Here is a 57,671-nt window from a genome sequence, read left to right as displayed (position 1 = left end):
GCAGCAGGGTTCGTCCGTCATGGGCCATGCAGGCACCTGACTGTTTGCCCTGGTCATATTTGAAATAATTACGAATACGAAGTGCATCTGGCTCACTCCAGCGACCGTCTTCCCTGAGGTGACAAATACTTACACCTTTTCCATCATAAGCGCCGTTTACAAAAGCACCCCTGATGAGTATCCTATTATTATCAGGTGAAATAGAATAAACGGTATTATAATGCACGGTATTGAGAGGATAAGATAAATGCCTTGCCTCACTCCATTGACCGTTCTCTTCTTTATAGGAAAACCAAATATCCTGGGAGTTTGGAATTGACCGGTACTTCGAATTTGCCGGATGATTTTCACATATAAAAAAAAGGAGATTCCCATCCGGTGAAATGGTTGGGCGTAATTCAGGGAGCTCAGAATTGATATTAAGTCCCAGATTTTCGATCTTGATGATCGTAGATTCCGTAATTATATTCTCCTTCTGCTGTTTAAGCTTATTATCAGTAGTATCCAACTTTGGCTGGGCCCAAAGCCCGCTTATGGTCGCCATTAAAGTTAAACTGAGTACAAATTTTTTCAAAAGACAGGATTTTATTCCCCATTAACGAATAAATAAGCTGGAAAATATGTGAGCATGGAGAAAAAACCGACCTAATTGCTTTTATCAGGCGTTATTCTGCCAAAACCCTTTTAAATGGGGCCTCACTGCTTTCAAATTGTCGTAAATTATAGCCCTTTGGGGGATGGTTCTTGTAGATAAGCCCCTCAGGACTATTTTTGTTTTGAAACGAAAGGAATGAAAGAAATACAATCCATTATAAAGGCATTTGATACGGCACAATTTGATGAAAGGAATAGCGCGCTGGTTACTGTGGTACACCTGGAAGGATCATCTTACCGAAGGCCGGGGGCAAGGATGTTAGTATCAGATGATGGCGCGATGACCGGAGCAATCAGCGGCGGGTGCCTGGAAGGCGATGCCTTAAGAAAAGCATTACTTGTATTGAACCAACAACAAAAGAGGCTGGTAACCTATGATACCAATGATGAAGATGATGCAAGTATTGGGGTGCAGCTTGGTTGCGCCGGAGTAATTCAGGTGCTGATTGAGCCAATCAATAAGGATGATCCAAATAATTCAGTTGAGCTTTTACGAAAGGCTGTCGCAAAACGACAGGCCAGTGTTCTTGTAACGGTATTTTCACTCCAGAACAGGAAAGGATATCAACATGGTACCTGCCTGTTGGTTGAAGAGGATGGTACCATAAGTGGTAACCTGAAGGATGATACTTTACGGGAGATGTTGCTGGATGATGTAAAACTTTCTTTCCGTGAGCAACGATCATCTTTTAAGAATTATACATCGGATCAAAACGAAATAACCGCATTTATTGAGTATATAAATCCTGCAGTGTCGCTCATATTAATTGGGGCAGGAAATGATGTTATACCCCTGGTATCTATGGCGGATATTATGGGATGGGAAACTACTGTTATTGATGGCCGGCCATCTCACGCAAAAAAGGAAAGGTTTTCAAGCACCTGCCAGGTGATCATTTCAAAACCCGAAAATGTGCTGGAGCAAATTTCAATTGATCAGCAAACAGTATTTGTGTTAATGACTCATAATTACAATTATGATTTTGCCATGCTTAAAGCATTGGTAAAAACTAAAGCGAAATATATCGGTATGCTTGGTCCCAGGAAAAAATTTGACCGAATGCAGGATGATATGAAATCTGAAGGGATTAAATTATCGGATGTGGAATTATCAAGGATATATTCACCCGTTGGATTAGAGTTGGGTGCTGAAACAGCAGAAGAGATAGCATTGTCGATAATATCAGAAATAAAAGCTGTTCTGGCGGGAAAAATGGGGGGCTCATTAAGACATAACATGAATCCTATCCATAGCACAAATAACCTTGTGATAAGCGATAAAAACATCTCTTGAAGAATAGAATCAAAAAACAGGTTAAATGCGGTATTGTTATTCTTGCTGCCGGTGATTCACGCCGATTGGGTGAACCCAAACAAATGCTATCTTACAGGGGCAAAACACTGATTTCAACTGCGGCAGAAACAGCAATGGCAACCGGATTGGAGCCCCTGGTAGTGGTTTTGGGTGCACAGATTGATTCTTTAATTCCTGAATTGGAACCTTATGGTCTTAAAATTGTTGTGAACAAGCATTGGCAGGAAGGCATGTCATCATCACTCAGAATTGGCTTAGAGACCGCCATAAAAGAGAAAGGGGAACTGGAAGCTATAATCTTTATGGTTTGTGACCAGCCATTTGTAACTCCTGAATTGTTGCTGGAATTGGTAGAAAGAGCAAGTGATGAATCAAAACTATGTGTTGCCAGCAAATATGGAGAAGTAAGGGGAACTCCTGCCCTCTTTCGCAAACAGTTGTTTCCTGCATTGTTTACTTTAAAAGGCGATGTGGGTGCCAGGAAACTGATGGAACAATATGAAACGCAAGTTGAGCTTGTGGATTTTCCACTGGGAATAATCGATATTGATACAAAAAACGACTATGAAACATTCCTGAAGGAATAATAATGGAAAAAAAACTTACAGATACATTTGGACGGGTTCATAATTATCTCCGGATCTCGCTCACTGATAATTGCAATTTCAGGTGTTTTTACTGTATGCCTGAAGAAGAGTATGATTTTGCACCCGCCAGCAGACTGATGCAGGCATCGGAGATTAATACTATTTCCAAATTTTTTGTGGAACAGGGTGTTGAGAAAATCAGGCTAACCGGAGGTGAACCTCTTGTGAGAAAAGATGCGGCCGAAATAATCCTTTCCCTCTCTGAACTTCCTGTTAAGCTTACCATGACAACTAATGGCAGCAGGATTCATGAATATATTAGTGTATTAAAAGAAGCTGGAATTCGTTCACTGAATATTTCACTTGACACCCTGAACCGTGAAAAGTTTTTATTGGTGACCCGCCGTGATCAGTTTCAACGTGTCTATGACAATATACACCTTCTTCTAAATGAAGGTTTTCATGTTAAAGTGAATATGGTGGTAATGAAAGGGATGAATGATATGGAGATTAACGATTTTGTAGAATGGACAAAACACGAACCTGTACATGTCAGGTTTATTGAGTTCATGCCATTCAGCGGAAATCGTTGGACCAGCAACAAGGTAGTTACCCTGGATGATATACTTCAGGAAGTTGGAAGCAAATATCCAATAGAGCGATTGCAGGGAGAACCAAATGATACAGCCAAAAAATTTGTAGTACCTGGCCACGCTGGCACCTTTGCTGTGATAAGTACTATGAGTGCTAATTTCTGTGGAAGTTGCAATCGTATACGGTTAACAGCAGATGGTAAACTAAAAAATTGCCTTTTCTCCCAACATGAAACCGATCTGCTTACTGCTCTCAGAAGTGGACAGGATATTCTTCCGCTGATCAGGGACAACATTAAAGCAAAGGCTAAGGAATATGGCGGGCAATTCCACCGGGATTTTGAAAATATTCACCCGGAAGATATCCATAACCGTAGCATGATCACCATTGGTGGATAGGAACAAGATTGAAATGAAAAGAATTTTTTATGATCACAGCAGCTAAGGCAAGGCAGCTCATAAGGGAGAATACTGTGAGGCTCGATCCTGTTACCGTTTCGCTTAGTGAAGCTGCTGAAAAGATACTTGCAGAAGATATTTTTGCGCCTATTGATATACCTGCTTATCCTCAATCATCCATGGATGGTTATGCATTTTCATACCAGGGCTGGATGGATTCAGAAGACCTTGGATTATATGGAGAGGTAGCGGCGGGGAGGGGCGATAGTTTTGAATTACCTTCCGGTAAAGCTGTACGCATTTTTACAGGAGCTCCTGTACCTACCGGTGCAGATACAGTTGTAATGCAGGAAAAATGCAGTATATCTGAAGATGAACTTATCATTGATGACCCCTTTCTTAAAATTGGTGATAATGTACGGCCGAGGGGATCAGAAATAACCAAGGGCTCAATTGCATTAGAAAAAGGCAGCAGACTCAGCCCCGCGGCAATAGGCTTTATTGCAGGTATCGGCATAACTGAATTAACTGTTTACCCAAGTCCCGTAGTAAGCATTATTGTAACTGGAAATGAGTTGCAGGTTCCCGGGGAACCTCTTTTATATGGGCAGGTTTATGAGTCAAACTCCTATTCACTTAAAGCTGCTCTATCAAAATCAGGAGTGAGTGTTTCAGAAATTTACCGGGTGGAAGATCAACTTGAATCACTTCGCAGCACACTTACGCAGGCACTTCTTAAAAGTGATATTGTATTAATTACAGGAGGTATAAGTGTAGGAGATTATGACTTCACCCTTAAAGCCTCATTACTTTGTGGAGTGGAACAGGTTTTTCATAAAATAAAACAAAAGCCCGGAAAACCTATATTCTTTGGGAAGAAAGGAAATAATCTTGTTTTCGGACTACCTGGTAATCCCTCTTCAGTTTTGACCTGCTTTTATGAATATGTACTGGAAGCCATCAGCATTCAACAGAACCGAAATGTTACACTTGAAACACAGAAATTACCTTTATTAAATGCACTGAGTAAACCTGCGGGAATTGTACATTATTTAAAAGGCTTGCACGATGGTAAAACTGTCCGTTCACTTGATGCCCAGGAATCTTACAAACTTAATTCCTTCGCAAAAGCAAACTGCCTGATTGTTCTCCATGAAGATATTATGGTTTGTCAACCGAATGATTTGGTGGAGGTCCATCTACTGCCATAAATAGTATCATGGAAATAACAGTAATATTTTACCTGCTTCTATTCACCGTTGCTTTTTTATATGCATCTGTGGGCCATGGTGGTGCAAGTGGATACCTTGCACTCATGGCCATTTACGGGTTTGCACCTGACCTTATGAAACCCACAGCCCTGTTATTAAACATTTTTGTATCACTAACGGCTTTCATTCAGTTTTACAGAGGCAGGCATTTTAATTGGAAAATATTCCTTCCCTTAGCTCTTGCGTCAATTCCCTTCGCCTTTCTTGGCGGTATAATGAGCATAGATGCAACTTTATATAAAAAAATTCTTGGGTTGTTGTTATTAATTCCAATAGCCAGGTTTTTCTTTCTTACAAAAACAGGCGAAGAAGAAAAACAGCTACCAAACATTGTATGGTCATTGTTATTGGGAGCTATGATCGGCTTTTTATCAGGGTTGATTGGAATCGGGGGAGGAATTATTTTATCGCCCATACTCCTTTTGCTTCGATGGACCGACCAGAAACAAACTGCTGCGATTAGCGCCTTATTCATTTTCGTAAATTCGTTATCGGGATTATCGGGACAACTTACCAAGGGTATACACTTCAGCAGCGATATGTTGTTAATGGTGATAATCGCATTTGCAGGAGGCCTTTTAGGGGCCTGGTTCGGTTCACTGAAGTTCAGGCATGAGATACTTAAATTTACGCTGGCTTCCGTACTAACCCTTGCCGCATTTAAATTATTATTTACAACAGCATGAACAGTGAGATAAATATTATGGTTTTCGGACAACTTGCAGAATTAACAGGTAGTACATCGGTAAAAGTAAATTTACCTGAGGACACGGACAGTTTGAAGAAGTTACTGCTTGAACAATTCCCTGCACTTGTCAATTATAATTTCATAATAGCGGTTGACAAAAGAACTATTACAGAAAACAGCAATCTATATCAGGGCGCCACGATAGCCATCTTACCCCCATTTTCAGGTGGATAATATGCAAAATCAAGAAAACATATTTGCCCGATATCATCGCCAGATGATATTAAAAGGCTTTGGTAAAGAAGGCCAGGAAAAACTCAATTTGGCAAGGGTACTGGTTGTGGGTGCAGGTGGCCTTGGATGTCCGGCCCTTTTATTTCTTGTAGCAGCTGGCGTCGCTACAATTGGAATAGTAGACCATGATAAGGTAAGCCTTAGCAACCTTCACAGGCAGGTGCTCTATAGCGAAGCTGATATCGGCCACCCTAAAGTGAGTATCGCTGCAAAAAAACTTCAGATGATGAATGAGATGGTCACCATCATTCCATATGAAACAAAACTTACTGTAAGCAATTGTCTGGAGTTCTTTTCGAATTATGATATAATCCTTGATGGTAGTGATAATTTTCCCACACGATATTTGATCAATGATGCCTGTGTATTAACAGGCAAGCCCCTGGTTTATGGAGCGGTATCGCAGTATGATGGTCAGGTTGCAGTTTTTAATGTTAATGGCGGAGTAAATTACCGTGACCTCTTCCCTACCCCGCCGAAAGACGGGGAAGTTCTAAACTGTGCAGAATCCGGCGTACTGGGTGTATTACCTGGAATTATAGGTAGTATGCAGGCAAATGAAACAATAAAACTAATTACGGGAATAGGAGAATCTTTGGTAAACCGACTATATACTTTTAATGCACTTACAATGCAGAGTTACGATATTCAAATAAGTGCTAATCCTTTATCAGCTTTTTTGATACCTCCTGACGTTGAATCATTCACACAAAAGGATTATGATTGGGAATGTGGCATCCCTACTACTGATCTTGAAATTGATCATAAGCAATTTGATAAACTGCTAAGTGAAAATATTACAGTGATTGATGTGCGAAATCCCGATGAAACACCTTTTATCACTTCCTTCGATCATCAGAAAATACCTCTTTCCATTTTGCAGGAATCGTTTGATGAGATTTCGGGCGAAACAGTCGTTTTCATTTGTCAATCAGGAAAACGGAGTCTGCAAGCTGCGCAAATGTTTCGCGAATGGTCCGGATCAGAAAAAAATATCTTTAGTTTAAAAGGAGGGATTCTCAATTACGAAACCCTTATATAATCATTATATGGAAGCCAGAAAACCAAAACAGCTATTTATTCAGGGTGCAATAAGCAGTTCATTCATTGGTGATAGTATTCAAAAACATAGCTCCCGTCATGATATTGGTGGACATAGTATTTTTCTGGGTCAGGTCAGGGCCGACCAGGTTGACGGAAAAACTGTCAGAGCAATTGAATACACCAGTTATGAGGATATGGCACTTGAAAAAATGCATGAAATCAGGGAAGCAATCTTTTCAAAATATGATCTGAGCTGCCTTCATGTTTACCATAGCCTCGGTACAGTTGAAGTGGGTGAGATTTGCCTTTTTGTATTCACTTCTTCTGCGCATCGGAAGGCAGCTACGGAAGCCTGTTCTGAATTAGTTGAAAGAATCAAGGCGGAGTTGCCAGTGTGGGGGAAGGAATTATTTGATAACGAAACCCATCAATGGAAAATAAACAAATAAAGAATGGTCAACATTACCCATAAATCATCTACTCTTCGCCAGGCTATCGCATCAGCGATATTGAAAGCTTCAAGCCAGGCAACCATTGATGCAATTGAACAGCGTAAAGTTCCTAAGGGAGATGTCTTTGAATTTTCCAGAGCTGCGGGACTGCTGGCTATAAAAAAAACCAGTGATGTTATTCCTGATTGCCATCCCTTGCCGATAGAATATGCTGCTATTACGCACCGTATTGATGGACTAAACATTATTATCAGGGTTGAGGTACATACAATCTATAAAACAGGAGTTGAAGTTGAGGCAATGCATGGCGCATCCGTTGTTGCTCTAACTATGTATGACATGTTGAAACCGCTTGATAAGGGAATTGAAATATCTACTATACGTCTGGAAGAAAAAAAAGGAGGCAAAACAGACATGAAGTACGCCATATCAGATCAGGTAAAAACGGCTGTTATCATTTGCTCTGATAGTGTTTCCGCAGGTATCAATGATGATCTTACTGGTGAGCGCATGGCTCAAAAGTTAATTACATATAATATTGCATTGACAAAACGCGAAGTCATCACTGATGACTTCAGTATAATACAGGCAAAAGCGAGGGAATTGGCGGATGCCGGTTATCAACTGGTATTATTTGCCGGCGGTACAGGCCTGGGCCCCAGGGATCAGACTCCGGAAGCCCTTGCCCCCTTACTTGACAGGGAAGTGCCCGGCATTATGGAGACTGCCCGCAATTACGGACAGCAGCGCATGCCTTATGCAATGTTGTCTCGCGGCATTGCTGGTTTTATTGGTGATATGCTTGTATTAACACTACCCGGCTCCCCACGAGGTGCTGAAGAAACAATGGATGCCTTGTTTCCTCATATCCTGCATATATTCAAAGCTGCTGAAGGAGTAAGGCATTCATGAATTACATCGTGAACCAATATGTAAACTTTACAACTAGTGCCCGGTTCTTAACCGACATATATTCAGGAAGGTAATTGTCTGTGTACACAATGAAGAAATCAGAGGCAGGTTTGTAACGCCATTGTAACCGGGTATTAAGATTAATGTTCTTCGTTTGTTCATTATACTGACCAAACGCGGTGAAATATAATTTGTTAGTAAAAGTAACATCTATCCGGGGACCAATTAACCAATAGGTACGCTTACCCCATGGCATAGGCAAACGAAGATCGTTATAGCTTGTGCTCATTGTAATGCCTACATATGGTTGAAACCGATAACCCAATTCATTAGTAACCTGTAAACGTGTTCCTTCGGCAAAATAGCCCCCGTAACGTAAGTATGCGGAATAAGTAAATAAATTCCTGGGACTGGAAATATATTCGAGGCTAAAGTTATTCCAATTATGCTCCGTTCCGGTTTGTAAGGAATCCAGTCCGGAATTAGTAGGATCAAAAGGGCGTAGAAGTTTCACATAATTCCTCGCCACCAAACCATTCAATGTTGCCTGGTTCCTGAAATTAAATTTATATGAGAGATAGGTTTCGTAATCCGTTTTCTTAAAAGTTTCATTTAAGTAATAGGTACTTTGGGCAACAGGTCCATGACTGAGTATCTTACCCGTTTTAGCAAAGAAGAGATATCCAAGTTGTGGATTAACCTTAATGTATCCGGTTCTGGGAACATAGCCCACTTCTGCAACGTAATCGCGGCCCACATATTCATGCTGCCAACCCAGTAGCCACTTACGATCTGTATAATTCAAATTAGCAGCATGTGTAACAGTTCGCCCTGAAGTATGTGGACTAAATGATTTTAACAGAAGTGCTTTCCCTGTCCAGAAATTTCCGGGAGAAGCAAGGTTATACTCAATTCCAATATTCCTGTTATACTGGCTATGTTCAGGTGTTAGCGGATCCTTATCGGGTTGATAATTTATTGACTGTTTATTAATAAAAAGTAATCCGACGCTTGATCTGGAGAAAACTTTTCGTTGAAGTGACATTACAGCGAAATTCTGAACAGGAAGATCCATTTCTCCAACCGCCTTTGTTTGCATATCCATTATGCCTATGCGCCAATCCTTATTTAACTTACCACTAAGTCTTGCACCAAATTGGATGGGAACATTCAAACCAATACGCCGGGAGAAAAAAGGCCTGACATTGGTATAGCCGAAATTGCCAAAGATATCGGCGTTCTCCAGGAAAAATTGCCGACGTTCGGGAAAGAATAATTCAAACCTGTCAAGGTTGGTCACTTGCTTGTCAACTTCCACCTGAGAGAAATCAGGGTTAACTGTAAGATCCAGATTAAGTGCAGAAGTGATTCCTATTTTCAGGTCAGCTCCTATCTCTTTTCGGTAATCTGTCTTGGTATTTTTATCATGATCTCTTGATAAGCCACCCAGAACATAAGGAATTACTGAAATGTTGGCTCCTGTGGCAGGTGGCGGCTGGTCCCACACGAGGTTACCAGTATATGCTAATGAAACCGTGGGAAACTGGCGGGGAACGGGAGCCCAGGATGATTTCTCTGTTGTTTTCAGGTCATTGCGACTGAAATTAAGTCCCCAGTTTGTCATACCCTTTTTGAAGCGAATGGTCTTAAAAGGAACAGCTGCTTCAAAGACCCAGCGGTCATCGAAATTTTTAACAACGGAGGTCCATTTATTATCCCAGCTAAGATCCATTTTACCCCCCTCATAAATAATTCCATCCCATTGTGCACCAGCGGCATTGGCACCAAACGAAAATCCGTTCGTACGGTCTTCAAATGGGTCAAAGAAGAATAAGAAATTATCATTCTTTCCAAAGTTGAAATCCCGGCGCAATGATTCTACAACATAGGGCCCGGGTACAGCATGGTAACAGATCGCGACGAGGTAAAGATTATCATCATCATAGGTCATTTTTACTTCCGTTTTAACCCTTGCAAAACTTGTATCCATTGGTAATACCATAAAGAAATCCCGGGCAGTTTCAGCGCTGGTCCAGGCTTCTTCACTAACATTTCCATCAATGATGATATTACTATTTGCTTTTTGGATATTTAACCGGTAGCGGTCATTTATTTTTTGGGCAGCGGTGGATGTGGCGATAGCAAATGCTACCAAAAGGAAGAAAATTCGGGTTCTCATTTTTTTGCTTGCTAATCGTTGGAATGCGTCAACCTACTCAAATATATTCCAAAATACAGCACCAAATCCTATAGTGTTGAACAAGTAAAAAAGTAATAAACCATGTGATAAAGATCACCGAACAGAAAAATGTTTTCCTATATCGCTTTAAAGGTAAATTATTTACCCTGCACTGATTTAATGACCATGTTCATGAAAGCTGCTAATTTAGAATCATCCAGCCACCTGGTAACAACCACAAGATCGTTGGCTTTATCTATGATTATGTAATTGCCACCATATCCTGCAGCATAGTAGATATCGGGTGGAAGTCCCTGAAGTCCTTTATCCTTGTTATTCCACCATAAGTAGCCATAGGTCTGGCTTGCAGGTGAGGATTGCTGTACTGCTTTTATCCAGTTATCAGACAGAAGCTTTTTGTCTTTCCATTTTCCCTCGCGAAGAAAAAGCAGTCCAAAACGGGCCTGGTCGGCAGCGCTAATGAATAGGCCACCACCAAAATGACCACCTCCACTTACAGACTGTACCATTATACCATCAATATTCACAAAGGAGTTATCATAGCCATACCAGCGCCATGTAGTAGACGCACCGATCGGATCCTGTATATATTCCTTTAGGACAACCGGCAAAGGTTTTCTCCATACTTGTAGTAATGCAAAGGCCAGTAAATTGACCCTGACGTCATTATACTCAAATACAGTTCCTGGTTCTATAAGTTTCCTGTTTTTCCATTCATCAATGGTTCCTTCCCTGGGGGGTCTGTCAGCCCAATCATATTGGTTAAACAGTTCGCCCGACCAGTCGGAACTCTGATTTAGGAGATGTTCCCAGGTAATTTTTGAATTATGCGGTCCATCAAAACTTACATCCCACACATAATCACTCACCCTATCTTTAATGCTCCTGATAAGCCCTTTTTCGAGTGCGAGGCCAGCTATAGTTGACAGATAGCTTTTAGTAACGCTGAAGGTCATATCCACGCGATCTATATCTCCCCAACTGGCAACGATATAGCCATTTTTTATTACAATTCCCGCAGGGCCACCCCGGGGCTTCGTAGGCCCGAGAATAGCATACCCCGGCTCACGCTGATACGACTTCAGAATAGCGACACGAAGATCCCTTTCCTGTTTTGTTTCATTATTAATAGCGAAGGAAACAGCGCTGTCAAGAAGTTTTTTATTTATTTTGAGTTGGGAAGGTGGGCGAGATTGCCAATTAGTATCCGGGAAATATAAAGCCTGTGCATTAAGTGGGCCAGACGTTCCGGTAATTACAATAATTATAAAAAAGCATGTAAGGATTCTATTAACCATACTCCAATTTACGAAGCCTGATCCACTCTGAAGTAAGGCTTCTCACTTTCCTATTTAATTACATCCGCCAAGTAATTCACAGAGCTTATCATGGAGATCTGTACCCCGAAGGTTTTTCGCAACAATTATTCCCTTTGGATCAATCAGCAGATTCTGTGGGATTGACTGAACCTTATACTGCACTGCAACAGCATTCTGCCAAAATTTGAGATCGCTGAGTTGGGTCCATTTTAATTTGTCGGCCTCAATTGCCTGGAGCCACTTTTTCTTATCCCGGTCAAGAGATATCCCAAGCACAGTAAAATTCTTATCCCTGAATCTATTGAAAGCGGAAACTACATTCGGATTTTCCTGACGGCAGGGTCCGCACCAGGAGGCCCAGAAATCGACCAGTACATATTTGCCACGAAACGATGAGAGCGCCACAGGATTGCCGGAGGTATCGTCCTGAATAAAATCCATTGCTTCAAACCCTACCCTTCCCACGCGGCTTTCCGCAATTCTTGCTGCTATGAATTTGCCATAAAAACCTTGCTTCACAGATTCACTCATGGCCTCAAAACTTTTTTCTACCCGGTTAATATCATTTACCACCTGCATGGTTGTTGCCCACATAAATGCAGCAATTTCTTTATCCTGATTTTCCCTTGCAAATAGCTCGCCTGTTTCTGCCATTTCATTGACCAGACCTTTGTATAAGGTCATCAGGCTATCATTTACGCCTGTACGCGAAGCAGTCTCGCTAAGGCTTGCATAGCGTTTGAATAGCGGATCAAATCGCTTTTGGAAAAGTATGAAACCATCATGGGCGGGAGAGCCACTAAATTTGAATTGTTGAATTTTATTGATATCGCCCGTTACAGAAACATTTTTAGGATCCAGGAAAACCAATGCCTTCTTATCAGCGGGCAGAAATACGATATTATATAATTTGGTCTGTAGCAGTTCACCCTTAAGTTCAAACCTCGATTTGTCTGATATTGTTCTGGCGATTGTATCACCCGGTTGATCGGGGTCAGTTAAGTATACCAGCGATTTATCAGCAAGGCCTTCAATATTTCCTTTAATGCTGAAATTATTTGTTTGAGCGAAAACAGGTGAAATAAATCCGACCGTTAAGAAAGCCAGGTAAAGAAAACGAATAGAAAGAAGGGGCAGGAATTTTGTTCTCATATCATTTTGAATGACGATCCTTTAAAATATCAATCACATCCTGTAAACTAAAGCCTTTTGCGTTAAGTAAAAGTAAATAATGGAAAAGCAGGTCGGCGGATTCATTAAGAAAAAGCTGGTCATTGTCGTCTTTAGCCTCAATAACCATTTCCACTGCTTCCTCGCCAACCTTCTGTGCAATCTTGTTGATTCCGCGTGAAAAAAGTTTTGCTACATAAGACTCTCCGGGAGAGGCCATCTTTCGAAGCGAAATAATATCCTCCAGGTAAAACAGGAAGTCTTCAGGATGATTCCTTTCACTCCAGCATGTATCCGCACCTGTATGGCAAGTGGGACCGAGTGGATGAGCTTTGATCAAAAGTGCGTCATTATCACAATCCACAGCCATTGACTTTAGTTCAAGAAAATTACCGCTCTCCTCTCCCTTTGTCCATAACCTTTGTTTTGAACGGCTAAAGAAGGTCACCTTGCCGGTTGACTCAGTATGGTTAAGCGCTTCCTGGTTCATATATCCAAGCATCAGGACTTTTTGGGTCTGGAAATCCTGCACAATTGCGGGCACCAGGCCATCGTCATATTTCAGAAAATCAACTTTCATCCTTCAAATTTAAATAAATCCTCTCTTTCCGGAAGCCCTCATCTCCTGACCTCTATACCGTTTACGGCGAGATAGTGTTTCAAATCGGGTATCTGGATCTCTTTGAAATGAAAAATACTGGCAGCAAGTGCAGCATCCGCATGCCCCTGCTCAAACACCTCCAGAAAATGTTTCATTGCACCACCACCGCCACTGGCTATAATGGGAACGGATAATTTATCGGATAGTTGACGGGTAATATCCAGGGCGAACCCCTGCTTTGTGCCATCATGATTCATTGACGTCAGCAGGATTTCTCCTGCACCTAATGAAACCGCTTTAATTGCCCAGTCAATGCACCTGGTCTCGGTTTTTGTTCGGCCACCGTTTAAGTATACATACCATTCCCCATCAGCTTCCTGACGGGTATCAATGGCCAAAACGATACACTGGCTACCAAATTCTTTTTCCAATTCACCTAGAAGCTCTGGTCTTTTGTAAGCTGCGGTGTTTACAGAAATTTTATCGGCTCCTTGCTGAAGTAATACGCTAACATCTTCCACGCTGCTTATGCCACCACCTACAGTGAAGGGAATATTTATCTGGTGACTAATCCGCTTCACCAGTTCACTCAAGGTTTTTCGTTTCTCTACTGTAGCTGTAATATCGAGGAATACCAATTCATCAGCCCCTTGTTCTGCGTAAAGCTTACCTAATTCCACAGGGTCACCAGCATCGCGCAGGTCAACAAAATTTGTACCCTTAACGGTTCTGCCATCTTTGATATCGAGGCAGGGAATTATTCTTTTAGTTAGCACTGGTTGTTATAGTTTATCATGTTAGATCATTCTCCCAAGTCTTAGCCGCTAAATCTTTAATCCTGATCCGTCCTTCATAAATAGCCTTTCCAACTATGGCTCCGGAACAGCCTATTTCTGAAAGCTGATGGAGGTCATACAAATTGCTCACTCCACCACTTGCGATAAAGTATAATTCCGGGTATTGGGAAATGATATTTTTATATAATTCCAGAGAAGGTCCTTCCAGTTTCCCATCCTTACTCACATCAGTACAAAATACCTGTTTGACACCATGATCCTGATATTTACGTATAAAATCATATATCCAGATATTTGTTGTTTCCAACCATCCACTCACTGCTATCCTTTCGTCTTTTACATCAGCCCCCAGCAGAAATTTTTCGGGGCCATATTTTTTGAGCCAATCCGCAAAACTGTTTTCATCTTTAACGGCGAGGCTACCGATAGTTGCAAGTTCTGCACCCGATTCGAAGACGATTCGAAGATCATCCTCCCTTTTAATTCCTCCTCCAAAATCTATAACCATTGATGTTTTAGCAGCAATTATTTCAAGAACTTTCCAGTTCTTAACAGCACCTGCTTTTGCGCCATCAAGGTCAACCAGATGAAGTCTCCTTAGCCCCGCATCTTCAAACTGCATGGCAACTTCAAGAGGATGCTCATTGTATATTGTCTTTTGTTCATAATCACCCTGGGTGAGCCGAACGCATTTACCGTCGATTATATCAATAGCGGGTATTATTTCCATTGATCTTTTTTTGCTATGCTTATTCAAAGGTTTTACCATTTTGCGGTATTCGTGGCCATTATCTTCCCAACCAATACCATCGGGGAGCATTCCAAACCGGTAATAAAGTCCCATTGCCTCCGTTCTTGCATTGCACCAAACTATTTCGAAATTTCCCTCTTCAGCATACTGCATAACTTTCTCCAGCAGCATGCTACCATAACCCTTTCGCTGTGCTTCTGGCAAGGTTGCAAATTTCCGGAATTGGAGGGATTTTCCTTTCTTAAATACGGAAATAATACTTACTGTTTCACCATGCACTTCCACCCCCCAATGAATTGCATTTGGGTCGTCTTCAAGCTTAACAAAATCCAGTGTCCGCTCCGGATACATTACCCGATGCCTGATTTGCCACACTGTATCCAGCGATGGTGATGTAATATTCAATCCTGACATATAATCCAGTGCTGGTTAAAAGAAACTGTTATATTTTTTCAATGAAGTTTCGCAATATCTGCTCCCCTACAGTGGCCGATTTTTCGGGATGGAATTGAACTCCGTAAAAATTATCCCTGTGAAGTGCGGCGCTGTATGGAAGTACATATTCTGTTGTTGCGATGGTATGCGAGCCGAGTGAAGCATAATAGCTGTGTACAAAATAACAATAGCTCTGATCAGGCACACTATCAAAAAGTGGGGTATGCAAGTCGAAAATATTGTTCCAGCCAATCTGGGGAACCTTTATGCGGCTTATCTCTGGTCGAAACAACTTCACTTCTTCCTCAAAAATTCCTATACATGAAGTGTCGTTCTCTTCCGAACTATTACACATCAATTGCATACCTAAACAAATTCCTAATACGGGTTGACGAAGATCCTTCAGCAGGATATCAAGTTTTCTATCCCTGAGATATCGCATAGCACTACTCGCTTCACCAACACCAGGAAAAATGACCTTATCTGCCGACCGGATTTCATCATGATCATCAGTTACTATTGCGTCAACACCTATTCTTTCCAGTGCATAAAGTACACTCTGAATATTGCCGGCATTGTATTTCAGGATTTTTAAATCCATATTATAATTTTACCCCTTATTTAATCAAGCACGGAATGAAGAAATTCACCTGTGCGTTTACCAATATCATCTGAGCCTTCGAGAGCTCTGATAAAAGCCGATCCTATGATTGCACCATTTGAATGGGCACAGGCTTTGTCAAAACTTTCTTTGTCTTTTATTCCAAATCCAACAAGAACCGGATTCCTTAATTTATAACCTTGCAGTTTCTGCAGGTATATGTCAACAGAAACCATCTCTTTGTCTGTACCTGTTGTTGACGATGAAGACACTGCATAAAGAAAACCACTACTCAGTTTATCAAGCTTAACAACGCGTTCCGGAGACGTTTCGGGAGTTACGAGGAATATAAAATCAAGGCCATTCTTTCGGATGATATCGCCATATTCTGTTTCGAACTCATACTCCGGAAGATCTGGTAATATTAGTCCATCAACACCTCCGTTTGCAGCATCAGCGCAAAATTTCTCAAACCCATATTGTAATACCGGATTCATGTAACCCATCAAAATCACGGGGATATGAATCCTGCCTTTCAGCGCCTTCAATTGTTCTAATAATACAGAGATTGTCATCCCATTGCCAATAGCCACCTGGCTGCTTTGCTGGATAACCGGTCCATCAGCAAGAGGATCACTATAAGGCATACCGATTTCAACAATATCAGCGCCGTTTTGCTCTAAGGCTTCTATCACTTCGCCGATGCTATCTAACCTGGGATATCCCGCTGTACAATAAACATTAAGTATCCGATTTTTTTTCTTCGCAAAAAGCTCCTGAATCTTGCTCATAGTTTGATTTTCATTTACCTGTTTCGCCAATCATATCCATCTGCTTCATATATGCAGAAAGGTCTTTATCACCCCGACCACTAAGGCATAGAATGATCTGGTGATTGCTTTTCAGATCTATTTTATTAAGGGCGGCAAATGCATGTGCAGTTTCGAGGGCAGGGATGATGCCTTCAAGACGTGCCACTTCAAAAGCTGAGCGCATAGCTTCTTCATCTGTAGCGTTCAGAAAGGTTGCTCTTCCACTTTCAAAAAGGTGAGCATGCAATGGACCAATGCCGGGGTAGTCAAGTCCGGCCGAAATACTATGGGGTTCAATAACCTGTCCATCTTCAGTTTGCATGAGCAGGCTTTTACTTCCATGAAGTATGCCCGGTTTACCAAGGGCAGTTGTAGCCGCACTCATACCACTATTTATTCCATGGCCTGCCGCCTCAACAGCTACCAGCTGTACAGACAATTCATCGAGATAATGGTAAAATGCTCCGGCAGCATTACTTCCCCCACCTACACAAGCGATAACATGCGTTGGCAATTCGCTTCCGGTTTTCTCCTTAAGCTGCCACCGTGTTTCTTCACTGATAACACTTTGAAAGCGAGCAACCATATCCGGATATGGATGAGGCCCCACCACGCTTCCTATGATATAATGTGTATCGGAGGGATTGTTTATCCAATCGCGGATGGCTTCGTTGGTGGCATCCTTTAATGTTCGGCTACCACTAATGGCCGGAATAACCGTTGCACCGAGCATGCGCATACGAGCCACATTGGGTGCCTGCCGTTCAATATCTTTCTCCCCCATATAAACAATGCATTCAACACCCTTCAGCGCACATACAGTTGCTGTGGCAACCCCGTGTTGTCCTGCACCTGTTTCGGCAATTATTCGCTTTTTTCCCAAACGCAGTGCCAGGAGTATCTGCCCGATGGTATTGTTAATCTTGTGTGCACCGGTATGGCAAAGGTCTTCACGCTTAAGATAAATATTGGTATTTAATAATGCGCTTAGCCTCTTTGCATAATACAGAGGTGTTGGCCTTCCTACATAATCATGCAGTAAGTCACGGAATTCGGCCTGGAAAGTTGACTCCTGCATAATCTCAAGGTAACATTGCTGAAGTTCCTCAACATTTGGGTGCAGCATTTCAGGGATATAAGCACCTCCAAATTTCCCATAATATCCATGCCCGGAAGGACGCTGATAAGAAGTTAACTGATCAATCATTTCAAATTACTTTATAGATTCTTTTACTATGCATTCAATGTTTTAATAAAGTGCTCCACTTTTACCATATCCTTCACTCCGGCACTGGTTTCAAACTTACTGTTGATGTCGAGTGCAAACAGGCTTTTTGCTGAAGGCTGCTTTTCGAATTCACGAATTGCAGCTTCATCGCCCGGTTCAATTCCACCACTTAGAAAATAAGGCTTACCCACATCAACATCTTTCAGGATCGACCAGTCGAATTTCTTTCCCGTACCACCATAACCAGCACCGATCGTATCAAAAAGGAACATATCGCAAACTTCCTGGTAAGGCCTTATCATCCATTCAATACTATCATTATCACTGAGGCGAAAAGCTTTGACCACTGAAACATAGTCGGCGATCTTCTCACAATACTTGGGAGTTTCATCACCATGAAGCTGGACCATATGCAACCGGCATTCATCCACCATCTGGAGAACTTCATCCATACCTGCGTTTACAAATACACCCACTTTATTGATCCTGTTTTCTTTCCTAAGGTCAGTTGTTGTCATATATCGAAGTACATAACGTGGACTCTTGGGATAAAAAATGAATCCCGCAAAAGCGGCACCTATTTGCTCCAGTTGATTAACCTGTTGTAGCTGGGTCATGCCACAGACTTTTACTCTCATACAGTTTTTCCATTTTAAGTGTTAGTTTCTGGCAGCAAGCATTTCATAGGATTGCCGGTCATTGTCAGCTGACCGGGTTCTTAAGACAGTTTCTACTTCATATTGTTCAGGTCGGCAACAAAATCAGCAAATGCCTTTCCGGGGTCAGGTGCTTTCATAAAATGCTCACCAATAAGGAAACCGCGGAAACCATGTTCACGGAATATTTTGATATTCTCAACATTATCAATCCCGCTTTCGGCAACTTTAATGGTTCCTTCCGGCAGCCGGGAGGCCATCGCCAAACTCCTCTCAATATCGACAGTAAAGGTCTTTAAATTCCTGTTATTGATGCCCACTACAGGGGTAAATTCGCAAACATGCCCCAGCTCTTCCTCATCATGCAACTCAAGCAGAACCTCCAGACCCAGTTCCTGTGCCGCTTTGGCAAGTTTACGGACCTCATCAGGGCTTAGACAGGCAGCTATAAGTAAAATAACATCGGCACCCATTGCCCTGGCCTCTTCCAATTGATATTCATCGATAATGAAATCTTTTCGGAGAATAGGCAAACTGTTCACACGAGCCGCAATCAAATCCTCAGTACTGCCCCCGAAAAATGAGTGATCGGTTAGTACTGATAATGCAGAGGCTCCATTAGCAGCATATGCCCGTGTCACATCCACCACGTTGGCCTTGTCATTGATGATACCCTTAGATGGTGACTTACGTTTAAATTCTGCAATTATCCCGGTATATGCATCGCTTTGCAGAAATTCCACCAGTGAAAATCGTTGTCTATCATAAAGTGCAGAATGCCTCAGGTTTTCTAATGGAACCTGTTTTTTGCGCTGCTCAACTTCGATCCTTTTTTCGGCTATAATTGCTTCCAATATATTCATCTCAGGAATAATGATTTATTAGTAATAGGCTATTGTAATGCGATAAGTTTTGTTAATGCAGCCATGGCCTTACCGCTCTCAAGGCTTTCTACAGCAGCACTGTATGCGTCATTATAATCCTTATAATTCCGGGTACTGAACAGGGCCATGGCGGCATTAGCGAGTACCACTGCATTCTGCGCCCATGTACCTTTACCTTCAAGGATACGGGAAAATATTCTCGCTGCTTCTTCTACTGTGTTGCCACCGTAAATATCGGAGGCTTGTACCATCCGCTTTCCCAACTGTTGAGGGGTAAACAATTGTTCACCCTCATTAGTGATCACTTTAGTATCAGAAGTAAGGGAGATCTCATCATAACCATCAAGGCTATGAATGATTGTAAACTGACCTTCGGTTTGTTGAAGGAGGTAATTGTAAATACGAGCCATCTCCAGGTTGTACACACCAACCAATTGGTAAGCTGGATTGGCTGGATTTACCATGGGTCCCAGCATATTGAAAAATGTTCTCATGCCCAGGTTTTTCCGGATGGGACCAACTGCTTTAAGGGCAGGATGGAATAATGGCGCATGGAGAAAGCAAATGTTGGAAGAATCAAGTTCGCGGCGAAGTGCATCACCCTCATTTTTGAATTTATAGCCGAGGTTTTCCATTACATTGGAAGCACCACTTATGGATGAAGCGCCATAATTTCCGTGTTTGGCAACTTTTTGTCCAGCCCCTGCAACAATAAAGCAAGCCAGGGTGGATATATTAAAAGTATTCTTTCCATCACCACCGGTTCCAACTATATCAAGTACTTTTTCACCATTCAGATCAAGGGGCACGCAGAGTTCCAGAAGTGCGTCGCGAAAACCTTGTAATTCTTCAATGGTAACACTACGCATAAGGAACACTGTCATGAAAGCCGTCATTTCATGTTCATTGTACAGTCCCTTTCCAATGTTCACCAATGCATCCTTTGCCTGTTGCCTCGATAGTGACTTGTGTTCAAATAAATATTGTAAAATCTTCTTCATGCTAAGTTTCGTTTTACTTTAATACTCCTGAATCATTTCCCCAGCCAGTTTCTCATCATTTGTTCTCCATCGGGCGTCAGTACGCTTTCAGGATGGAACTGAACTCCCTGAACATCAAATTTTTTATGTTTTAGGGCCATGATCTGTCCTTCTTTATCACGCGCGGTAATATCAAGGGTATCCGGAAATCCTGTTTCGCCTACTACCCAAGAGTGATAACGACCCACTTCCAATTGAAGCGGCAGGCCTTTGAACACATCGTTTGATGAAGAACTATGCTCAGGGTCCACCCATATAGGAGTAGCTACTCCGTGATACACATTCTTTAGGTTTATCAGATCAGCTCCAAAGGCCTGGCCTATAGCCTGGTGTCCCAGGCAGACGCCGAGAATAGGTTTTGTAGGTGCATAGGTTTTGATGAGTGGTAATAGTAATCCGGCTTCTTCCGGAATACCCGGGCCAGGAGATAATATAATTTTATCGAACCGTGCCACATCCTCCAGCTTTATCTGATCATTCCGGTGCACTTCAACTTTCTCGCCAATTATCTTCTCAACCAGGTGCACCAGGTTATAGGTAAAGGAATCGTAATTATCAAAAACAAGAATCTTCATGATGATCTTATAAGTTGTAATAAGTTTTCAGAATAAGTTCAGCAGATTTGCCCGGCCAATTCCAAAGCCTTTTTCAAAGCGCCCAGTTTATTATTCACCTCCTGCAGTTCATTTTCCGGTATACTTGCTGCCACAACGCCGGCACCAGCCTGGTAGGTAAGTGTATTTCTCCTGCTTAAAAAAGTCCTGATCATTATCGCATGATTGCAGCTACCATCAAAGCCCATAAAGCCAATGGCTCCACCATAATATCCCCTGGCGGTTGGTTCAAAGCCATCGATGAGTTGCATCGCCCGAATTTTTGGGGCGCCACTTAGTGTGCCTGCAGGAAAGGTTTTCGCTATCAGAAGAAAGGGGTTTGCCGCAGGGGGTACTTTTCCAGCCACCTCGCTTACAAGATGTATAACATGCGAAAAATACTGAACCTGGCGGTAATGAGTAACTTCAACTTCGGTGCAAACTCTACTGAGGTCATTTCTGGCAAGGTCAACCAACATTACATGTTCAGCATTTTCTTTAGCATCCAGGAGCAACTTCTCCGTTTCCCGCTGATCAATTTCATCATCTCCACTTCGTTTATATGTTCCCGCGATGGGATGAACAACAGCTTTACCGTTGCTGATCACAAGCTGTGATTCAGGAGATGAACCTATCAGTTTATAATCACCATAATCAAAAAAGAAGAGATAAGGAGAGGGATTTATAGTTCTAAGTGCCCGGTAAACATTGAATTCATCACCACGGAATTTCTGTTGGAAACGACGACTAAGCACAATCTGGAAAACATCTCCCCTATGACAGGAAGCTATTCCCTTCTTCACCATCTCCATGTATTCATCATTGCCCATATTGGTTTGCTCCTCGCCCGTAAGTGCAAAGGGATACACCGGAACGTCTTTACTTCGGATGAGAGATTCTACAGCATCAATTTCGGAATCTATTCCCGTGATCCTGTTTTCACAGAGATAAAGTTCATCACGGAAATGGTTAATAGCGATTACATACTGGTAAAGCCGGTACCGCATGAGGGGAAGGGCGTTGATTTCTGCTTTGTCAGAAAATCGAACTGAATCAAAAAACTGAACAGCATCATAGGATGTGTATCCATAAAGCCCTTGTGCGAACCTGGTAGTTTTTGGATCAGCACCCACTGCATTTACCGATTCGAAACGCTGCATAAATCCCCAGAGCTGATCTGGAACCAGGGCTGGATTTGTTATATCTAATTTCTCGGGAGGCAGTCCGGGTAGTTTATACTCAATACTATCCAGTGAACGTATCTCCATTCCGGCTATTGCATTTATGCAAATGAAGGAGTAACTATTATCCGCAGCATGCGAATCAGTGCTTTCCAATAAAACGGTATCGCGGAACCGGTCTCTTAACCTAAGGTAAATTCCAACTGGTGTATATACATCAGCCAGCATACGCTTTACTGTTGTTTCTATCCTGATCTTTTTTGTTTCTTTTGACATAGTTCTGTTTTTCGATTGCATCTATTGGACCCGGGGGACAATAAAAAAGCCCCGATGATCAATCGGGGCCTGAATATGTTTACAATAAACACAGTAATGACATTACAGCACCCCGGAAGAGTTTGTATGCCACCACCACTGATTATTTATACTGTTTTTATTCATTCGTCCACAAATATCAAGGATGAATTCCGTATCAGCAAAACTTTTTTTAAGTAGCTTACTGAAAATTTCCGCCATGCTAATACAACATACCCATACGGAAAGCAAAGGCGTATTCTTTGTTCAGCAGGAAGGCGCTGTACTTGCAGAACTGGTATATACACAGCCCTCTTTTGATAAAATCATCCTGGAACATACAGAAGTTTCTGAAGAATTGAAAGGCCAGGATGTTGGTTATTTACTGGTTGAAACAGCTGTGGACTATGCGCGTAAGCATCATCTTAAGATCATTGCCCTTTGTCCATTTGCCAGTGCTGTATTCAAAAAAAAACCGGAATACAACGATGTGGTTTTTGAATTCCAATCCTGAATATTTCATTTAATCATTGAGCACATAACTAATATTGAATTATGGAAGTCGCAATTTTTGGAGCCACCGGCCAGGTTGGTCGCCATCTTGTTAACCAGGCATTATTGAAGGGTTATAAAGTGAGGGCCTTTGGACGAAACGTTCATGAACTTAATGACAACAATGATGATCTTACCCTTATCAAAGGAGGTGTTTTTGATGATAAAGATGTGTTCGATGCGATAAAGGGATGCGATGCTGTACTCAGTGTATTGGGAGGAAGCTTTGATGGAACAGATAAGACAAGGTCACTTGGCATAAAAAATATTATCGCACAAATGAAGCGGGCTTCAGTGAAAAGAATAATTGCCCTTGGCGGCATGGGTGTACTAGACCATCCCGAAGGGGGATTGATTATTGAACAGCCTGAATATCCGGAGGAATATCTACCAGTAGGACTAGAGCATCAGAAAGCATGGGAACAATTAGAGGCATCTGGTCTTAACTGGACATTCGTTTGTTCTCCCGATATAATAGATGCAGATCCGGTTGGAAATTTTATTACGAGCGCAGACCATTTTCCAGATGGCGCACGTACAAAGATCAACTCCGGCGATATTGCTCTGTTTATGCTCAATGAATTGGAAGTTGAGGCCTATCCTCAGCAACGAGTTGGAATTGGTATGGTCTGATTTTATAACACTCCTTTTGTTGAAGGAAGGTAGTTACTTATAGGATCACGCTTTACGGCCATCCGGATAGCTTTCGCAAATGCTTTGAAAATAGCTTCAATTTTGTGATGCTCATTTTCACCATGGCACTCAATATTGAGGTTACACCTGGCTGCATCACTGAATGATTTGAAGAAATGGAAGAACATCTCTGTGGGCATCTCTCCTATTCTTTCGCGTTGAAAGGTAGCATTCCAGACCAGCCAGTTACGGCCACCGAAATCAATAAGTACTTTAGCATCGGCTTCATCCATGGGCAGTGCAAATCCATATCGCTCCATACCACGTTTGTCTGCCAATGCTTTGGCAAACGCTTCTCCCAAAGCCAATCCGGTATCTTCTATAGTATGGTGTTCGTCAATATGGAGGTCGCCCTTCGTTTCAATTTTAAGATCAATTTTTCCATGCCTTGCAATCTGGTCAAGCATATGATCAAAGAAGCCAAGTCCCGTAGAAATAGCTGATTTACCGCTTCCGTCCATATTAACTTCCACATGGATTCTGGTTTCATTGGTATTTCGCTCATGCACTACCTGGCGTAATCCAAGCTTAAGAAAAGAGTATATCTCCGACCAGTCAGTACTTTCCAGGGCAACAGTATCTTTTCTTAGTAATTCTGCCTGGTCATTGATTTCTGCACCACCAAGGCTGGAATCAAGATTCAGCCAAATGGCTTTGCAACCCAGATTTTTTGCCAACTGAACATCAGTGATACGGTCGCCAATAACGAAGGAATTCTCAATATCATATTCATCGTTATTGAGGTAATGTTTAAGCATCCCAATCCCCGGTTTCCTGGTATTTAATCCCTCATGAGGAAAACTCCTGTCAATAAGTACTTCACTGAAATAGATACCCTCCCCTTCCAGACTTTTCATCACGAGATCATGGAGTGGCCAGAAAGTATCTTCCGGGAAGATGTCTGTACCAAGCCCATCCTGATTAGTCACCATCACGAGTTTATAATCCAACTCACGCGCAATACGTCCCATGAACTCGAACATCTTGGGATAAAATGTTAGTTTATCAAAAGAGTCGAGCTGGTAAGTTGGTGGCGCTTCGTTGATAAGTGTTCCATCGCGGTCAATGAATAAAATTCGTTTAGCCATAATATTCTATGAATTTACAAAGCATCAAGTAATTCAGTATTCTCTTTCTCTGTTCCCACTGTTATACGGAGGCAATCATCACAAAGTATCACATTGCTACGATCGCGTACTACAATCCCCTTATTTAGTAGCTTCTGGTATAAACCTTTGGCATCCTTAACCTTCACCAGCAGGAAATTTGCATCTGATGGATACACATGTTCAACAACCGGAAGGTTGGGTAATTCCTGCTCAAGCCTTGTACGCTCCTGCACCAAAACCCTTATCATTTCATTAACTTGGTTAACTTCATCAAGCGCTTTTAAAGCCAGTTCCTGGGAAGCCTGGTTAATATTGTAAGGTGGCTTGATCTTATTCATAACATTAATGATACTTTCTGATGCAAAAGCCATTCCGACACGTAACGCAGCTAATCCCCATGCTTTAGAGAGCGTCTGCAAAACAACAAGGTTTGGATAATCTTCGAGCTCCTGAACATAGGACCGCTGTCTTGAGAAGTTAATATAGGCCTCATCCATAACTACGATCCCAAAATAATTGTTGAGTAACATTTCAACATCCTCCCGTATTAATGAATTACCCGTAGGGTTATTGGGAGAACAGAGAAATATCATTTTGGTATTGTCGTCAACAGCTTCTTCAAGTGCAGGCAGATCAAGTTGAAAACCTGCAGTAAGAGGCACTTTCTTTACCTTAACATTATTGATATTGGCACTTACCTCATACATGCCGTAAGTAGGTGGTACTATAATAATGTTGTCGACTGCTGGTTCACAAAATGCCCTAAGTAAAATATCAATACACTCATCACTTCCATTTCCCAGGAATATATTCTGCGGGGCAACACCTTTGATAACTGATAACTTTTCTTTTACTGCCCATTGCATAGGATCGGGATACCTGTTATACCATTTGGTAAGTGGTGAGCCAAGTGAATTTTCATTGGCATCCAGAAAAATCCTTGCTTCTCCTTTGAACTCATCCCTTGCGGAAGAGTATGGTACAAGATCCCTTATGTTTGGCCTGATGAGATCAGAGAGGTTAAACATATAAACGATATTCAGGTTAAATTAAATAAATGTCCTCCAGACATAATCTTTCAAGAGTTCCCCGCAACGTAGTTCAACTGCCCTGGCATGCCCATGAAGGCCTTCGGCCCGCGCCATTGTGATAACCGTATCGGCTATGCGCTGAAGGCCGTCTTCCGTTAGTTGTTGAAAGGTGATCTTTTTCACAAAACTGTCAACACTAACACCACTATAAGCCAGTGCGTAGCCATTTGTTGGGAGGGTGTGATTTGTACCACTTGCATAATCACCCACACTTTCGGGAGAATAATGGCCAATAAATACCGACCCGGCGTTAATGACCTTCTCTGCAAGTTCTTTGGCCCCCTCACAGCAGAGGATCAGGTGTTCAGGCGCATAGGCGTTGAGAAGTTCCATCGCTGTATTTTGAGTGTCAGTAACTACCATTGTACTATTCTCCAAGGCAATTGCAGCCATTTGCCTGCGTGGAAGTTTTTCTAATTGCCGCGATAGCGCTTCCTTTACAAGAGGGATGAGGTCATTATTTGTTGTTACGAAAAACACCTGGCTATCCACTCCATGTTCGGCCTGGCTAAGCAGGTCGGCAGCAACGAATTCAGCATTTGCAGAAGCATCTGCAAAAACTGCTACTTCACTTGGACCGGCGGGCATATCAATAGCAATACCACGTTGTTGAACCAACTGTTTTGCCGCAGTAACATACTGGTTACCCGGACCAAATATTTTATACACCCGTGGCACTGATTCTGTTCCAAAGGCCATTGCGGCAATGGCCTGAACCCCACCAAGTTTAAATATCCGGGTCACTCCAACCACAGAAGCAGCAAATAATATTGCAGGATGCAGATTACCATTTTTATCGGGGGGAGAACAAAGAACTATTTCGCTGCAACCGGCAATAGTGGCAGGGATGCCAAGCATCAGCAAGGTTGAAAAAAGTGGCGCTGTTCCCCCGGGAATATATAATCCGACTTTTTCTATGCCAACAGATTTACGCCAGCAACGGACCCCGGGCATTGTTTCGATAATTTCAGGGCCAGTGAGCTGGCTCTTGTGAAAAGAAGTAATATTATCTGCAGCCTGTTGAATAGCTTGTTTAAGTTCTGAACCAATCATCGATTCTGCTGCAGCGATCTCTTCTGCACTCACTGCAAGATTTTCAAGTTCAACACCATCAAATTGACTGGTAAACTGATATAAGGCAGCATCACCTTCTTTTTCAACCCGGTTAAGCACCTGCATAACTGTGCCTTCCAGAGATACAGCATCCATAACCGGTCTCTTAAGGAGTTCAGGCCATTGACTTCTTGGAGGATCGATGTATATCTTCATAAACTAATTCATTAATTGGATTCCGGCAATCGTTAAATGATCATTTTTTCTATCGGAATCACCAGTATGCCCTGTGCGCCCGCATCTTTAAGTTGTTCAATGATATCCCAGAAACGATCTTCACTGAGCACACTGTGCACACTGCTCCATCCGGGTTCGGCAAGTGGAAGTACAGTTGGACTTTTCATTCCAGGTAATAAGGCAATGATTTCCTGCAGTTTATTATTGGGGGCGTTCAGCAGAACATATTTGTTGTTCTTAGCTTTTTTAACTGCCCTGATACGAAATAAAAAACGGTCAAGCAATTGTAATTGTTCAGCTCCAAGTTTCTCATTTCGGATAAGCACCGCCTGGCTCTTTAGAACGGTCTCCACTTCTTTAAGTCCATTCATAAAAAGGGTGGATCCGCTGCTTACCAGGTCAACTATTGCATCTGCAAGCCCAATACCGGGTGCTATTTCAACAGAACCACTGATCTCGTGGATCTCAGCACTTATACCCTTTTCAGAAAGAAATTTCTCAACCAGGATCGGATAACTGGTAGCAATCCTTTTCCCCTGAAGAAAACCAACACCGGTATAATCATCCTTGCGTCCAACGGCTATGCTGAGCCGACACTTCCCAAAGCCTAATTCTTCCACTATAAAGGCTTTTTTATTTTTCTCATACATCACATTCTCACCCACTATACCAATATCCGCCACCCCGTCTTCAACGTATTGTGGAATATCATCATCGCGCAGAAAATAAATCTCGAGCGGAAAATTCTCCGCCTCGGTTTTTAACTTATTGATTCCATTTTTCACTTCAATGCCGCAATCCTTTAGCAGCTTCACCGAATCTTCGTATAACCGACCGCTTTTCTGAATGGCGATCTTGAGTTTTTGTTGCATATACTGGTAATAATAAAAAAGGGCCTACCTGTGGTAAGCCCTCAAATGTTTATATAGACGCAAACATCATCCGCTTACTGCGATGGCAGGAAATGATGATGATGGTGTTTTTGCGTGTTTTGAATCATTGCGGTGCAAAAATATAGGCATTGAGGGCAAATCTCCAAATTTTAATTTATAGCGGCTTCACGTAGTAGGGTCGAATGGCTCTTCTTCCTTAAATTGGGCACACTAAAGAGATGATATGAAAAGATCCTATTCATTATTTTTTTCCGCACTCCTTTTTTGCAATATGGTGATGGCTCAGGATGACACCCGTTACCAGACCCCGCCAAAAGACATTACTGACCTGGTTTTATCGAAGCCCACTCCCACGGTGTCGGTGGATGGGAAAGGACAATGGATGATATTTATTGAGCGGGCATCTTTCCCTACTATTGAAGAGCTGGCCCAGCCAGAATACCGGATAGCGGGCATAAGATGGAATCCGGCAAATTTCGGAGGTAGCCGAACAACATACTTCAACAGTCTTCAATTTAAGAATCTCAAAACAGGTAAAACGACAACATTAACCGGCATCCCCGAAGATCTAAGGGGAACCAGTTTACAGTGGAGCCCCGACCAGTCTTCCGTTGCATTTCTACATCATGGAAATGAGCGTATCGATCTTTATACGGCAAAACCAACAGATGGAATTGCAATAAAGATCAACAGTAAGCCAGTGAACGCAGTATTAGGATCTTCTTTCAGCTGGGTAAATAATGATATGCTCATTTATAAGTCAGCAGTGAATTCAGGTAAGCCCGAACCGGTAAAAAAGGCTGCACCTACGGGCCCGGTAATTCAGGAATCACTCGGTAAAGCAGCAGCCTCCCGCACTTACCAGGATCTTATCAAAAGTCCGCATGATGAATCACTCTTTGAATACTATGCAACAGCACAACTGATGCAAATTCAATTAAGCGGTAGCGATGTTGTGGAAAAACCTATTGGAGAACCTGCTCTCTACCGCAGTTTCAGTGTATCACCCGATAAACAATATATACTAAAAGGGGTGATCGGGAAGCCCTTTTCCTACCTTGTACCCTGGAGTGGATTTCCTGCCAGTTATACAATCACGGACATGGCCGGAAAAACAGTTCGTACTATTACAAATAACCCATCATCCGAAGGTGCACCTATTGGCTTTGACGATGTAGTTAGCTTTCCCAGGAATATTGACTGGAGAGATGACGAACCTTCTACAATTTATTATGTACAGGCACTTGACAAGGGATTAGGCAGAACTCCATCAGCTAACAGGGATGCCGTTTATACTTTAACAGCGTCAGGTAATGAACAACCGAAGGAATTGGTTCGTACAAAAAGAAGGTTCAGGGGGATTGACTGGGGAAATGCACAAACAGCCCTTCTTTATGAGGCGATGTTTGCAGACCGAAAGTCAAGGATCAATCTCTTAAATCCGGCAACCGGGACAGTAGACAGCCTGCATGAAAGGAGTTCAAATGATGCATATAATGATCTTGGAAATGTTGTGACCACCAGGAATGAATTTGGCAGGGAGGTAATTAAAATAATGAAGAGTGGGGATATTCTGCTTACATCTTCAGGATCATCTCCAAACGGCGACCTGCCCCTGCTCCGTTCTTTAAACCTGAAAACGCGGAACACCCGTGAATTATGGCGGAGCCAGGATGGTGTATACGAGTTTGTAGTTGATATTCTTGATGCTGAAAAAGGCGATTTTATAACCCGTAGGGAGACTCCTACCGACGCGCCCAACTACTATATGCGAAATTTCCGCAAACCCTCAAAAAACGGCGGCCTGGCACTTACAAACTTCACAAATCCCTACCCTCAGCTGGAAGGCGTTTCAAAGGAAAAGATCTCCTACAGAAGGTCTGATGGAGTAGATCTTACTGCAACGCTCTATTTACCAAAATCCTATGATGCAAAAAAAGATGGTCCGCTGCCGGTGCTAATATGGGCCTATCCGCGCGAATATAAATCTGCTGCGGATGCTGCGCAGGTAAGAGGATCGAAATATACATTCACAAGTGTTTCTTATGGCGGGCCGGTATTCTGGGCAACCCAGGGATATGCAGTACTCGATAATGCTGAAATGCCCATTGTTGGAGAAGGCAGTAAAGAACCAAACGATAATTTTATACCTCAATTATACCTTAATGCACATGCTGCAATACAGGCCGTAGCCAGCAGAGGTGTTGGGGACAGTAATCGCGTTGGTGTGGGGGGGCATAGTTATGGTGCCTTTATGACAGCAAATCTCCTTGCTCATACCAACCTTTTCAAAGCAGGTATAGCCCGGAGCGGCGCTTATAACAGAACACTTACCCCATTTGGCTTCCAGGCGGAGGAGCGCACCTATTGGGAGGCTCCGGAAGTTTATTTCAACATGAGTCCATTCAGCTTTGCCAATAAAATCAAAACCCCTCTTCTTCTTATACATGGCGAAATGGATAATAATTCAGGAACATTCCCTATCCAGAGTGAACGTTTATACAATGCCGTAAAAGGGCATGGCGGAACGGTTCGCTATGTTACGCTGCCATATGAAAGTCATGGATATGCAAGCAAGGAAAACATACTCCATATGCTCTGGGAACAGCATCAATGGCTCGAAAAATATGTAAAACAACCAGATTCAAAGAAAGCTTTCTGATCACATGTATCTTTGCATTCTATGGTCAATATCGGAAATGATGTTTCAGTAGCAGCTGCTCACCTCCGGGCTGGAGAACTGGTAGCTATCCCAACTGAAACTGTATATGGATTAGCTGCTAATGCACTGGATGAGGCGGCTGTTGTGAGGATATTTATGGCTAAGAACAGGCCCCAGTTTAACCCGCTGATTATTCATGTAGCGAATACATATCAACTGGAAAAGCTGGGTCTTTTTCTACCCGATAAGGCAATGGCACTCGCAGCGCATTTTTGTCCGGGTCCAATAAGTTTTGTTATCCCCAGTTCTGAAATGATCCCTGGTATTGTAACGGCAGGTACACCGGCAGTGGCTGTTCGTATTCCCAATCATCCTCTGACACTTTCATTGCTGCAGCAACTTGATTTTCCCCTTGCCGCCCCCAGCGCCAATCCTTCCGGTTATGTAAGTGCCACTACCGCAATGCATGTGGCTGAACAATTGGGTGATAAAGTAGGATATATACTTGATGGAGGTGAATGCAGGGTTGGTGTTGAATCCACCATTATTTCGTTTATGGAGTCGGAACCACGGCTTCTTCGTTTTGGTGGCGTTTCACTTGAAGCTATTGAAGCCATAATTGGTAAAATTGCGTTACCGGAAGAAGGATATGTTGATAATCCAATTTCACCGGGCATGTTGGCAAAGCATTATGCTACCAAACACAAATTGTTGTGGGGAAACCCTAAAGAAATATTGTCGGCTCACCTGGATACAGCTTTTGAAAAAATCGCAAGTATTACGTTTAAAGAGTCATTGGATTTAATTCCAGCTACAAACCAGTTTATACTTTCTCCTTCCGGCAGCCTTGAAGAAGCTGCCAGCCGGTTATTCGGAGCAATGAGAATGGCTGACAGTATGAATATTGAATTGATAATTGCGGAATCGTTTCCGGAAAAAGGACTGGGCAGGGCAATCAATGACAGGCTGAAGCGAGCATCCACCATTTAAGCATAATTTTTACAGTGATTTAACAAACTGGAAACCACGTAATACAACCCCGGACCCCTGAATATTCGTCTTATGGACTATCTTGATAACGAGGGACCAAATATGATGATTCGATTATTATTCGCCATTTTGCTTTTTTCATCCTGCAGCGTTCAGGCTCAGCGTAAATCAAAAGACAAAGAGCAGCCAGCTTCGGCTACACTTGACAGTATTGCGTTTCATTTATATACCGACAGCCTGAAAAAAGGGGTACACAATTATATAAATGTGGATGGTCATTATACAGATGGAAGGTGGCTTCCTCTTACAAGTAAGGAATTGAAATTCAGTTGTGACGGAGGAAAATTCGAAGGAAACAGTCTGTTACTAGATAAAGATTTTAAAGGAGATAAGGTAACGGTTACCGTAACGCATAATACAAATAATGCACTAACGCGATCCATGATAATCTATATCAAGCAAAAAGGGGATGATGAAAGGCTAAAGACTAAAGAAGAGATTCTTGATGAGATCAGAAATCCGGGTAAGCAACCCCGTAAAAAAAATAAAGGCTTCCTTAGTTAGAAGCCTTATAATTCAGTTACATTTTTTTTGCATCTTCCAGGAACTTTGCCAATCCGATATCAGTCAACGGATGTTTCAGTAGGCCCAGTATTGACTCAAGTGGGCAGGTGCATACATCGGCACCAAGTTCAGCACATTTTATAATATGGTTGGGATTCCTGATAGAGGCTGCCAGGATTTCCGTTTTAAAACCCTGAATACCATAAATATTCGCGATCTGCCCTATCAATTCAGTGCCATCCCATCCGCTATCATCAATACGTCCAATGAATGGGGAAACATAGGCCGCTCCTGCCTTTGCTGCAAGTATTGCCTGCCCTGCGGAAAATACCAGCGTACAATTCGTTTTGATCCCATTATCGGTAAACCACTTAATTGCCTTTACACCATCTTTGATCATCGGAACCTTTACTACAATATTAGGATGGATAGCTGCCAGTTTCTGACCTTCTTCCACCATAGTTTTAAAATCGGTGGAAAGAACCTCTGCACTGATATCTCCATCCACCATTTCGCAGATGGCCTTATAATGATTGACAATATTCTCTTCGCCCTTAATTCCCTCCTTTGCCATAAGGGATGGATTGGTAGTTACACCATCAAGAATTCCTAATTCATTCGCTTCCTGGATTTGGGCCAGGTTGGCAGTATCAATAAAAAATTTCATGTATTGGTTTGTTTTTGACGCAGACGAAGATAAGAAGAAATGGGTGACCAATGACCGGGCAGGGAGCGGGAGAAAGGAGAAATAAAAAATGGCAGGCTACTCACATCGCACCGCTACAACCACCTACCCTTGCTGTCTTCCGACCCTGGGGGAGTTCAGTAGGAGCTGGTCGTATGAGACCTGCCGGCGCAAAGATAGGGTAAGATGATTTTCCTGACAAATCAATTTGAAATAACGCCCGGCCTTCCTGCCAGTGAATTTATAGAAGCTGCAGCGATGAGTTCATCTGCCCTCCCGCCCAGTGCCCTGTAATAGACAAGGATGGTATAATTATTCTCTGCTTCCCAATAGTTTCCTTCTGTTCTGTCCATGCTGAAAAAGGCCTTCTCCCCTTCACCTTCTTTTGTCGCATAGCCATAATAGTAATATCCCTGTTTCAACCAGATTGAGGTTTCATATATTCCTTTTTCTTTGTTGAATACCATTCGTGATTGCGGGTCTTTGCCATAATTTGTAAGCTCCCCAAAAAGGTAAAGATCATTACGGAATGGCATCCCGCCAGGTGGTTTATAACTGAAATGCACGGTTGCATAATCAGCCTGCCAGAATGGATTTAATCCATCAAGCGTTTCATTGAAATACATTCCATTCCCATCGCGGTAATAAACAAACCTCTGCGCTGAACGATCGATATCGGTCTTTACATATATGTCAGTAGTTGAGGGTGAATAGCGTGCGCTATCTACACGGTCACTTTGGAGCCTGAAGCTGCGCAGGTCGAGCCAGCGCCATTCTTTGCCCGATGAAAATACACCATCCTGTTCAGCATTGAACTCAAGATTGTTTTGCCTGATAAATGTTGGCCTTAGGCCAAATTTCTTATTGTCCCAACGGTTATTCTGCAGAATACAAACGTTTATCTGCTGCATAGCATTAACAATATTGAGATTGCGTGTGGTTACGGTGAAATTAACTTTCTGATGGGTAGTGAATATCTGGTTATTGAATGGCTGAAGAACCTGCAGGGCTATGCCCGCTTTTTCTTCCACCACAAGTACCCTTCTTGTAAAAACCACTTTAGAAGGATCTCCATTAAGAAATACTTTTATAAGGTAATTACCAGAGCGCGAAGGCCCGCTGCTTCTATCTGGTAATGAAGCCTGGTAATGCGTATACCTGGTAAGTGCAACCGAAGAATTTCTGTATGTGGTTATCCGTTGCTGGGTAAAACCTTTTATGTAATCCATTGCGCTTAACATTACCGGGCTCCAGTCGGCATTACGAAGTTCCCATGTATATGAATAACTTTTAACACCTCCTTCGCGATCATCAAAGTGGAGTTCTAACTGATCGCCCCCGTTAAGCCTGATAAGTGGATAGCCAAACGGATTACCAGCCGGATGCAGTTTCAGATTCTGAATATTTGAATAATAAATAATATCCGGTTCCTGCGCTTTCAATTTCTCAGGCCCCATGGCAGTCATAACTACCAGGGCAATCAATATAATACGGAGTTTCTTCATAGCACGCATCCTTAATACTTGTAAATATCATTCAATTCCCATCAATTACCACACACTGGGGCACAACCTTTATATTTGTTGACTAAAACCATGCCGATTGAATGTTGCCGGATTCATAGCAAGGAGAGTGGCATTTAACCGCCAGAAATCCTTTTCCCGTTTTATTATCCGCCTTGCGATAGCTGCAACCACTATAAGTGTAACTGCCATGATCATTGCACTGGCTTTTACAAGTGGTTTCCAGCACGCCATCAGCCAGAAGATCTTCAGTTTCTGGGGACATATAAGGGTTCAGCATTATGAGCCTGATAAGGTTGCCATTGCAGAAGAATACCCGATAGATAAAAATGATACTGTAGCCGGTTTGAAAAAAACTGTTCCGGGTATAAGATCTGTGCAACCATATGCTACAAAAAATGCTATCCTTAAAACTGCTGAAAGCATTGAAGGTGTATTATTCAAAGGTATAGACAGCAGTTATGATACAATGCGGATGTCATCCTTTCTCAAAGAGGGCCGCTGGATGCAATTCCCTGACAGTGGGTACAGTAATGAGATCGTACTGTCTACATATACGGCAAACCAGTTAAACCTTAAGGTAAATGAAAGTATACTGATCTATTTCATACAGAATGACGGGTCAGCGCCAAGGGCCAGGAAGCTGAATATCTGCGGTATTTACAAAACAGGGATCGAAGATTATGATAAGATGATCGCATTAGGTGATCTGCGGCTGATACAGCGCCTTAACAACTGGTCGCCAAACAGTATTGGAGGTTATGAAATATTCCTTGAGGATCATGAAATGATTGATGGGGTGAATGAAGCTGTATTCACTGAACTTCCCGTATTATGGAACAGCAGAACCATTAAGGAGATATATCCCAATATATTTGACTGGCTGTCACTTCAAGACAAGACCATTGCCATTGTGTTGATCATCATGATCATTGTTGCTATCCTGAATCTGATAACATGCCTCATCATTTTGGTATTGGAACGAACAAGAATGGTAGGTGTTCTCAAGGCCATCGGCGCGCCTGATGGGATGATACAAAAGATCTTTCTTTATCATGGTGGGGTAATAACACTAACGGGAATAATCCTTGGAAACATTCTTGCGTTTACACTGATATTTTTACAAAAACGTTATGGCCTTATAAGTTTGCCGGAAGAAATGTATTATATCAGTAAGGCGGAGGTGAAGGTGATTCCATGGCAGATAATGGCAGTTAATGCTGGCACATTCCTGATCTGCATGGCTGTGCTGCTAATACCTACTTATATCATCCGCAGGATAGAACCGGTTCGTGCCATTCAGTTCAAATAAGATTATTAGTCCGTAATCATATGTGATAAAATGATGCCCGTGGCAACGGCTGCATTGAGAGATTCTGCATCTCCCATACGGGGTATGGTCACAAAATATTTCAATTCATTCTTCAATTCAGATCTGATTCCCATTGATTCATTTCCGATAACTAAAGCCGATGGTCCATGAGCCTTGATATCCCGTAACGGAGTTCCCTCAAGAGTAGCTGCATAAAAGTGCCTATGTGAATGTGTTCTGACATACTCCACCAGGTCTGTATAAAAAATTTCTACCCTCCCGATGCTGGCCATTGTGCTCTGAACAACTTTAGGATTAAAAGCATCGGCGCAATCCTGACTGCATATGATTTGCTGAACACCGAACCAGTCGGCGATACGGATAATGGTCCCAAGGTTTCCGGGATCCTGTATTCCATCCAGCAAAATTTGCCAGCTGCCAGGTTCAATAACCAGGTCGGGCTTGTAAAATATTCCTAAAACCTGGTTAGGTGTCTTCAGGAAGGATATCCTTTCCAGTTCACTCGGGGAGATTTCAATATATCCCTTGTCGCTTGCTCTTTCGGGCTGTGATGCGTACCATTCCTGGGTTCCATAGAGCTCCTTTGTGCGTATATGCGGCATCCCCAGCAGCTCCGTAACTATCTTTGGTCCTTCGGCCACAAAGATGCCTTCCTCATCCCTGAATTTTTTATGGCTCAAACTTTGGATATATTTGACCTGATTTTTTGTAATCATTACCTTATACTTTTTTCAACACACTATGCCCGCAGCTATAACCAACATGTACATCCGTAAATTTTATTTCCGGATGCTTCTTTGGTTACCCCTGCTAATGGCCTCCGGATGCAAGGTTATAAAAAATTATTCCCCCGATAAACCTTTTGTTTACAAGACGGATATCAAGTTAAGCACTGATATGCGGACTTCAGAAAAAACTGAGCTCATTTCCAGGATGCAGAACCAGCTTGACGACAGTCTACAGGTGAAATGGGTACGAAAAGGCTTCAAGCAGATTCTTAACAAACCTGCGGTTTTTGACAGTTCCTATGCTGTCAATTCCCTTGACTACCTGGATGATCTTCTGCGTGCCCAGGGTTTTATGTATGGGGAAATCAAATGGGATTCAACACTGACCCAGGTTGAGGATCAGCAGAGGGTAACTGTGAACTTTGATGTGATCACTGGTAAGGTAATGCGCTTTGATTCTATAGATTTTGCTTTCAGGGATAGTTTACTGCAGGAAATAGCCATCAAAAACAGGGAGAAATCGATCCTAAAGAAAGGGGATACATATAGTAAAGAAAAGATATCTCTTGAGCTTGACCGTATACTCAATATTTACCGAAACAATGGATATCTGAAAATAAATCGCGACGACATTTATGCAGAAGTAGATACTGTTGTTGGTGCGCTTATTGACCCGGGATTAGACCCCTTTGAACAGATCCGTTTACTCGAAGAAGTCCAGAAGAGGAGAAACAATCCCCAGATCGACGTGGTATTCAGGCAGAAAGGAATTGAGAACCCGGTACACCTGCAGCAGTATCATATCCGGAATGTTCGAATCTACCCCGACCGGCAGTTGTTAGGTGATTCTCTCCCCGTGTACAGAGATACAATTGTTAGAGAAGGCATTCAGATCCTGAGGACCCGTGATCTGTTCAAGCCATCATTCCTGGTTCGCAATAATTATATTCAGCCAGGAGCATTATATAAGCAGGAAGACGTTTACAGAACCAACAACATCATGGGTCAAATGGGTGCATGGCAACAGGTTGCAGTTGACCTTCTACCGGTAGACAGCCTGGGAATTGTGGATGTAAATATCAATATGTACCCTGCAAAAAAGCAAAGCCTAAATATTGATCTGGAAGCAAGCAGGAACGCATCAGATGTGGTAACAACCAGTAACCTGCTGGGGCTTGGCTTAAACTTCGGATTGCGTGACCGAAACCTTGCCCGGCAATCTATCCAGGCCTCCACCAACCTGCGTTTTGGTATTGAACTGGGAAATAAGGGACAGATCATTCAAACATTTCAGACAAGCCTTGGCCAGAATTTCACCATTCCCAAATTTGTAGCCCCCTTTCCAATCAGAGGTGAGAAAAATCTATTATCCTCCAGAACCATCCTTAATGCAAATGGCTCCTATACAGACCGGCGCGATTTTTATAAGGTACAGGCACTGAATGCATCAATTGGATATGACTGGACCAATAAGAAAAACCGAAACTGGATCTATAGTCCGCTTAATATTGAATTTGTCAGGGTTTTTTCTACGGATAGTCTTCAGCGTTTATTCGATAGTATTCCCAATCTCCGAAATTCATTCAATGACGGACTTATCATTTCCCAGAAACTTATTATGCTAAGTGCATGGTCAAGGTCAAATAAAGTGATAAATCTAAAAATAGGCCTTGAAGAGAGTGGAGGCGTATTTGGAAATATTAAAAGCTGGGATCTCCAGGCCCGGCTATCGAGATTTCTGAAAGCGGATATTGATTTCCGTTATTACATCAACCAAAGCAGGAGTTCATGGGCTTTTCGGTTTTTTGCGGGCATGGGGCAACCTTATGGAAAACTGCTTGATACACTCGGAAATATAACCAAGGAGAATAACCTGCCCTTTTTCAAATCATATTTTGCAGGAGGACCCAGTAGTATGCGGGCCTGGCAGGTTCGCCAACTTGGTCCGGGCTCTTCCCGTCTTTTCGGCAGCACCAATGCCGATCGATTTGCCGACATACAATTGGAAACAAATGCAGAATTCAGGTTTAACCTGGCAACCATTTATGGCATCAGGGTAAAAAGTGCAGTTTTTACAGATATTGGAAATATCTGGTTTCGCAATAACAGGGGGAATCCAAATTTAGATCCCGCTGTTTTTCGTTTAAGCAAGCTATATAAAGACCTGGCTGTGGCGGGTGGAACCAGTTTGCGATTCGACTTCAGTTATTTCCTCATACGTTTTGACTGGGCATATAAACTAAAGGATCCCTTTTACTCTAATTTCAATGATGGTTGGTTCTATAATCTGCGGCCAGGGAATGGCCAGTTTCAATTGGGCATCAATCATCCGTTCTGAGTGTTTCACCTATCATTTCTTCTGCTGACTGCATTGTATAAGCATCCTCCACCCTGAACTCCCCTATGCGTGTTCGTCGAAGAGAACTCAAATATCCTCCGCAGCCAAGTGCAGCGCCAAAATCATTTGCAAGGCTTCTTATATAGGTGCCAGTTGAACACACAACCCGAAAATGAACTACAGGCATTTTAATGGAAGTAATCTCAAAAACGGAAATAGTAACGGTGCGTGGTTCCATTTGAACTTCAATGCCTTTTCTGGCCAGTTCATAAACACGCTTTCCATTTATTTTGATAGCCGAATGGATGGGGGGCACCTGAAGAATTGGTCCTGTAAAAATGGCGGTTGCCTTACGTATGGATTCATCACTTAATCCCGATATATCTTTATGTAATTGCGGCTCGCTCTCCAGATCGAAGGTGGGAGTTACTGCACCCAAGGTAATGGTTCCCGTATATTCCTTTTCACGGGCCATGTATTCATTTATCTTTTTGGTAAATTTTCCCGTGCAGATAATAAGCAATCCTGTTGCAAGGGGATCGAGCGTGCCGGCATGACCAACTTTTTTTGTCTTCACCAGGTTCCTTATCTTTCTGACTGCGTCAAATGATGTCCATTCCAATGGTTTATCGATCAGCAAAACCCGGCCTTCTGCAAAAGGATTATTGAATAAGTCCACTTCTTAATTTTCGCAAAGGTAAGGATCGTTTATTACCATTGGCCTTTGTCGGGTTGTGGAATGGAAGCTTTCTCAATTGAGCGTTTCAGTATATCCCAATTTGTTATTAATACCGTCGGCAGATCCCTTTTAATGGAATGCTTGCGTGCAAATTCCTGTGCATGTTGTTTGCGATCTTCTGTCAGAGGATGTGTACTTAAAAATCCCGGCAATTCAATTCCATTACTGGCTTCTTTGAGCCGGTCCATCAGCATTACCATTCCTTCGGGATGCACATTATTTTTCACCATCCTTTTCATCCCTTCTTCGTCGGCAGATTCTTCAAGTGAGCGTGAATAGGAAAGGCTGCGAAGCATATTTGCCTGTGACGCCACGGCACCACCAATAGATCCCAGGTCACCGAAAACCATGCTTAGCATGAAGCTGCCGGTTAATTCCTGGAGCATATTTCGAAGACTATGGCGTTCATTCACATGAGAGGCTTCATGGCCAAGTAATGCTACTAATTCTTCCGGACGCTGCATCTTCTGGAGGATACCTTTATAAACCACTATATGACCTCCCGGAATGGCAAATGCATTCACCATAGTGTCGTCAACCACGGTAAACTGAAGATCATAGCTTTCACTCAGATCCAATGCAGTGGAAAAATCAGCCAATGCTTTGGTTGCATCCTGGTGAATAGTCTGGTCTTTGATCATAGCTTCATAAACCAGCTTACCCAGTTCGGCCTCCTTACGCGGAGAGATAAGCTGCAAGCCAATTCCGGATAAGCCGGATACCAGCAGGTAGTAGCCGCCTATAACCACCAGCAGAAATAACCCTAGTAATAACGGTAGTTTTATTTTGCTGAGCCCTTTAAACCATCGGTCGCGATCACCTGATGCATACTTCATTAATTCAGGAAGCAACAAATGATGACGCGGAATCTGTAGGGTTTGGGAACCATCAGATACCATTGAAAAATGTACAGCATCACCCGAGTTACTCAATAATCGGATGCCATTAAAGGGAAAATCTGCCAGGAAATTATTATCAACAATATCATAAAGTTGGATGGCATTGTTGAACAACAAGATCCTGGCAGGAACCGGTCTGGCAGACTGGCCATTAAAATATTGTACTATGGTTTGGTCCATTGCACAAAGTTAAACATGATAAAGTGCAAAACTGTGATTCAGGTTCAGATAACAAATCCGAAATCAAGCAGGTCACTGAACTCCTCTCCTGTTGCATCATTATAGGATTCCTGTGCCTGTTGCAGTTCATCAAAAGCAATGTATCCGTTAATCAGAATATTCCTGGTCAGGAAATTCATTGTTCTGGTAGTAGCCCATGGACTGCCTAATCCAAAACTGAATACCACAATAAGCATATTGATCACTATCAGTTCAAAAAAATCAACTGCTTCGGCCCTGCTATGAAGGAACAAGGCACGTTCTTCCTGTTCTATATGAAGATTGTTTACAAAGTACCGGAAGATATCACGCTGCCACCAGAAAAAATAAATCCCAAAAGTAATAAGAGTCAGGAAATACCCTTTGAAATTCAACCAGAAATATTCACCACCATCAGCATCATACCGGAAGCCTGCATTACCGACGCGGATATTACTCAGCATATATCTGCGAACATTGATGGTGAACCAGGGTCCATAAAACCCAAGCGTTATGATAGTAAAAAATATTCCCTTCAGGAAGATCTTAACCAGCTCTTTCCGTTCACCAACATAACCAAATCTTATTCCTCGCCAGTTACTCTTTGCCATGCGGTAACGATAGGAACTGTGTAGAATAAAGGGAGTGAGCGCTATGAGAAAAAGATAAAAGCCAAGAAGGACCAATTGCGTTAGCCCAAGTTTTTCTGTGGTTATTGCATAAATAAGCAGTGCATACCAAATAAGGATGAGTACAAAGGCTTTGATGAATCCTTTGAACATTTCCTTGCCGGTACCAGTAAACGAAAAAGGAGAATCTTCAAAATGAGTCTGGCTGTAGAGGTATGAAAGGGTGCGTGCTTTTGCCCATGGATAATATAATCCAAGGGTAAAAACTGTGAGGATGATGTTCACGAGTTGGATCCTGAATAATTCGAGACCCCGACCCAGATACTGGAATTTGTAATAACGATGTTCCATGTGGAAGTTGGTTTGGTGTTTAAGGTTTCTGTTAAGTATATTTTATGGTTAATACCTACCCCAGTTGAATAGTGTGGCAAGCGTACCCATGAATAAGAATAGTAAATACAGCAAGATTAATATCAGCAGTATTATTCCAAGGAAGCGAAAAAATGAAAGAAGGCTATCGAATGACTTTGACAGGAGGAGTTTGTCATTTGCCTTTATAGCCTTACTACACTGATGAGAAAACAGATATAATTTTATACAGGGGAATAATGACAATAAAAGAAGGACCATATAAGCTATCAGTAGCAGATTCCTTTCAGAACTGCTTGAAAGGCCCGAGGCAATTAAAATTATCAGGAGTATTACCAGCATACAAGAGAAAAGCGAAATGAATTTTCCCCAACCGGAAATCTGAAGCAATTTTCTTTTGGCCTGGAAACTGAGAATGCTATCTGTTTCCTCTGTAATTTCTGGCATAATTCAGGATAAGTCCTGAAAAATAAAAAAACATGCACAAGTTTTCGCTTGTGCATGCCTGTTTTTTTTATTGTGTTGGCAGATAAATAAATTTTAGTAAGCCCTTGCAAACAAAACCCGCTGACTGCTTGGCTTGCCCGTGAGGATGCATTTGCCTTCTTCCTGCTCATTTTGAAGGGGAATACAACGAATTGTAGCCTTGGTTTTTTCTTTTATTGCCTCTTCTGTTTCTGCGGTACCATCCCAATGTGCAGCAAAGAATCCACCTTTTTCATCCAGGCCTTTCTCAAATTCATCCCAATCATCAACCCGGGTAATATGGCTGTCGCGGTATTGTTTAGCCTTATTGAACATGGAAGATTGTATATCATCCAGCAGGTTTTTTATATAACTGGCAAGACCGTCCATTGAAACACTTGACTTTTCCTTTGTATCACGCCTGGCAATTTCCACAACATTATTCTCCAGGTCGCGGGCACCAATAGCTATTCTTACAGGTACACCTTTCAATTCATATTCGGCAAATTTCCAACCTGGGCGGGTATTATCACTATCATCGTACTTTACAGAAATCCCCAGTGCTTTGAGCTCGGTCATTATCCCTTTCACCTTTTCCCCAATAATTGCTTTTTGTTCATCACCCTTATAAATGGGAACTATCACCACCTGCTGTGGGGCGATCTTTGGTGGCAGAATCAGACCCTGGTCATCAGAATGGGCCATTACCAGGGCTCCGATAAGCCTGGTACTTACACCCCAGCTGGTTGCCCACACATATTCAAGTTTATTCTCCTTTGTCAGGAATTTAACGTCAAAAGCCTTTGCGAAATTCTGTCCCAGGAAATGAGATGTACCAGCCTGAAGTGCCTTGCCATCCTGCATAAGGGCTTCGATACAATAGGTATCTTCTGCGCCGGCAAATCTTTCACTTTCGGTTTTACGGCCTTTAATAACCGGAACTGCCATATACTCTTCAGCAAATTGGGCGTATACATCCAGCATCTGGTTTGTTTCAGCTATTGCCTCCTCCCTGGTAGCGTGGGCTGTGTGCCCCTCCTGCCAAAGAAATTCTGCTGTACGGAGGAAAAGGCGGGTACGCATCTCCCAGCGAACCACATTGGCCCACTGATTTATAAGCAAGGGCAGATCGCGATAGCTTTGGATCCAATCCTTATAAGTATTCCAGATGATAGTTTCTGAAGTTGGACGAACAATGAGTTCTTCTTCCAGCTTAGCATCGGGATCAACGATAACACCGCCACCATTAGGATCATTCTTAAGCCGGTAATGGGTTACAACGGCGCATTCTTTGGCAAATCCTTCCACATGGGCTGCTTCTTTACTCAGAAAGCTCTTGGGAATAAAGAGCGGGAAATAAGCATTCACATGACCGGTATCCTTGAACATACGATCAAGCTGGTCGCGCATATTTTCCCAGAGGGCAAATCCATATGGTTTAATTACCATACATCCCCGAACCGCGGAATAATCTGCCAGGCCTCCTTTCAGTACAAGGTCATTGTACCATTCTGAATAATTCTGTGCCCTGCTGGTGATCTCTTTACTCATTATAAGTTGTTGGGTTTTAACAATCTGCTTGCAACAATACTTTGCAAAACGCTGTCTTATATTTGTACTTTTATACAGCGAACGCAAAAGTAATTTTTTCAAACCATTAATGACAAAGCTATGAACCTCAAAATTTCGGGACTGATCGCTGGGCTGGCGCTGGTAGCGTTAAGCAGCTGTTCAGTATATAAATCCGGACAAACACCGGATGATGTATACTATTCCCCGGGAAATACGGGTATAGCTGCAGCTAAAGGTGGTAATGAAGAATATCTTGAAACAAATTCAAGAAGAAGGTATAATGATGCTGCTATGAGTGACAGCTATCGTGATGACCAGTACATGCGAATGATGATCGCCTCAGGCCGCCGGCCTTATTTCCAGGATGATTTCATGATGATGGATCCCTGGATGCGTTACAATTGGCGCTGGAACAGCTACATGACATGGAATAGTCCTTTTAATAGCCATTGGAATTCAATGTATATGTGGAACAGTTTTTATAACCCATACATCGGATTCTCCTTTGGCAACTGGTATAACCCATGGTATGGCGGAGGTGGATTTGGCAACTGGGGAGGAGGTAAATTTCCCAACGCAGGATTATTTAATCGTCCAAGCCGCCCTGTTTCGGCATTTGGCATGAGTAGTTATCTCAACACCAATTCAGGCAACCGTAACACGTATAAGCCATCCAGAACTTATAGTTCTGATTACAACAATAATAACAGGAACTACAATTCCAATCAAAACCGCCGATCAATATTCAGCGGCAATGAAAGTTCATCTGATCGCCCAAGCCGCAGTTACTCACCATCTTCATCCGGAAGCAGCAACAGAAGTTCCGGAAGCAGCGGTGGTGGTGTTAGCAGGCCAACCCGTAGGGGAGGAAACTAAATAGGACGGTTCACAATTATAGGAGGAAACACCTGGCCATTAATGCATTTGTTTCCTCCTTTTTTATAACCATAAGTATTCAACTAAAGCGCACGTACATGCGAAAAAGTATATTATTATTGTCGGCAGGTTTGATCTCACTTTCCACTTTCGCACAGTTACCTGAAGATGCCCTACGTATGTCATGGTTCACTACCAACGGTACTGCAAGGAGCCAGGCAATTGGTGGTGCGATTGGGGCGCTGGGTGGTGATATAAGTTCCAATTTTGTAAACCCCGCAGGTATCGGTCTTTTCAAAACAAGTGAGATCGTCTTCTCCCCCGGCTTCAAATTTATTACCAATGATGCAGGTTTCCGTGGTACTTCCGCAACTGAAAAAAGCAATGGTTTTGTATTAGGAACATCCGGACTTGTTATGGGTATGTCTGACGGAATGAACCGAAACCGGAATACAGCGTTTAGCCTTGCCATTAACAGGACCGCTGATTTAAATAATAAGATATTGTACAGGGGACAAAACAATTTCAGCTCTTATTCGGAAGCATATGCATCTGAGATCGCTGAATCGGGGCTTACCCTTGATCAGGCGCTTAATAGTAATAGCATTTCCTTTCCAGCCCGAATGGGATTGTATACCTATCTCGTTGATACACTTACCACCCCTGGATTTGGAACAGAAGTGGTAGCAACTCCACTTCGATATGCATTTCAGAATGATACAGCCTTCATGTTGAACCAGGAGAATTTTATTGAAACCTCAGGGGGTATCACTGAACTGGCTATTACATTCGCTGGTGGAACAAGGGATAAGTTTTACTATGGTGGTAGCTTTGGCCTTCCAATTGTGAACTTTGAAAAGAACAGCGTGCTTTCAGAAACAGATGCTTCCAATAATTCCAACAATGATTTCCAGGAGGCAATTCTACGCGAAAGATTTACAAGCAAGGGATTTGGTCTGAATCTTAAAGCTGGTATTATTTATAAGCCGGTAGAAAAACTCAGGCTGGGTTTTGCCTTTCATACGCCTACCATTTATGCACTCAAAGACACCTATGATGGAACGCTGGAAACCGACCTGGAAGGCTATAATGGAATAAGCACTGTAAATGTAAAAGAGCTAAATGATGGCTTTCTGCCGGAATACGAATATGACCTTTCTTCACCCTGGCGTTTTATTGCGAGTGGTGCATATGTGATCAATGAAGTGGCAGATGTACGCAAACAAAAAGGTTTTATATCCGCAGATGTTGAGTATGTAACCTATGGCAGCAGCCGCTTCAGGAATGCCGAGGAAAGCACTATTGAGGATGAAGCCTTTTTTAATGCAGTTAACGGAGTGGTGAAGGACATTTACAAAGGAACTATCAATGCAAAGGTTGGTGGTGAGTTAAAATTCAATACCATAATGGCGAGAGCTGGCTTTTCATATTACGGAAGTCCATACACCGACAGTGAACTGGATGGTAAAAGAATGTTTGTGAGTGGTGGGTTGGGGTATCGCAATAAAGGGTTCTTCATTGATCTCACATATGTTCATCGAATTACGAATGATGTCAATTTCCCATACCGGCTTTCTGATAAAGCGAACACATTCGCTGATTTGAGGGGAACGGGCGGTAATGTTATTGGTACGGTAGGGATCAAATTCTGACAATTAGCGTAAAAAATCACGCCACCAGTAACCTGAATCCTTAATAGTACGGAGCTGTGTTTTAAAGTCGACGTGCACCAACCCGAACCGGGCTTCATGCCCTTCTGCCCATTCAAAATTGTCCATTAGAGTCCAGGCAAAATATCCTGATATCCTGACTCCGTCTTTCATACACCGGTTTAGGGCCTGAAGGTGTGATTGAAAATAACTGATCCGTTCGGCATCATTTATTTGTCCACCTGTAAACCTGTCCTTGTAGGCAGCTCCGTTTTCTGTGATCATCAACTCCTTTATGGCACCATATTTCCAGAATCGTTTGATTATGTTTTGGAAAGAGGTAGGATTTACTTCCCAGCCCATAGCCGTAAAAGGCACCTGCCTCCTCTTAGGACTTATTTCTGAAGCCTGAATTATAGGAATGAAAGCATTATGCTTAACCACTACAGGGAAGTAATTCTGAAGTCCGATAAAGTCCATATTGAACTGCATCCTGTCTGTGTATTTCCAACTGAGATTCTCCCTGTTCATTTTATCCATCAATCCTTTATCATCCTCAGGAAATCCTTTGCCCAGTAATGGCTCAACGAATAGGCGGTTTAATAGAAGATCAATTCTTGCAGCAGCGGCAAGATCATTTTGCTGCAAGGTTGCAGGTATTACTTCAGAACAGGAAAAGGTCGTACCAATTCTGGCGCCATCAACATGTTTACGAAGAATTCGGCCACCCTCTGCCTGTGCGATGGCTGCATGATGAACGGCCCTGAGAAAAAAAGAAAGATTTTGTTTGCCGGGTGCATGTTTACCAAGCATATAACCAAGTGAAGTAAATCCTACGGGTTCATTTAATACTAACCAATGTTTCACACGATCTCCAAATGCTTTTGCACAGATCTTGGCGAAATGCCGGAACCATTTGTTTATTAAAGGACTGACCCATCCTCCTTGCTGTTGCAGTACCTGAGGAAGATCCCAATGGTATAATGTAACGAAAGGTGTAAGTCCATTCAGAAGACATTCATTTATCACATCATCATAAAACCGAATGCCATGTTCATTAACCTTTCCTGATCCATCGGGTAAAAGTCGAGACCATGAAATAGAAAACCGGAAACTATTAAAGCCCAGCGCTTTTACCAACATGATATCCTCCTTATACCGGCGATAGAAATCACATGCCTGTGCCGGAGTCACTCCTCGCTTTATAACACCCCTTCTGCGGGCGAAAACATCCCAGATCGATAAACTCCGGCCATCCGACAGAACTGCACCTTCATTTTGTGCAGCAGAAATAGCTACACCCCAATGAAAATCGGGTCCAAAGGCTGAAGCTTTGAACCCGATTCCTGAATCATTTTGATGCTGGATCATATCAGCACAAACTACTTCAGATATATTGTGTGTGTATTATATTTTCGTGAACATTCTGCCAGCAACTTCTTTATCCATTCCATAAATGTCTTCACGGAAATTTAATCTTCCTCTCTCATCAACCCATGCAGTATAATAGGTAATAAATACTTCAGCAGGGTCTTTCAGTTTTACGAACTTTTCAGTTCCGGCATTCATTGCTTCGAAGATTCGGTCATCATCCCAACTTCCTTCATCCTCCAAAAGATAGCTCGCCAGTTTCGATGGTTCACTAACTCTTATACATCCATGACTAAAGGCTCTTTTATCCCTACTGAAAAGTGATTTACTGGGTGTATCATGGAGATAGATATTAAAGCTGTTGGGAAAAAGGAACTTTACCTTTCCCAGGGCATTTTTTTCACCCGGAAGCTGACGGATGGTTGGCAGTTCACCTGTAGTTTCAACGATCTCCATATTATTCTCTGCCAGGTAATTAGGATTCTTTTCCATGGCAGGAAGTATCTCATCTTTTACTATGGAAGGAGGAACATTCCAATGCGGACTAAAAACTACCTGGTTCAAAGTACCGGTAAACATCGATGTATGGTGTCCAACTTTTCCCACAACTACCTCCATATCAAAAACCTCTTTTCCATCTTCAAGGGCGTGTAGTTTATACTCAGGTATATTAATTACTATGAGTTTTCCTTTGGGTTGTGAAGGCATCCAACGCATTCTGTCGAGATTTAGCAATAGCTGCTTCACGCGTTCTGTTGCAGGCACATTCAGATGCTTGAGCAGGTCGGCATTCACTATGCCGGTTGGAGTATATCCATAACGTTCCTGGTATGATTTGATGCCATTTTCCATCGCATCATCAAAAACCTTTGTTGTATCATTTCCCGGAAGATCACCTGTTAACTGTAAATGCTTTTTGATTGCAAGCACAGCATCTGTTGACTGACCTTTCTTTATTGGAAGCTTAGCTGAACCAGGCAGTGGCCATCCACCATTTTGGGCGATCTGAAAATATTTATTCAACTGTTCCTTGAGTTTTGCATACTCAGGATTTATATCTTCGAAATATTTATTGTCTTTATGCTTTTTATTAAGAAGTGAATCAGCCCATTCCATTGGGTCACGCTTGGTGAAGGGAACAAATCTTTCCAATTCCTTACGTTTGACATAACCATCTGCAAAATTTGCCAGCGAATACCGAAGAAAGTTAACTGTCATCATCAATTCAGTTTCCCGAACAGAAGAACCATTATTACCCACACTAAATTCATCTTCCATCAGCGCGTTCATTTTCTTTTGGAAAGGTTTATCGAGCAGGGATGAGTCTGCAGAATAAGTCACATAATGATCATAAAGATTCCAGAATCCGTAAGCCTGTTCTGTGAATCCTTTTGAATTAAACCATCCGAACTGGTAATTGCGTGCATTGTAAAAGCTACGCATACGGTTGGATATGGAATCGGGCACCTGGCGATCAGCGATGAATTTTTCAACATTCATACTATCCAGAAAAAGATCTGAATAGGAATTACTTTTGTTGATCCAGGTATTGCGCTTGGATATCTTCTTTTTTTCTTTTTCTGCTTTCTCAGCTTCCTTTTCTTCCTGTGATTTGCAGGATAAGAGACTAATAGTAGCCAGGGTAATCAGGATGAATATTTTTCTCATAAGCCACATTTAAAAAAATGTATGCCGCCGCATTCCTTTATTGCGAGCCTATCTAAAAGCGACCATCCAATATTAAATATTCAAAACTTCAATTTTTTGGGGAATTTATTTCCCACTATTAATTTTTTCTGTAAGCCACTGGAGAATTTCTTCCGTTTGACCTGGGGAAAACCATTGTATGGAAAGATCTTTTTTGAACCAGGTTAATTGCCTTTTGGCATATTGCCTTGAGTGGGCTTTAATTTGTTCAATAGCTTCATGCAAGGGGATTTTACCCTTTAAATAGTCAAAAGGCTCTGAATATCCAACTGTTTGCAGGGGAGATGTAGCCATGAGTTCAGGCATATTCTCATATATATAAGTTACTTCGTTAAGGAGGCCTTGTTCAATCATCATGTCTACCCGATTATTGATCCGCTGGTATAACAGGTCCCTTGGGAGGTCGAGACCTATTTTCAGGATACCGAACGGCCTTATCGCCTTTTTACCCGACTGGAAGTTTCGTATACTTTGCCCAGTTGCCATGACAACTTCGAGAGCACGCATTAATCGTTGTGGGTTTTGGACTTCTCCTGTCTGGTAATAAAGAGGGTCTTTCTCTCTTATTTGCTCCTGTAACCATTCAATACCATGGATCCTGAATGAGTCCACAATATTGTTTCGGAGTGCAGTATCAATGGGCGGTAATTCATCAAGTGAATCTGTGAAGGCTTTGATATAAAGTCCGGTGCCGCCAACCATCACAGCCGTATCATGATGGTTAATAATTTCATTAACGGTTGATAGGGCAAAAGATTCGAATGCGGCGGCATTCATTTCGTCGCGGATGCTGTGGGAGGCAATAAAATGATGCTTTACCTGCTGAAGTTCTATTTCTGACGGGCGGGCAACACCAATATTCAGTTCGCGGTAGCATTGCCGTGAATCAGCTGAAACGATCTCCGTTTTAAAGTGCTGAGCAATACGTATAGCCAATGCTGTTTTACCAACCGCTGTGGGGCCAACAACAATGATACATGTAGAGGGAAGTTTTTCCACTTCATTTAAATTTCTTCCTCTGTACTCTCCGCTGCGCCAAACTCTTCAGCATCATCACCAAGGTCTTCCCCTTCTGTACCAAACCCTTCTGCACCAGATTGCAGGTCATATTTTTCTTCCATTTCTGCAAGCTTATCTCCTACCAGTCCCTTTGTGCCATATTGCGAAGGAGCAATGCCTTCAACGCGCACGGTGGCCGGGTATTCGATCTTGGGATTTTCCTCCCTGGTAACATTGATGAGCTCAACATGAAATACCCAATTGCGAACGAAATCGTAAACATAAACGAACTTCTGGTTCGGGTCATTGATCTCAGAACCCATGGTTGTATCGCTCATCATCAGCGGATCGGCGCGGTATTGTTTATTGTATTTTTCCAGGGTTATTTCGCGCCCACGTGCCCAGCTATCATTGCTACGATAAAAGGTGGCCGCATGCTTATTGTCAAATTCATAGGCCTTTAGGATGGCCTGGTGAAGATCCTGGAAACTTTGTTTATGCCTGATGGCGATATCGCGATAAACGCTGTCATCTTCTTCAAAATAGATCCTGAACTTCAGTATAGCCATAATAATGAATGCTGTTATTTGTGCGTAAAATACAATTTCTTTTATTGAATGGGATGGAGGTTATGTTCCGCTGCTTTTTTAACCATTAAACCATAGGCAGCTTCATAACTGTTTTCGATGTCACCATCCAGGATTGCTTCCCGGATAGCATTTTTAATTTCCCCTACCAGTTTTCCGGGCGGTAAACTAAAAACCTCCATGATCAGCTCACCGGTAATTGGAGGTTGCCAGTTGCGCATCCTGTCTTTTTCCTCCACTTCTGCCAAACGCTGCCGCACCATATTGAAATTTTCCAGATAGCGTTTCACCTTGAACTTGTTTTTGGAGGTGATATCAGCAGAACAAAGCATCATAAGGTCTTCAATATCGTCACCGGCATCAAAAAGTAATCGGCGGATGGCGCTATCTGTAATATTTTCTTTGGTCAGGGAGATAGGACGAAGATGCAGCTCAACCAGTTTTCTCACATAACGCATCTTTTCGTTTTGCGGAAGTTTTAGCCGGGTAAATATCCTGGGAACCATACGCCCGCCAACTACCTCATGTCCATGAAAGGTCCATCCATGACCCTGCTCAAATTTTTTGGTGGGAGGCTTACCTATATCGTGGAGCAATGCTGCCCATCTTAACCAGAGGTCATCTGTATTAGCAGAAATATTATCAATTACCTGTAGGGTATGGTAGAAATTATCTTTATGACCCATCCCATCAATATACTCTGCACCTGCAAGGTCAACCATTTGTGGGAAGATGATATGCAGTATGCCCGACTGGTAAAGCAGATCCAGTCCCACGGAGGGTTTTCTGCTTAACAATATCTTATTAAGCTCTTCGGTTATGCGTTCCTGGGAGATGATCTTGATCCTGTCAACATGAAGGCAGATTCCTTCCCAGGTATGCGGGTCGATCTGAAATTCAAGCTGTGAGGCGAATCTTATGGCTCTTAGCATCCGAAGAGGATCATCACTAAATGTTTGACCAGGTTCAAGGGGCGTTCGGATGATTCTATCAGCCAGATCTTTTTGTCCGCCAAACGGATCAATGAGGCTGCCATAATCTGGCTGATTAAGGCTGATGGCCATCGCGTTAATGGTAAAGTCGCGGCGAAGCTGGTCCTCTTCAAGTGTTCCGGGCGCCACTTCCGGATTACGGCTATGATAGCGGTAACTTTCTTTACGGGCACCAACAAATTCGATCTCAAAATCATCGATACGGAGTGCTGCGGTTCCAAAGTTTTTGTAGAACGCGACCTGTGGTTTTGGCTGGAATCTCTCCGCCACACGGTGGGCAAGGTCAATGCCATCCCCAACGCAAACTATATCGGCATCCTTAGTTGGACGGTCAAGCAATTTATCGCGCACAAATCCCCCGATCACAAAGCATGGCATCTCCAGGTCGGCTGCCGCATGAGCAATCTTTTTCAGTAAAAACAATTCCTTTTCTGTGCAATTGATATCCATTGGGCTGCAAAATAATTTAATTTCAGAGTAAAATCTGAAGCGATGGCCAGTTCACAGGCAAGTACACCACTTGAATATATCAGCGAGCTGCCAGAAGAGCGGCAGGTTGTGATCAAAAAACTCAGGAATGAGATCAAAAAAAATCTGCCGAAGGGTTTTGAAGAAGTTATGAGTTATGGCATGATCGGCTATGTTGTGCCACATAGTTTGTTTCCGCAAGGATATCATTGTGATCCCAGGCTACCATTACCTTTTATAGCTATAGCTGCGCAAAAAAATCATTATGCAGTGTATCATATGGGCATCTATGCAGATCCCATCCTACTCGAATGGTTTCAGAAAGAATACACGAAGCAGGCTACCATTAAACCAGATTTTGGTAAAAGCTGTCTTCGTTTTAAAAAAGCTGAACATATACCTTATAAACTTATCGGAGAATTGAGTTCTAAAATGACTGTAGAGGATTGGATTGCGATTTATAAGCGTTCCTTGCAGAAATAAACCGAAGAATATCGGTTGCTAAATAATCGATAACAAAATTATGATAGCGGACTGTTGATGGGTAAAAGCAGTTGATTATCGGTAATAGTGAGGGCACATTTAAAATGGCCTTCAGGGCAGGATTTATGACCATGAAGACCACAGGGCCTGCAGGAAAGTTGTTCAGTTGTCTGAATAATGGTGGAATGATCGGTTAATGGCCCGAATCCAAACCATGGCATTGTGCTGCAATAGATGGCGGTGACTGGTGCGTTTACAGAAGAGGCAAAATGCATGGGAGCAGAATCATTTACATAATTCATCAGTGCGTCTTTCATAAGTGCGGCAGACCTTAGAAAGTCCAGCTTTCCACAAAGAGAGATCAAATCAGGATTGCGAACATTTTCAATAATCTGTTGTGCAAGGGCCTGGTCTGATGGGGCTCCTATCAAATAAATTTTCAGACCTGCTGGCAATATTTTAATGAAAGAGATCCATTTTTCGACAGGGTATTGTTTGGTAAACCAAACCGATGCTGGTGCTATTACGATATAGGGGCCGGATTTTAATGCTTCCACTTCGGAGAAGTCGGCCGGGGAAGGATGGAGTTTGGGAAGAAATGCTTTCTCATCAGTAATATCCTTAATCAGGTCATTGCAACGATCAATTTCATGCTTGTACTTATCGGTAACTGAAACAATATGGGGGATGGCTTTTGTGAAGAATCTACTGAAAGGATTTTTATCATAGCCCCTTGTTTCCCGTGCACCTGAGAAAGCGGTAAGAAATCCGGTTGTGGCGAAACGTTGTACATTAATAACACGGTCATATTTTTCTTCGCGGATCAATTTAAGGATACGTACGAGGTCACGGAATTTTCCCACTTTCTTATCCCATACAATCAGTTGATTTAAAAAAGGATGGTGGCGCAGCAAACCTTCATTCCCTTTACGCAGGAGGAAATCAATACGGGCATCAGGGAAAAACTTATGAAGCTTTTCGAGGATGCCGGTGGCGAGCACTACATCACCGATAAAGGCAGTTTGTATGATCAGGATTTTTTGCATCAGAAAGCTGATGGGGCGAAATTATACAAACTGTATCCATTGGCAATTGAGGATGTATGGGTAGAGCAAACAAATCCGGCTTTTGCATTCAGAGCACCATTATCAACAGGAATTACCACCAATGGTTTACGAAATCTTTTAATAAGAGTATTATTGAAAGTATCATTAACCAGGGCAATGGGAGCTGCGCGGTTGGCATCAAGTAATTGTTCGGAGATACCAAGAATTCCGTTGAACCAGGTGGCAGATGCAGGGTTAAGCTCTTCGATGAAATCAAAAACTGCGAGGTCTGGTGCAGAAACAAATTGAAGGAGATCTCTTTGATCGGCGATCAGAATAACTGGTTGTGGATTGTTGGCGGAAGCATTTAAAAGAGCATGTACCGCCAGATCATTGGTAGCATCAGCTGAAAGCATCAGGCCTGCTTCTGTTGGTATAACTGCCAATCTTCCATCATGGAGGCATAAAAGAGTATTGTCTATATCCGAATTGAAATCTCCCATCCCGTAAAAATAGCTCCCCTTTTCCCTATCTTCGCCGGAAATTTTTGCTATATGAACTTGCACGAATACCAAGCCAAGGAATTACTGAAGAAGTATAATGTGCCGGTGCAGGAAGGCATTGCCTGCAATACTCCCGGAGAAGCCGAAGAAGCCTACCGTCAGATCCATACCCAATACTCCAGCAAATTTGCTGTGGTTAAAGCACAGATACATGCTGGTGGAAGGGGTAAAGGAAAGATCCGCGGAACAGAGCAGCGTGGTGTTGCTGTAGGAAAGAATGCGGAGGCAGTAAAGGAAATTGCGCAAAATATTCTCGGTGGAACACTGGTTACAATACAAACAGGAGAAGCAGGAAAGGTAGTGAACAAGGTACTTGTTGCACAGGATGTATATTATGAAGGACCAAATCCGATAAAGGAGTTTTATCTCTCCATTTTACTGGACCGTGCAAAGGGACAGAATGTAATCATGTACAGCACTGAAGGTGGGATGGATATTGAAGAAGTTGCACATAACACTCCGGAAAAGATCTTTAAGGAGTGGGTACATCCCGGAGGAATGCTGCAGGGATTCCAGGCACGTAAGATCGCTTTCAATCTGGGATTGAGTGGTGAAGCATTCAAGAACTGCGTGAAATTTGTAACCAATTTGTACAATGCCTATGTGGGATTGGATTGTGCGATGCTGGAGATCAATCCATTGTTTAAGACCTCAGATGAAAAGATCATTGCAGTGGATTGCAAAATGAATATTGATGACAATGCCCTTACACGGCATGCTGATGTAGCATCACTACGTGATATCTCTGAAGAGGATCCAACAGAAGTGGAAGCAGGAAAATACAACCTGAATTTCGTGAAGCTGGATGGCAATGTGGGATGCATGGTAAATGGAGCGGGGCTGGCGATGGCAACCATGGACATGATCAAGTTAAGTGGTGGTGAGCCTGCGAACTTTCTGGATGTTGGTGGATCAGCCAATGCGCAGACTGTTGAGGCCGGTTTCCGTATCATCCTGAAGGATCCAAAGGTGAAAGCTATTCTGATTAATATATTCGGAGGTATTGTTCGTTGTGATCGTGTAGCCCAGGGCGTTATAGATGCCTATAAGAACATGGGCAATATAGAAGTTCCGATTATTGTGAGGCTTCAGGGAACCAATGCAGCTGAGGCTAAGCAATTGATTGATGAGAGTGGATTAAAAGTGCAGAGTGCGATCATGTTAAGTGAGGCGGCTGACCTGGTGAATAAAGCGGTTACGGCTGCTTAAAATTTCCAGAATTATTATTGAATCCCGGTCATGGTTGACCGGGATTTTTTTTGTGAAAATGACTATCGTATATATACGTAATTGAAAAAAAATATTGCGGAAAATACTATGAGATATTAAAAAACTTTGTACTTTACCGTTAATTATTTCAAAAAGCCCTTCCTGATCGTCTCCAAACTTTAGGTGCCTTGAATTAATAACCCCGCTTTATTAAAACCGTATCTGTCCCTAAGTAACCTGACAATTGTATTGAAGAATTGACGAGTATTTTCAAAGCCTCCCCGTTTTGAGAATCCTGTCCTATTGCCTAAACCGAGACGACTTATTTACACCCCCTAAACCATTAGAGTATGAGACTTCTTACTCAAACTTTTGGCATGCCTATGTTTATGCTGATAAACGGCGCTGCATCAGTTAAAAAATCACTTTATCTTTTCCTTACCTCTTTATTAATTTTTGGCTGGGGCACGGCAATTGGACAGAGTCCATGCAACACACCACCAAATGACAACTGTACTTCAGGAGATATCACCATCCAGAGTGTTGTCCTTGTTGACGCCAATGGAGATCCCCTTACAAGTGATTGTACGCCTGGAACAGATGTGACAGCGTACCTGAAAGTCAATTTCAATGTTACCTCAAATGAACGTTATGGATTTTTGATTACAGGAAGGGTTTATATTAATGGCTTTCACGAGCAGGTTATTGATGAATGTTATTCACAAACATTTAGTAGTGGACCGAAAAGTGTAATCTTATTTAACGATCCTGTTACATGGACCTGCGGCGGCACTATAGAATTACGAGATGTATTTACTGCATGGGATAATAATGCACCAATTAATAATGTATACAAAGTTTGTAATTATTATAATGGTACTACTTATGATTGCCGAAACTTAACTCCTAAATGTTTTTACTACCCAACACCAATAAAAGTTGTTGGTCCATTGATAGCAAATTTCGAGTGGGATGGAACCTGTAACACAGGCAACATCGCACAAACAATTACTTTTACAAACCTCACTACAGGTGGAACTTCACCTTACACATATACCTGGAATTTTGGAGATGGCTCTGCAACTTCCAGTGTACCCAATCCCACACACACATATTCAAGCGCTGGAAACTATACGGTAACCTTAACAGCCAATGATGCATCCAATCCTACAAAGCAGGATGTTCAATCTTATGAGGTAACTGTTGAAAATTGTTGTATCGCACCTACAATTGATAATGACCCGGCAAATCAAACCATTTGTGAAAACACAAATACCTCATTTACTGTTAATTTTTCCGGAGGTTTCCCTTCACCTGGCATACAATGGCAAGTAAGTACAAATGGTACTGATTATAATAATCTAACAAATACAGGAATTTATAGCGGAGTAACCACAGCGACACTTACACTCACAGGAGTAACAAGTACACAAAATGGTTATTTATACAAGGCTGTATTGACAAGCGGAAGTTGCACGCCTGTTAATTCAGATCCTGCAAGTTTGACCGTGGAGGAGAATATCACCAACAACAGCATCACCGCTGACCAGACCATCTGTACAGGATCCACCCCAGCTCAACTGGATGGCTCCACTCCAACTGGCGGTAGCGGCAGCTATACCTTCCAG

General features: G+C 42.4%; 54 protein-coding genes and 1 other RNA gene (1 of these 55 running past the window's edge). 21 read left to right on the top strand and 34 right to left on the bottom strand.

From position 1 onward, the window contains the following. On the bottom strand, positions 1 to 574 hold the 5' portion of the coding sequence (locus tag V6M43_RS16690) for an OmpA family protein (RefSeq protein WP_332737241.1). The gene continues 1,037 nt to the left of window position 1, outside the view; only the first 574 of its 1,611 coding nucleotides appear in the window; it begins with the start codon at positions 572 to 574; its stop codon lies beyond the left edge, outside the window. 216 nt (positions 575 to 790) lie between these two features. Between V6M43_RS16690 and V6M43_RS16685 the strand changes: the two genes are divergently transcribed. The 9 genes from V6M43_RS16685 to moaCB are packed head-to-tail and all read left to right on the top strand — an operon-like array spanning position 791 to position 8,209. Next, complete coding sequence (locus V6M43_RS16685; protein ID WP_332737240.1) at positions 791 to 1,948, top strand: XdhC family protein; 1,158 nt, start codon at positions 791 to 793, stop codon at positions 1,946 to 1,948. Further along, positions 1,945 to 2,556: a nucleotidyltransferase family protein gene (locus V6M43_RS16680; protein WP_332737238.1), complete on the top strand. Its 612-nt coding sequence runs from the start codon at positions 1,945 to 1,947 to the stop codon at positions 2,554 to 2,556. The genes V6M43_RS16685 and V6M43_RS16680 overlap by 4 nt, the downstream gene beginning before the upstream one ends. A 2-nt stretch (positions 2,557 to 2,558) precedes the next feature. Beyond that, positions 2,559 to 3,548: a GTP 3',8-cyclase MoaA gene (moaA, locus tag V6M43_RS16675; protein WP_332737236.1), complete on the top strand. Its 990-nt coding sequence runs from the start codon at positions 2,559 to 2,561 to the stop codon at positions 3,546 to 3,548. A gap of 29 nt (positions 3,549 to 3,577) precedes the next feature. Further along, complete coding sequence (locus V6M43_RS16670; RefSeq protein ID WP_332737234.1) at positions 3,578 to 4,759, top strand: molybdopterin molybdotransferase MoeA; 1,182 nt, start codon at positions 3,578 to 3,580, stop codon at positions 4,757 to 4,759. Positions 4,760 to 4,767: 8 nt separating this feature from the next. After that, a complete protein-coding gene (locus V6M43_RS16665) occupies positions 4,768 to 5,505 on the top strand; it encodes a sulfite exporter TauE/SafE family protein (RefSeq protein WP_332737232.1) in 738 nt (245 codons plus the stop codon). Beyond that, positions 5,502 to 5,741, top strand: a complete 240-nt coding sequence (locus tag V6M43_RS16660) for a MoaD/ThiS family protein (protein ID WP_332737230.1) — start codon at positions 5,502 to 5,504, stop codon at positions 5,739 to 5,741. Before V6M43_RS16665 ends, V6M43_RS16660 begins: the two co-directional genes overlap by 4 nt. A gap of 1 nt (position 5,742) precedes the next feature. Beyond that, positions 5,743 to 6,843: a HesA/MoeB/ThiF family protein gene (locus tag V6M43_RS16655; protein WP_332737228.1), complete on the top strand. Its 1,101-nt coding sequence runs from the start codon at positions 5,743 to 5,745 to the stop codon at positions 6,841 to 6,843. A 7-nt stretch (positions 6,844 to 6,850) separates the two neighbouring features. Further along, the gene (locus V6M43_RS16650; protein WP_332737226.1) at positions 6,851 to 7,294 is read left to right on the top strand and encodes a molybdenum cofactor biosynthesis protein MoaE; all 444 of its coding nucleotides are present in this window, start codon (positions 6,851 to 6,853) and stop codon (positions 7,292 to 7,294) included. A 3-nt stretch (positions 7,295 to 7,297) separates the two neighbouring features. Beyond that, the gene (gene moaCB, locus V6M43_RS16645; protein WP_332737225.1) at positions 7,298 to 8,209 is read left to right on the top strand and encodes a bifunctional molybdenum cofactor biosynthesis protein MoaC/MoaB; all 912 of its coding nucleotides are present in this window, start codon (positions 7,298 to 7,300) and stop codon (positions 8,207 to 8,209) included. 1 nt (position 8,210) lies between these two features. Here moaCB and V6M43_RS16640 read toward each other — a convergent pair whose 3' ends face one another. From V6M43_RS16640 to V6M43_RS16575, 14 genes are all read right to left on the bottom strand, one after another. After that, positions 8,211 to 10,388 carry a DUF5916 domain-containing protein gene (locus V6M43_RS16640; protein WP_332737223.1) on the bottom strand — a complete coding sequence of 726 codons (2,178 nt, stop codon included), beginning with the start codon at positions 10,386 to 10,388 and terminating at the stop codon, positions 8,211 to 8,213. 158 nt (positions 10,389 to 10,546) lie between these two features. Continuing rightward, a complete protein-coding gene (locus V6M43_RS16635) occupies positions 10,547 to 11,707 on the bottom strand; it encodes a serine hydrolase domain-containing protein (protein ID WP_332737221.1) in 1,161 nt (386 codons plus the stop codon). Between the two features lie 54 nt (positions 11,708 to 11,761). After that, on the bottom strand, positions 11,762 to 12,880 hold the full coding sequence (locus V6M43_RS16630; RefSeq protein ID WP_332737219.1) for a TlpA disulfide reductase family protein: 1,119 nt from the start codon (positions 12,878 to 12,880) through the stop codon (positions 11,762 to 11,764). 1 nt (position 12,881) lies between these two features. After that, positions 12,882 to 13,478, bottom strand: coding sequence for a bifunctional phosphoribosyl-AMP cyclohydrolase/phosphoribosyl-ATP diphosphatase HisIE (gene hisIE, locus V6M43_RS16625; RefSeq protein WP_332737217.1), 597 nt, complete (start codon positions 13,476 to 13,478; stop codon positions 12,882 to 12,884). Between the two features lie 38 nt (positions 13,479 to 13,516). Then, positions 13,517 to 14,275, bottom strand: coding sequence for an imidazole glycerol phosphate synthase subunit HisF (hisF, locus tag V6M43_RS16620; RefSeq protein WP_332737215.1), 759 nt, complete (start codon positions 14,273 to 14,275; stop codon positions 13,517 to 13,519). Positions 14,276 to 14,291: 16 nt separating this feature from the next. Further along, the gene (hisA, locus tag V6M43_RS16615; protein ID WP_332737213.1) at positions 14,292 to 15,461 is read right to left on the bottom strand and encodes a 1-(5-phosphoribosyl)-5-[(5-phosphoribosylamino)methylideneamino]imidazole-4-carboxamide isomerase; all 1,170 of its coding nucleotides are present in this window, start codon (positions 15,459 to 15,461) and stop codon (positions 14,292 to 14,294) included. Positions 15,462 to 15,489: 28 nt separating this feature from the next. Then, positions 15,490 to 16,083 (bottom strand): imidazole glycerol phosphate synthase subunit HisH, encoded by a 594-nt coding sequence (hisH, locus tag V6M43_RS16610; RefSeq protein WP_332737211.1) that lies wholly within the window; start codon positions 16,081 to 16,083, stop codon positions 15,490 to 15,492. Between the two features lie 20 nt (positions 16,084 to 16,103). Continuing rightward, positions 16,104 to 16,874: a tryptophan synthase subunit alpha gene (gene trpA, locus V6M43_RS16605; RefSeq protein ID WP_332737208.1), complete on the bottom strand. Its 771-nt coding sequence runs from the start codon at positions 16,872 to 16,874 to the stop codon at positions 16,104 to 16,106. Positions 16,875 to 16,884: 10 nt separating this feature from the next. Continuing rightward, on the bottom strand, positions 16,885 to 18,102 hold the full coding sequence (trpB, locus tag V6M43_RS16600; protein ID WP_332737206.1) for a tryptophan synthase subunit beta: 1,218 nt from the start codon (positions 18,100 to 18,102) through the stop codon (positions 16,885 to 16,887). A 26-nt stretch (positions 18,103 to 18,128) separates the two neighbouring features. Next, positions 18,129 to 18,761, bottom strand: coding sequence for a phosphoribosylanthranilate isomerase (locus V6M43_RS16595; protein ID WP_332737204.1), 633 nt, complete (start codon positions 18,759 to 18,761; stop codon positions 18,129 to 18,131). Between the two features lie 92 nt (positions 18,762 to 18,853). Further along, positions 18,854 to 19,642, bottom strand: coding sequence for an indole-3-glycerol phosphate synthase TrpC (gene trpC, locus V6M43_RS16590; RefSeq protein WP_332737202.1), 789 nt, complete (start codon positions 19,640 to 19,642; stop codon positions 18,854 to 18,856). Between the two features lie 29 nt (positions 19,643 to 19,671). Next, entirely contained in the window at positions 19,672 to 20,664 is a 993-nt protein-coding gene (gene trpD / locus V6M43_RS16585) for an anthranilate phosphoribosyltransferase (protein ID WP_332737201.1), read from the bottom strand. Positions 20,665 to 20,696: 32 nt separating this feature from the next. Beyond that, positions 20,697 to 21,278 (bottom strand): anthranilate synthase component II, encoded by a 582-nt coding sequence (locus V6M43_RS16580; RefSeq protein WP_332737199.1) that lies wholly within the window; start codon positions 21,276 to 21,278, stop codon positions 20,697 to 20,699. A gap of 38 nt (positions 21,279 to 21,316) precedes the next feature. Next, positions 21,317 to 22,753 carry an anthranilate synthase component I family protein gene (locus V6M43_RS16575; protein WP_332737197.1) on the bottom strand — a complete coding sequence of 479 codons (1,437 nt, stop codon included), beginning with the start codon at positions 22,751 to 22,753 and terminating at the stop codon, positions 21,317 to 21,319. A 238-nt stretch (positions 22,754 to 22,991) separates the two neighbouring features. Here V6M43_RS16575 and V6M43_RS16570 point away from each other — a divergent pair, with 238 nt between their 5' ends. After that, entirely contained in the window at positions 22,992 to 23,285 is a 294-nt protein-coding gene (locus tag V6M43_RS16570; RefSeq protein ID WP_039128534.1) for a GNAT family N-acetyltransferase, read from the top strand. A 41-nt stretch (positions 23,286 to 23,326) separates the two neighbouring features. Continuing rightward, complete coding sequence (locus V6M43_RS16565; protein WP_332737195.1) at positions 23,327 to 23,956, top strand: NAD(P)-dependent oxidoreductase; 630 nt, start codon at positions 23,327 to 23,329, stop codon at positions 23,954 to 23,956. A 2-nt stretch (positions 23,957 to 23,958) separates the two neighbouring features. Here the strand turns inward: V6M43_RS16565 and hisB are convergent, their stop codons facing one another. Genes hisB through hisG form a run of 4 tightly spaced genes read right to left on the bottom strand, consistent with a single transcriptional unit; the run spans position 23,959 to position 28,378 of the window. After that, on the bottom strand, positions 23,959 to 25,104 hold the full coding sequence (hisB, locus tag V6M43_RS16560) for a bifunctional histidinol-phosphatase/imidazoleglycerol-phosphate dehydratase HisB (protein WP_332737193.1): 1,146 nt from the start codon (positions 25,102 to 25,104) through the stop codon (positions 23,959 to 23,961). A 14-nt stretch (positions 25,105 to 25,118) separates the two neighbouring features. Further along, entirely contained in the window at positions 25,119 to 26,153 is a 1,035-nt protein-coding gene (gene hisC / locus V6M43_RS16555; RefSeq protein ID WP_332737191.1) for a histidinol-phosphate transaminase, read from the bottom strand. A 21-nt stretch (positions 26,154 to 26,174) separates the two neighbouring features. Continuing rightward, positions 26,175 to 27,485: a histidinol dehydrogenase gene (gene hisD / locus V6M43_RS16550; protein ID WP_332737189.1), complete on the bottom strand. Its 1,311-nt coding sequence runs from the start codon at positions 27,483 to 27,485 to the stop codon at positions 26,175 to 26,177. 32 nt (positions 27,486 to 27,517) lie between these two features. Next, positions 27,518 to 28,378: an ATP phosphoribosyltransferase gene (hisG, locus tag V6M43_RS16545; RefSeq protein ID WP_332737186.1), complete on the bottom strand. Its 861-nt coding sequence runs from the start codon at positions 28,376 to 28,378 to the stop codon at positions 27,518 to 27,520. A 244-nt stretch (positions 28,379 to 28,622) separates the two neighbouring features. Here hisG and V6M43_RS16540 point away from each other — a divergent pair, with 244 nt between their 5' ends. The 3 genes from V6M43_RS16540 (at position 28,623) to V6M43_RS16530 (ending at position 32,615) form a co-directional block, all read left to right on the top strand. After that, positions 28,623 to 31,061: an alpha/beta hydrolase family protein gene (locus V6M43_RS16540; protein WP_332737184.1), complete on the top strand. Its 2,439-nt coding sequence runs from the start codon at positions 28,623 to 28,625 to the stop codon at positions 31,059 to 31,061. Between the two features lie 21 nt (positions 31,062 to 31,082). Beyond that, on the top strand, positions 31,083 to 32,051 hold the full coding sequence (locus tag V6M43_RS16535; protein ID WP_332737182.1) for an L-threonylcarbamoyladenylate synthase: 969 nt from the start codon (positions 31,083 to 31,085) through the stop codon (positions 32,049 to 32,051). A gap of 72 nt (positions 32,052 to 32,123) precedes the next feature. Further along, the gene (locus tag V6M43_RS16530; RefSeq protein ID WP_332737180.1) at positions 32,124 to 32,615 is read left to right on the top strand and encodes a hypothetical protein; all 492 of its coding nucleotides are present in this window, start codon (positions 32,124 to 32,126) and stop codon (positions 32,613 to 32,615) included. Positions 32,616 to 32,631: 16 nt separating this feature from the next. On the opposite strand, the gene fsa is transcribed toward V6M43_RS16530, so the two are convergent. The 3 genes from fsa to V6M43_RS16515 form a co-directional block, all read right to left on the bottom strand. Continuing rightward, positions 32,632 to 33,282, bottom strand: a complete 651-nt coding sequence (gene fsa, locus V6M43_RS16525) for a fructose-6-phosphate aldolase (protein ID WP_332737178.1) — start codon at positions 33,280 to 33,282, stop codon at positions 32,632 to 32,634. A gap of 86 nt (positions 33,283 to 33,368) precedes the next feature. Further along, an RNA gene (gene ffs, locus V6M43_RS16520) (signal recognition particle sRNA small type) lies at positions 33,369 to 33,468 on the bottom strand. Between the two features lie 35 nt (positions 33,469 to 33,503). Then, on the bottom strand, positions 33,504 to 34,805 hold the full coding sequence (locus tag V6M43_RS16515; protein WP_332737176.1) for a type IX secretion system plug protein: 1,302 nt from the start codon (positions 34,803 to 34,805) through the stop codon (positions 33,504 to 33,506). Positions 34,806 to 34,902: 97 nt separating this feature from the next. Here V6M43_RS16515 and V6M43_RS16510 point away from each other — a divergent pair, with 97 nt between their 5' ends. Then, positions 34,903 to 36,135, top strand: a complete 1,233-nt coding sequence (locus V6M43_RS16510; RefSeq protein ID WP_332737174.1) for an ABC transporter permease — start codon at positions 34,903 to 34,905, stop codon at positions 36,133 to 36,135. Positions 36,136 to 36,140: 5 nt separating this feature from the next. Here V6M43_RS16510 and V6M43_RS16505 read toward each other — a convergent pair whose 3' ends face one another. After that, positions 36,141 to 36,872 (bottom strand): TrmH family RNA methyltransferase, encoded by a 732-nt coding sequence (locus V6M43_RS16505; protein ID WP_442902324.1) that lies wholly within the window; start codon positions 36,870 to 36,872, stop codon positions 36,141 to 36,143. 73 nt (positions 36,873 to 36,945) lie between these two features. Between V6M43_RS16505 and V6M43_RS16500 the strand changes: the two genes are divergently transcribed. Further along, complete coding sequence (locus V6M43_RS16500; RefSeq protein WP_332737171.1) at positions 36,946 to 39,222, top strand: BamA/TamA family outer membrane protein; 2,277 nt, start codon at positions 36,946 to 36,948, stop codon at positions 39,220 to 39,222. On the opposite strand, the gene truB is transcribed toward V6M43_RS16500, so the two are convergent. From truB to proS, 4 genes are all read right to left on the bottom strand, one after another. After that, positions 39,206 to 39,901: a tRNA pseudouridine(55) synthase TruB gene (gene truB, locus V6M43_RS16495; RefSeq protein ID WP_332737169.1), complete on the bottom strand. Its 696-nt coding sequence runs from the start codon at positions 39,899 to 39,901 to the stop codon at positions 39,206 to 39,208. The two genes, V6M43_RS16500 and truB, sit on opposite strands and share 17 nt — an antisense overlap. A gap of 32 nt (positions 39,902 to 39,933) precedes the next feature. Then, positions 39,934 to 41,040: a M48 family metallopeptidase gene (locus tag V6M43_RS16490; protein ID WP_332737167.1), complete on the bottom strand. Its 1,107-nt coding sequence runs from the start codon at positions 41,038 to 41,040 to the stop codon at positions 39,934 to 39,936. A gap of 44 nt (positions 41,041 to 41,084) precedes the next feature. After that, positions 41,085 to 42,038 carry a YjgN family protein gene (locus tag V6M43_RS16485; protein ID WP_332737165.1) on the bottom strand — a complete coding sequence of 318 codons (954 nt, stop codon included), beginning with the start codon at positions 42,036 to 42,038 and terminating at the stop codon, positions 41,085 to 41,087. A gap of 558 nt (positions 42,039 to 42,596) precedes the next feature. Next, complete coding sequence (gene proS / locus V6M43_RS16480; protein WP_332737163.1) at positions 42,597 to 44,072, bottom strand: proline--tRNA ligase; 1,476 nt, start codon at positions 44,070 to 44,072, stop codon at positions 42,597 to 42,599. A gap of 120 nt (positions 44,073 to 44,192) precedes the next feature. On the opposite strand from proS, the gene V6M43_RS16475 reads away from it, so the two are divergent. Together V6M43_RS16475 and V6M43_RS16470 are read left to right on the top strand one after the other, a co-directional pair. Then, entirely contained in the window at positions 44,193 to 44,969 is a 777-nt protein-coding gene (locus V6M43_RS16475) for a hypothetical protein (protein ID WP_332737161.1), read from the top strand. 98 nt (positions 44,970 to 45,067) lie between these two features. Continuing rightward, positions 45,068 to 46,621: an OmpP1/FadL family transporter gene (locus tag V6M43_RS16470; RefSeq protein ID WP_332737159.1), complete on the top strand. Its 1,554-nt coding sequence runs from the start codon at positions 45,068 to 45,070 to the stop codon at positions 46,619 to 46,621. 3 nt (positions 46,622 to 46,624) lie between these two features. Here the strand turns inward: V6M43_RS16470 and V6M43_RS16465 are convergent, their stop codons facing one another. From V6M43_RS16465 to V6M43_RS16445, 5 genes are all read right to left on the bottom strand, one after another. Beyond that, complete coding sequence (locus V6M43_RS16465) at positions 46,625 to 47,989, bottom strand: GH1 family beta-glucosidase (protein ID WP_332737157.1); 1,365 nt, start codon at positions 47,987 to 47,989, stop codon at positions 46,625 to 46,627. 36 nt (positions 47,990 to 48,025) lie between these two features. Beyond that, positions 48,026 to 49,657 (bottom strand): L,D-transpeptidase family protein, encoded by a 1,632-nt coding sequence (locus V6M43_RS16460; RefSeq protein ID WP_332737155.1) that lies wholly within the window; start codon positions 49,655 to 49,657, stop codon positions 48,026 to 48,028. A gap of 105 nt (positions 49,658 to 49,762) precedes the next feature. Next, positions 49,763 to 50,695: a tRNA (adenosine(37)-N6)-dimethylallyltransferase MiaA gene (gene miaA, locus V6M43_RS16455; protein WP_332737154.1), complete on the bottom strand. Its 933-nt coding sequence runs from the start codon at positions 50,693 to 50,695 to the stop codon at positions 49,763 to 49,765. Positions 50,696 to 50,700: 5 nt separating this feature from the next. After that, complete coding sequence (locus V6M43_RS16450; protein WP_332737153.1) at positions 50,701 to 51,264, bottom strand: IS1096 element passenger TnpR family protein; 564 nt, start codon at positions 51,262 to 51,264, stop codon at positions 50,701 to 50,703. A gap of 41 nt (positions 51,265 to 51,305) precedes the next feature. Next, a complete protein-coding gene (locus V6M43_RS16445) occupies positions 51,306 to 52,724 on the bottom strand; it encodes a CCA tRNA nucleotidyltransferase (RefSeq protein ID WP_332737151.1) in 1,419 nt (472 codons plus the stop codon). Between the two features lie 42 nt (positions 52,725 to 52,766). Between V6M43_RS16445 and V6M43_RS16440 the strand changes: the two genes are divergently transcribed. Continuing rightward, positions 52,767 to 53,225, top strand: a complete 459-nt coding sequence (locus V6M43_RS16440) for a DUF1801 domain-containing protein (protein ID WP_332737149.1) — start codon at positions 52,767 to 52,769, stop codon at positions 53,223 to 53,225. A gap of 38 nt (positions 53,226 to 53,263) precedes the next feature. Here the strand turns inward: V6M43_RS16440 and V6M43_RS16435 are convergent, their stop codons facing one another. Both V6M43_RS16435 and V6M43_RS16430 read right to left on the bottom strand, forming a co-directional pair. After that, entirely contained in the window at positions 53,264 to 54,271 is a 1,008-nt protein-coding gene (locus tag V6M43_RS16435) for a glycosyltransferase family 9 protein (RefSeq protein WP_332737147.1), read from the bottom strand. After that, on the bottom strand, positions 54,271 to 54,774 hold the full coding sequence (locus tag V6M43_RS16430) for a Sua5/YciO/YrdC/YwlC family protein (RefSeq protein WP_332737145.1): 504 nt from the start codon (positions 54,772 to 54,774) through the stop codon (positions 54,271 to 54,273). The genes V6M43_RS16435 and V6M43_RS16430 overlap by 1 nt, the downstream gene beginning before the upstream one ends. 51 nt (positions 54,775 to 54,825) lie before the next feature. Between V6M43_RS16430 and sucC the strand changes: the two genes are divergently transcribed. Together sucC and V6M43_RS16420 are read left to right on the top strand one after the other, a co-directional pair. Then, the gene (sucC, locus tag V6M43_RS16425) at positions 54,826 to 56,043 is read left to right on the top strand and encodes an ADP-forming succinate--CoA ligase subunit beta (protein WP_332737143.1); all 1,218 of its coding nucleotides are present in this window, start codon (positions 54,826 to 54,828) and stop codon (positions 56,041 to 56,043) included. A 350-nt stretch (positions 56,044 to 56,393) separates the two neighbouring features. Next, on the top strand, positions 56,394 to 57,671 hold a 1,278-nt coding region (locus V6M43_RS16420), incomplete at its 3' end, for a PKD domain-containing protein (protein ID WP_332737141.1).

Source organism: Flavihumibacter sp., from assembly GCF_036676075.1.
In the GTDB taxonomy this organism is placed as follows: domain Bacteria; phylum Bacteroidota; class Bacteroidia; order Chitinophagales; family Chitinophagaceae; genus Flavihumibacter.
Note: the sequence above shows the minus strand (reverse complement) of the source record. Positions and strands in the feature narration are given on the sequence as shown.

What these genes read in the sequence shown, in the direction of transcription:
- proS (WP_332737163.1), bottom strand. Translation starts at nt 44,072, where the DNA reads ATGAGTAAAGAGATCACCAGCAGGGCACAGAATTATTCAGAATGGTAC.
- V6M43_RS16655 (WP_332737228.1), top strand. Translation starts at nt 5,743, where the DNA reads ATGCAAAATCAAGAAAACATATTTGCCCGATATCATCGCCAGATGATA.
- V6M43_RS16435 (WP_332737147.1), bottom strand. Translation starts at nt 54,271, where the DNA reads ATGCAAAAAATCCTGATCATACAAACTGCCTTTATCGGTGATGTAGTG.
- hisB (WP_332737193.1), bottom strand. Translation starts at nt 25,104, where the DNA reads ATGGCTAAACGAATTTTATTCATTGACCGCGATGGAACACTTATCAAC.
- hisA (WP_332737213.1), bottom strand. Translation starts at nt 15,461, where the DNA reads ATGTCAGGATTGAATATTACATCACCATCGCTGGATACAGTGTGGCAA.
- moaA (WP_332737236.1), top strand. Translation starts at nt 2,559, where the DNA reads ATGGAAAAAAAACTTACAGATACATTTGGACGGGTTCATAATTATCTC.
- V6M43_RS16575 (WP_332737197.1), bottom strand. Translation starts at nt 22,753, where the DNA reads ATGTCAAAAGAAACAAAAAAGATCAGGATAGAAACAACAGTAAAGCGT.
- V6M43_RS16445 (WP_332737151.1), bottom strand. Translation starts at nt 52,724, where the DNA reads ATGGATATCAATTGCACAGAAAAGGAATTGTTTTTACTGAAAAAGATT.
- V6M43_RS16490 (WP_332737167.1), bottom strand. Translation starts at nt 41,040, where the DNA reads ATGGACCAAACCATAGTACAATATTTTAATGGCCAGTCTGCCAGACCG.
- V6M43_RS16500 (WP_332737171.1), top strand. Translation starts at nt 36,946, where the DNA reads ATGCTTCTTTGGTTACCCCTGCTAATGGCCTCCGGATGCAAGGTTATA.
- V6M43_RS16580 (WP_332737199.1), bottom strand. Translation starts at nt 21,278, where the DNA reads ATGAAGATTCTTGTTTTTGATAATTACGATTCCTTTACCTATAACCTG.
- V6M43_RS16570 (WP_039128534.1), top strand. Translation starts at nt 22,992, where the DNA reads ATGCTAATACAACATACCCATACGGAAAGCAAAGGCGTATTCTTTGTT.
- trpA (WP_332737208.1), bottom strand. Translation starts at nt 16,874, where the DNA reads ATGAGCAAGATTCAGGAGCTTTTTGCGAAGAAAAAAAATCGGATACTT.
- V6M43_RS16485 (WP_332737165.1), bottom strand. Translation starts at nt 42,038, where the DNA reads ATGGAACATCGTTATTACAAATTCCAGTATCTGGGTCGGGGTCTCGAA.
- V6M43_RS16440 (WP_332737149.1), top strand. Translation starts at nt 52,767, where the DNA reads ATGGCCAGTTCACAGGCAAGTACACCACTTGAATATATCAGCGAGCTG.
- V6M43_RS16635 (WP_332737221.1), bottom strand. Translation starts at nt 11,707, where the DNA reads ATGGTTAATAGAATCCTTACATGCTTTTTTATAATTATTGTAATTACC.
- V6M43_RS16475 (WP_332737161.1), top strand. Translation starts at nt 44,193, where the DNA reads ATGAACCTCAAAATTTCGGGACTGATCGCTGGGCTGGCGCTGGTAGCG.
- hisC (WP_332737191.1), bottom strand. Translation starts at nt 26,153, where the DNA reads ATGTTTAACCTCTCTGATCTCATCAGGCCAAACATAAGGGATCTTGTA.
- V6M43_RS16640 (WP_332737223.1), bottom strand. Translation starts at nt 10,388, where the DNA reads ATGAGAACCCGAATTTTCTTCCTTTTGGTAGCATTTGCTATCGCCACA.
- hisG (WP_332737186.1), bottom strand. Translation starts at nt 28,378, where the DNA reads ATGCAACAAAAACTCAAGATCGCCATTCAGAAAAGCGGTCGGTTATAC.
- hisH (WP_332737211.1), bottom strand. Translation starts at nt 16,083, where the DNA reads ATGGATTTAAAAATCCTGAAATACAATGCCGGCAATATTCAGAGTGTA.
- V6M43_RS16460 (WP_332737155.1), bottom strand. Translation starts at nt 49,657, where the DNA reads ATGAGAAAAATATTCATCCTGATTACCCTGGCTACTATTAGTCTCTTA.
- trpC (WP_332737202.1), bottom strand. Translation starts at nt 19,642, where the DNA reads ATGAATATATTGGAAGCAATTATAGCCGAAAAAAGGATCGAAGTTGAG.
- V6M43_RS16595 (WP_332737204.1), bottom strand. Translation starts at nt 18,761, where the DNA reads ATGAGAGTAAAAGTCTGTGGCATGACCCAGCTACAACAGGTTAATCAA.
- V6M43_RS16430 (WP_332737145.1), bottom strand. Translation starts at nt 54,774, where the DNA reads ATGGGAGATTTCAATTCGGATATAGACAATACTCTTTTATGCCTCCAT.
- V6M43_RS16565 (WP_332737195.1), top strand. Translation starts at nt 23,327, where the DNA reads ATGGAAGTCGCAATTTTTGGAGCCACCGGCCAGGTTGGTCGCCATCTT.
- trpB (WP_332737206.1), bottom strand. Translation starts at nt 18,102, where the DNA reads ATGATTGATCAGTTAACTTCTTATCAGCGTCCTTCCGGGCATGGATAT.
- sucC (WP_332737143.1), top strand. Translation starts at nt 54,826, where the DNA reads ATGAACTTGCACGAATACCAAGCCAAGGAATTACTGAAGAAGTATAAT.
- fsa (WP_332737178.1), bottom strand. Translation starts at nt 33,282, where the DNA reads ATGAAATTTTTTATTGATACTGCCAACCTGGCCCAAATCCAGGAAGCG.
- V6M43_RS16660 (WP_332737230.1), top strand. Translation starts at nt 5,502, where the DNA reads ATGAACAGTGAGATAAATATTATGGTTTTCGGACAACTTGCAGAATTA.
- V6M43_RS16530 (WP_332737180.1), top strand. Translation starts at nt 32,124, where the DNA reads ATGGACTATCTTGATAACGAGGGACCAAATATGATGATTCGATTATTA.
- V6M43_RS16650 (WP_332737226.1), top strand. Translation starts at nt 6,851, where the DNA reads ATGGAAGCCAGAAAACCAAAACAGCTATTTATTCAGGGTGCAATAAGC.
- V6M43_RS16450 (WP_332737153.1), bottom strand. Translation starts at nt 51,264, where the DNA reads ATGGCTATACTGAAGTTCAGGATCTATTTTGAAGAAGATGACAGCGTT.
- V6M43_RS16665 (WP_332737232.1), top strand. Translation starts at nt 4,768, where the DNA reads ATGGAAATAACAGTAATATTTTACCTGCTTCTATTCACCGTTGCTTTT.
- V6M43_RS16465 (WP_332737157.1), bottom strand. Translation starts at nt 47,989, where the DNA reads ATGATCCAGCATCAAAATGATTCAGGAATCGGGTTCAAAGCTTCAGCC.
- V6M43_RS16505 (WP_442902324.1), bottom strand. Translation starts at nt 36,872, where the DNA reads ATGATTACAAAAAATCAGGTCAAATATATCCAAAGTTTGAGCCATAAA.
- V6M43_RS16685 (WP_332737240.1), top strand. Translation starts at nt 791, where the DNA reads ATGAAAGAAATACAATCCATTATAAAGGCATTTGATACGGCACAATTT.
- moaCB (WP_332737225.1), top strand. Translation starts at nt 7,298, where the DNA reads ATGGTCAACATTACCCATAAATCATCTACTCTTCGCCAGGCTATCGCA.
- V6M43_RS16515 (WP_332737176.1), bottom strand. Translation starts at nt 34,805, where the DNA reads ATGAAGAAACTCCGTATTATATTGATTGCCCTGGTAGTTATGACTGCC.
- V6M43_RS16535 (WP_332737182.1), top strand. Translation starts at nt 31,083, where the DNA reads ATGGTCAATATCGGAAATGATGTTTCAGTAGCAGCTGCTCACCTCCGG.
- hisD (WP_332737189.1), bottom strand. Translation starts at nt 27,485, where the DNA reads ATGAAGATATACATCGATCCTCCAAGAAGTCAATGGCCTGAACTCCTT.
- V6M43_RS16670 (WP_332737234.1), top strand. Translation starts at nt 3,578, where the DNA reads ATGATCACAGCAGCTAAGGCAAGGCAGCTCATAAGGGAGAATACTGTG.
- hisIE (WP_332737217.1), bottom strand. Translation starts at nt 13,478, where the DNA reads ATGAAAGTTGATTTTCTGAAATATGACGATGGCCTGGTGCCCGCAATT.
- V6M43_RS16540 (WP_332737184.1), top strand. Translation starts at nt 28,623, where the DNA reads ATGAAAAGATCCTATTCATTATTTTTTTCCGCACTCCTTTTTTGCAAT.
- trpD (WP_332737201.1), bottom strand. Translation starts at nt 20,664, where the DNA reads ATGAAGAAGATTTTACAATATTTATTTGAACACAAGTCACTATCGAGG.
- V6M43_RS16630 (WP_332737219.1), bottom strand. Translation starts at nt 12,880, where the DNA reads ATGAGAACAAAATTCCTGCCCCTTCTTTCTATTCGTTTTCTTTACCTG.
- V6M43_RS16470 (WP_332737159.1), top strand. Translation starts at nt 45,068, where the DNA reads ATGCGAAAAAGTATATTATTATTGTCGGCAGGTTTGATCTCACTTTCC.